This is a genomic window from Larkinella fluvii, from assembly GCF_051857545.1.
Lineage (GTDB): Bacteria > Bacteroidota > Bacteroidia > Cytophagales > Spirosomataceae > Larkinella.
In genome coordinates this window covers 173,015-230,685 of sequence record NZ_JBPZHB010000011.1, presented here as the reverse complement: position 1 = coordinate 230,685, position 57,671 = coordinate 173,015, and the positions used below count along the sequence as shown (strand labels likewise).

Sequence of the window (57,671 nt, the reverse complement as noted above, 5' to 3'; positions counted from 1 at the left end):
GTCCGGCGCGATGGTTCGTCGCGTTTCGGACCGGGACACCGCTTTGGGGCGTTTCCGTCGGTGGGAGCGGCCTGGTACCTTAACAAAGAGCGGTTTTTGGAATCGGTGCCGTATCTGAATACCGTCAAACTCCGGGTAGGGTGGGGAAAAAGCGGCAACGACAACGTCGGGGATTTTCAATATGCTTCACTCATCGCGCAAAACTACAATTATCCGTTCGGCCCCACCAACTCATTTCTGGGCGTCGGGGCGTTTCCAAGTACCTTGCCCAACACCGGCATTCGCTGGGAAACGACCACGACCAGCAACGTCGGGTTGGATATCAATGCCCTGGAAAACAGTGTGAAACTGCGGGTCGACTATTTCCGGAAACAGACCACGAATTTGCTGGTGGAGGTGCCTTTGCCAGCGTCGGTGGGCGCTGCGGCTCCGCTGACCAATGCCGGGGTGGTCGATAATTCCGGGATCGATCTGAGTCTGACGGGCGAACGGAGCAACGACTGGATCAGCTTCAGCCTGACCGGTTTTGCCAGTTGGCAGAAAAACAAGGTGGTTTCGCTGGGCGACCGGCCCGATCCGGTTTTGGGTGGATTGGTGCAGGATGAAACGGTAACGGCCACGGCGGTAGGGCAACCCGTGGGCAGTTACTACGGTTTTCAGCGGGTGGGTATTTTCCAGACCCGCGACGAAATCATCAAGAACCCCAGCCTGACCGGAACCGAACCCGGCGACATTCGCTACGCGGATTTGAACAAGGACGGCAAAATCACGGACGCGGACAAAACCTTCCTCGGTAGCCCGATTCCGACGGTCTATTACGGTTTTTCAGCGTCGGTGAGCGGGGCCGGTTTTGACCTGTCGGTCTTGCTGCAAGGGGCGTCGGGCAACCAGCTTTACAACGCCACAGCCTACTGGCTGAACGGGTATCTGGGCCGGTACAACGCCGGAACGGAAGTGCTCAGCCGCTGGACGCGCGAAAAACCGTCGACCACGCAGCCCCGCGCGGATGCGTCCGGAACCCGGAATTTTCGCCCGTCCGACCGCTTTGTGGAAGATGGCAGTTATTTTCGGTTAAAGTCCCTGCAACTGGGCTACACCTTGCCTGAATCGCTGACCTCGACTTTTGGCGCCAGCCGATTGCGGGTGTATGTCGGGGCGCAAAATCTGTTTACAAAAACAAAATATTCCGGTTTCGATCCTGAATTTGCCAGCAATCAGGCCCTGGGCGAAGGCATTGATGTCGCCCAGCAACCACAGTCAAGAATGTTCCTGGGGGGATTACAGCTTAATTTTTAATGGTTTACGGTTTTCGGTTTACGGTGAGCTGACGCATTCAACCTGTACGCGCGCCAGCCCACCGTAAACTGAAAACCGTGAACTGAAAACCGAGTTCATATGAAAAAGATAAGCACGCTTTTGCTGGTGGCCGGGTTGGTGGCTGGTTGCAGCGACAAGGCGCTGGACGTTCAGAATGTGAATGTGCTGACGACGGATAACTATTACAAAACGGAAGAAGATGCACTCAAGGCCGTCAATGCGACTTATGCGACCCTGGCGTCGCCGGATCTGTATTCCCAGATCATGCATTTGACCCAGGAACTGATGTCGGACGAAACCGAGGCCACGGTGTCGACCAGTCCGAGTCTGGTGTTGATGCGTGAAGCCGAAGCCGATGCCAGTACGGAAGTGTTCAATTTTCTATGGACGGGCTGTTACCAGGGTATTTACCGGGCCAATCTGGCCATCACCCGCATTCCGGGCGTTCCAATGAACGAAGCGAAGAAGAGCCGTTTGCTGGGCGAAGCGTATTTTCTGCGGGCGTTGTATTACTTCACGCTGGTGACGAATTTCGGCGATGTGCCGCTGATTCTGAAAGTAGTCGATGTGAGTAAACCCGAAGAGAAGCAACCGACCCGGATTGCGGTTCCGCAGGTGTATGCGGCCATTCTGAAAGATTTCGAGGAAGCCGAAAAACGCTTGCCGGTTTTGTATGAAGGCGACGAAATTGGCCGGGCCACACGCGGAGCCGCCAAAGGATTCCGGGCCAAAGCCTTGTTGTATCGGGCCAACCTGACCAACAGCCAGACCGATTACGCGGCCGCAGCCAAACTGTTTAAGGAGATCATCGACTCCAACGTCTACGATCTGGTGCCGAACTACCGCGATAACCACACGAATGTCAATGAGAACAACAAGGAGTCACTTTTTGAAGTCCAGTTTTCGGCAACGGTCAATCCCGGTGCGTTCTGTGATGAATGCGGAACGGGCGGGTTGCGGCCCCTCGAAATGGGCGTTCGGGGCCGGGCCTACAACAACGTGATTCCGTCGGAATGGTATGTCAAGCAGTTTGAAGTGGGCGACACGCGCCTGCTAGCGTCGGTTTTTGGGCCACAGGGGAGCAAATTCGACGGGCTGGATTATTACAAAGTGCTGGAGTACACGTCCTGGTTCGACGTTTTACCGGCGGATTTTGCCGTCCGAAAATACCAGAAAGATGGCGGAAACGAGTTCGACTGGACGACGGGTTCGGACGTGAACATCCGGCTGCTGCGTTTTGCCGATGTTCTGCTGATGTTTGCCGAAGCCACCAATTCAGCCTCCGGGCCGACTGCCGAGGCCTATGCCGCCGTCAACCGCGTTCGGAAACGGGCGGGTTTGAAGGAACTCGACCCCGGTTTGTCTAAAACCGCTTTCATGGAGTGGATCGACCATGAGCGGGTGGTGGAACTTGGGCTGGAAGGCCACCGCTGGCGGGATCTGGTTCGCTGGAAAAAAGCCTACCTGGAACTGACCTCCAAAGGCCGTCCTTTCGATGAAAAGAAGCATTATCTATTTCCCATTCCCGCCAAGGAACGCCAGCTCAATCCGAATCTGACGCAGAATCCGGGGTGGTGAAAAAGCAAAGGAATAATGAATATCGAATGTTGAATACCGAATATCGATGTGATTGATCCGGCTTTCGATATTCGACATTCAATATTCGTTATTTAAAGCTTAAACACATAACTGCCTGAACCAATAGCCACGACGGTTTGGGCGGTTTCCGTCCGCAGCACCTTGATCTCTTTCTGCTGATCAAGGGGTTTGCCGCTTTCCAGAATCGGGCTTCCGGTGGCGTTGGGCAAATAGACCGTCGCGATGGTGTTGGCCGGAATGCTCACCATCAGTTCCAGTTGACTACCGGTTTTTTTCCATTCACTCCGGATCGGGCCGTAAGGCGAATGATACCGGACGCGGGTGTGGGTGATGTCTCCCACGACCTCGGGTTTGATGACGATCGCTTTGAAACCCGGCACGTTTTCGTCCTGCTGAATCCCGCCCAGGCCGCTGTAAAGCCATTCCATGAGGTGTCCGAGCATGAAATGGTTGTTGGAGACAAACCGCAGGGCGGGCCAGGATTCGGTCAGGGCGGTGGCGCCGTGAGCCAGTTGGTAGCCGTATCCCGGCACATCGGTACGGTTGTTCATGGCGTAAATGGCGTCCGAAGCGCCGATCTGACCCAGCGCCAGCAGCAAATACCGGAACCCGATGTCGCCCGCCGTCAGGCTGTAGTGGTTGTCTTTGAGGTTTTTCAATAAACTGGCTGTCACGGCGGCCTGGTTGTCGGGCGTCACCAGCTTCATGTAAATCGGCATGGCGTTGGACGTCTGGCTTCCTGATCCATACTGCCCTTTTTGGGCGTCGTAATACGTTTCATTGAACGCCTTTTTAACGGACTGAGCCCGTTGCTGAAATTGATCGGCGTCGGCGGTTTTGCCCAGCAAACGGGCGGTTTTTTCCAGAATGGTCAGGTCGTAAAAGTAGGTGGCTGTGGCCGTAATGCCTTTGGGTGTCAACTGCGATTCGCCCGGCGGTTTGGGTCCCAGATCGCACCAGTCGCCCAAACCGTGGGTCAGAATGTGGTTATTGGCTTTGGTGCCCAGGTAGGCCACGTACTTTTTCATCATGTCGTAACTTTCCACCAGAATGCTTTTATCACCGTACCACTGGTAAGTATACCACGGCAGAATCACCCCGGCGCTGCCCCATTCCGGGGAGTCACGAAAACCGCTGGCGAAGGCGGTGTATTCGGGGGCAATGTCGGGAATGAGGCCATTGGCCAACTGTGCCGACTGCATATCCCGAATGATTTTCGGCAGCAGCGTCGCCAGATCGTAGGTATACCGGGCCGAGCCACTCATGAGGTGCGTCTCTTCCAGCCAGCCCAGTTTCTCGCGGTGCGGGCAATCGGTCAGCGTGCTCACCATGTTGCTTTTGATGGCCCAGTCGATGAGTCGGTCGATGCGGTTAAACAGCTCGTTCGAACACGAAAACGCCCCGACGGTTTCGGCTGAACCCCGAATGTGCAGGCCTTTGACGGCTTTCAAAACCGGAATTTCAGCGGAAGGCATCGCGATCGTACTCAGCAGCCCCTGGGCAGGAACCGCACCTTCGATTTGCAGATACCGGAAACCGTAGTACGTGAAGCGCGGATGCCAGGTTTCGGTGCCGGTTCCTTTGAGGGTATACCGGTAAAAATGCGGTTGGCCGCTGGACTGCTGCGTGACCAGACTATCGTCACCCAACAACTCGCCGGGCGTTATTTTGATGATGGAACCGGTTTTTCCCGTTACCGAAATCTGCGGAATCCCAGACATGTTCTGCCCCAGATCGATCACGTAAATACCGGCTTTGGGCTGCGTGATCCGCACCGGTTTGAAGGTTTCCATGATCTTGACCGGCGGTGCGGTTTGCGACCGCAGTTGGGGCGATCCCTGCACCACGAGCGGAGTTTGCCAGTCGGTATCATCAAAACCGGCTTCCATCCAGCCCGAAATGTCTTTGGTGGCGTCCCAGTCTTCACCCCCGTAAATACTCGAATAGGTGATCGGGCTTTGCGTCACTTTCCATGATTGATCGGTAACTACCTCCTGATACGTCCCGTCTTCGTACGCCAGTTGCAGTTTGCAGATCAGTTTCGGATAGCCAAACGAACCCACAATTTTCCGGTAGCGTTCAACGGGAATGTTATAGAAACCGTTGCCGAGGAGCACACTCAACACTTTTGCGCCCCTTCTGAGCGCAGTCGTTACGTCGTAAGTTGCATACAGGGCGTAGTGATCGTAGTTCGTCCACCCGGGATCGATGAAATGGTCTTTTACGCGTCGCCCGTTGAGGCTCAGTTCGTAATGGCCCAAACCGGAAATGAAAGCCGTGGCTCGCTTCAGCGGTTTTTCCAGCCGGAATTCTTTCCGAAACTGGGGCAGCGCATTCTGGGCCGATTTCCGGTCTCCCAACGGTTTGTCCGCATTGGGGTCGTGGACAAACGGAACAATCCGTTCCGATGCGGGCAGTTCTTCCAGCGCAATCCACTGCGCCTTGCCCCAGTCGGCTTTGGTTAGCAAACCCATTTGCCAGGTAGCGGGGGGGCTCCAGCCCGACGGCAGGCCGTCTTTGTCCCAGATCTGCACTTTCCAGTAATACGACTGGCTCGCCAACAGCGGTTTGCCTTCGTACGGCACCTGAATCGACTGGTCGGAAATGCGTTTGCCCGAATCCCAGAGGTTGCCCTGACCAGCCGCCAGCGTCTGCGGATTGTCGGATACCAGAATCCGGTAAGCGGTTTGCTTTTGCCCCCGAACCGCCGACACCATCTGCCAGCTCAGCCGGGGCTGACGGCTTTCGACACCGAGCGGATGATCCCGGGAATCGCACCGAAGCCGGGTGAGCGGAACCGGTTCGGCGGTCCAGGCATTGAAACTAAGCAGGCAAAAAAAGAGGAACGGGTAAAAGGGCAGTCTCATAACGCGTTCGGGGGCTTTCGCAGGCTGGAAAAGTCAGGCGACAATCGCCCGTTCATTGTCCTCAAAAGCGCTGCGGTTCAGGAAGTCTACCCACTGGTCTAAAAGTTTAACCTACGGTTTTCGAAATGCGGGTCAAGACCGGCCTGCCGGCGCCGTTGCAATCCGCAGTAAAAGACCGGTACAGATTTTGCCTGCTTTCAATAAACTGACACTGGCGAAAGCGTGTCCTGTACATCCAACGTTATTCATCGATGACCATCAAATGAGAAGAATTGTTCTTTATACACTGGGTGGAGGGCTGGCGATCGCTTTCCTGGTTTATCTCTTCAAAACGTATTTTCCGTTTCATAACGAAAGCCCTCCGGTGGCACTGATTAATCACGACTTTGAAGAGAGCGTGGTTGGCATATTCGATCGGAAAAATCAGCTAAAAAAGGGACTGGTAAACTCATTTCATACCCTTTCGGTAACCCTGGACCGAACCGTTCAGGAAGCCGCTCTGCAAAAACTGGTTTCAGAACTACCGGCTGATCTTCCGGTTTTAATCACCGTTCAGATGGCCGTTTCGCCGGATCAGGAGAATGGCCTTGATGAAATTTTAGAAGGCCGGTTTGACGACTCTATCAAAACGTTTTGCGAGGCAATAACCCAACATAAATCGGAAATCTACCTGCGGTGGAGTCCGGAAATGGAAGTGCCGGTACGGCTTTATTTGTGGCAGTACCAGTCACCGGTTGTATACATCGATGCGTTCCGGTATTTCGCAAAATGCTGCAAAACCGCATCGCCAAAGACTAAAATGGTCTGGGGGCCAGCCGGTTATCCCGGAGCTGACGAATACTGGCCGGGAGAAGAAGCGGTCGATTTGATCAGCATTACCCTCGATGGTAAATCCGAACAACTGGCCACGGCGTATCCCCGGGTCGCGAATCCAATTACGGCCATAAAGCGGAAAATACATCGGATGCGGTTTATGGATAAGCCCCTGCTTATTCTGGCATCCCGGAAGGAAAAGGCCGATCCATCGCTTTCGAAAACGATACAGGAAGCGATTGCGGAGATCAAAAAAGAAGCACACGGTATATATGCGAATCTGTCTAAAAGACCGGCTATTGAGAATGCGGTGACGCAGGCAATGTCGAAACCGGAAATTGGCGTATATGATCCGAAACAGTTTCTGGTTAAATCAAAATCCATACAGGCAGAACATCTTTTTATTGATTTGGAGGCTGTTCAGGACGGCAGTTTTGCCAAAGAATTTAAAGCCGTTGTCGCGCGAAATCATGATGTGATTATCAGCATGGAACCGTGGAAAGATCGAAAAATCCGAAAAGATACCAACGTGTTATCGAATACAATTTCCGGCGTTTATGACGACGAATTCAGGGCGGTTTATCAAGTCATTTCGGCGACTACGCAAACCGTTTATTTGCGATTTGCACACGAAATGGAGATTCCCATTCAGCGATATGCGTGGCAAAGTCAGGACCCGGTTTTATACAGCAAAGCGTTCCGGTATTTCATGAATTTTGACGGAAAAAGAGCGAAAAATATCCGGCGCGTGTGGGGACCCGCCGGTGACCGGGGCTCCTTGGAATGGTGGCCCGGCGACGATGTGGTCGACTACATCAGCGTGGCGATTTATGGACTTCCCGACAAAAATATCACCGATCCCGCCCGCCAGGAGTCATTCCAGACCATTTACAGCCGCAAACAGTACCGGATGCGATTGGTGAACAAGCCAATTTTTGTGACCGAATTTGGAGTGAAAGGCCCGGAAGATTTCCAGAAGAGATGGCTGGAAGAGGCTGCCAACGTGCTGAACGCGCACCCGGAAGTGTTTGGCGTTTGTTACTTTAATCTGGCCGATAACCCGAAAGTCTGGGGCAAGATCCCTCCCCCGGACTGGAGCATCAGCAAGCCGACTTTCGATCATTTTGTCCGAACGCTGGCCGACCACCGCTGAGGGATGCTGTCCCTGGGCCGGGTAGAGGCCGTGACCGGAAGCGGGGTATGGAGTGTCGAGCGGACGATGTCCAGAACTGTATTTCCTTTCAAAACATACAGATAAAGCTGGTAGCTCGATGGGTTTTCCGGGATGGTAAGTAATAAACGAGGCCCTTTGCCCACATTTTTTACCGAAACGGGGTTTTCGAAGCGGTCCATTTTTACCAGTTTCCACTCCAGGCGAAAAGTGACCGGTACTGCCTGGGCCAGCACCCACTGATCGGTGTTGCGGATGAGTGCATGGTAGGGAAGCTGCGCCCCGGGAAAGGTGCCCAGGGCAGGTTTCAGGATTTTAATGGGAGGAGGCAACACTGGCAGGGACGTCCCTTTCCAGGTATGACGCAATTGCAAGATCGCTAGCTTTGTACGACCCTCATGGTCTTTTAACCCGTTGAAACTAACCCAGTCAGTGGTTTGTTCATCCTGCCAGTTTTCAATAAATAAACCGGTTGTTGTTTTTGGAAGTTTGGCATATTCGCTGACGCTAATTTCACTAAAAAAATACGGAACCTGTAGTTTAACCAGTTGTGAAACGGCTCGTGATGGTTTCTTCAAAACCAGCCCGAAAGCGTCGATAGCCGGAATAAAATGGTGGAACCGGTTCGTAAGTTGTACCAGATTTTCCGATACGTCCAGATTGACGGTGACGGGTTTATCCGGATCAATTTGTTTCAGCTCGTTGACGACCGATTTGAGCCACGACAGGTAGGCATATTCCTGATAAAGCAGATCCGGTTTGTAATAATAACGGGAAAGTTTCTGAAATGAGGTATTACCCATATTCCAGGAGACAATTTCGGGATGGCCTTTCAGGTTTCGGACGGCATCCAGAATGGTAGCGCGTAAGTCCGCCAGCTTATCCTGATCAGTTACAAAATTAATCTTGTCTGGTATCCAGAAACTGTAGTGAATTGTAAGGCCGGTTTTTTGTGCTGTATTCAGAAGGTTATGCTCGTAAATACTGGGTCCGCTGTATTTAAGGGTCGTGATGCCCAGTTCTTTCATTTCCTTGAAATCGGTTAGAAAATCTTTTTTGGTAAAAACCGACCGACTTTTCATCCAGTTCTGCCCCTTGGTGTAATTGATGCCTTTGGTACCGATAAAAAAGTTTCGGTTAGCCGGGCGGGAGCGGGCGAGCGGTTCGGCCGCTTCTGCCAACACCGGTATTGTTTTTTCTGCGGACGAAACACCTGCTTTAAGTTCCGGGTTCTGACCTTCTAAAAACCGCAGTGAATCCGGCGACTGAATCCGCCAATCCCGCGCGTCGTTGCTTAACCCTCCATTGACCAAAACGAGTCCCTTTATTTCAGGAAAGGTTCGCTGTGCCGACTGAATGGCCTTTTTTAACCAGTCGGTTTGCTGGTTTGCCGAGCGTAAAGCACCCAATTCAGTGAGCAGAACCGGTAGGCCGGAACGAAAGATGGGATTTTGGTGGAAGGGGTTATAGCGGTCTTCCAGAGAACGGTTTTTTTGGTCCGCCTTGACAAAACCGTCATTCAAGACCGTAACGCCGATCCAGTCGACGTAGTCTTTACCGGGGAAATAGGCATCGATAGCGTCGACTGTTCCGGGGCTCCAGACCCAGATTACCGAGTAAACACCCTGCTTTGAAAAATAGTTGTGGACGTATTTCCAGGCTTCTTTGAAGTCGTCCGGCGCGTTTTTAGTTGGCTTAGGCCCCTGATAAACCGGATTGTCGGCTTCCGGAGCGAAGCGAAGAAAGACGGGACGATGCAGTGCTTTTAGTTGTTCTGAAAACCTGAGAAGATAGGAATCGTAGTGGCCTTCGACAACCTGGTGAAAAAAGAATCCGTTTGTATCAGCACTATTTTTTGTCTGGTAGTTTGCAAAAACAACCGGTCTGGGTTCCCAGCTAATCAGGGGAATAGAGCCATTTCGATAAACGGAATCGATCGATTTGAGTGGTAAATACCCCTCCTGTTTATCCCCCCAGGGTATGTAAAGCGAGATAAGGTCAACCTGAACCTGAGTAGATGCCTGGTAGGATTTGATTGTACGCACGGAAGAAATTCCACCGGGTTTGTCCGGCGAATACATTCCATACAGAAAAAGATGGTCTTTGTGAGTGAACAGGGAATGAGTCGTCTCGGTTTTAGAATGAAATTTTGCAAAAAACAGAATGGAGAAAACCAGAATTCCGGTGATCCATAGTGCGGTATGGCGCAGTCCGGTATACAGCCACCGTCGCAAAATCCAGAAATACCCTTTTCCCTCTTGGATGACTTTGATCAGGTCGTTCAGGAGAGGATAGCGCTCTTTAACCGCTCTGAACTGCTGCTGTCGACTGGCCGCAATGGTAAAAATCATGAACAGGCTATTCAGGCCGGCAAAACCCGCCATGATCAGATTGTAGGGGTTCCAGTCCGTATATAAACCGTAAGTGATCGCCAGAATAGACAGGGTCAGAATCGACAGATTCGGGATGTTCAGGGGCCAGTTATTGGCTTCGTTTCCATCTTTTGGCGTAGGAACATAAGGTACTTTTTTCCTGAACAGGGTGTAGATGAAGCCCAGGATAAAGATCCACCAGGTTCCGATCATAAGCAGTCCTCCTACAATGTGAAAACCGCGTTCTTCGTCCTCCATCACCCACCATTGTACGAAGTGCCGGATCAGCACAATGGATGCGGTAAACGGCAGGCCGATGGAAACGAATTCGGCCAGATCGATGTGCATGGGGCTCACGCCAAAGAACAGGGCAAGGATAGGAATTAAAAAGTTGATCAGATACAAAACGCCGGACAAATAATGGAGTGGAATGACACCGTAATGCAGTTTTTGCCGCCATGTAAATTGCGTAAAAAGCCGGGGATAGGTCGTGAAAAGCAGCTCAAAAACCCCGCGTGACCATTTCAGTTGCTGTTTGTAATAGGCTGACAGCGTGGACGGAACGAGACCGCGCGCCAAAACCGCCGGAACATACACCGACTTCCATCCTTTGGCGTGCAACTGCATGGAGGTGTGCATGTCTTCGGCTAACCCGGCCGCATGACCGCCGATGGATTCGAGGGCGGTGCGCCGGAAGGTGCAGTTCGCCCCAATCGCCAGAACAGTTCCGTACCGGTTCATGGTCATCATCATCGGGCCGTAAAACTGGTACGTTTGCTGGGCTGCCCCTTTGGCAATCAGGCCCTCATCGTAGTTTTTATAGGCCTGGACAATCTGCACATACCCAACCGCCGGGTTGTTGAAATGCGTGACGATGGGGTCCAGAAAATGCGGAAAAGGAACATGATCCGGATCCAGAATGACGCACAATTCGCCGGACGAATGGGCCAGGGCGTTGTTGATATTCCCTGCTTTGGCGTCTTTTTTATCGGTGCGGGTGATGTGATGGACGCCCAGTTTTTGGCACACCTCCCGCAGATAAGGATCGTCGGCTTCATCGCAGAGGTAGGTGGTGTGCGGATGGGTGATCGCCTGAATGGCCGTCAGCGTTTCGATGATCATTTCGTACGGTTCTCCGGCACAAAATGTGGTAAAAATATCGACGGTATACGGTTTGATGGCGGGCGGTGTTTCGGGAACGGTTATGTAAAAATAATGGTACCATTCATGCAGAATTTTAAGACACGTAAATCCAAACGCAACCATCAGCATCCAGTACAGAGGCAAATAGCCTCTGACCGACGCTTTCAGCATGTTTTCCATGAAAAAGACCAGGGACGCCAACCCTAAAAAGATCATCAGGCGAAGCGTGAAGCGTTCGCGTTTCGATGGCGGTTTTACGGACGGAATGGATTTCATGGGTCACTTACCACGTAAAAAGGGGTGTTACAGGTGGCGAAATTCCCATTTTGGAGGTAAATGGTTGCAAACACACGATAAGGCCCTTCCAGGTCGGGCGCAGAAAAAGTCGCCTTTAGATTCTGATTTTTTTGGAATAAGCCCTCGATTGGTTTGAGCTTTTTGGTGCTGTTTTGGTTGTTTTCCCGGTACCAGTCTTCCGGCAAAATTTGCCATTTAACAGTTTTGATCTGGTCATTGGTTTTATACAGAAATACCTCCGCCGTTGACAAACTTCCCGGGCTTAGCAGAATATTATCGCGGGCTCCTTTTTGATTCACCAGCATGTACCGGAGTTCAGGAAACGGTTCGGGCGATGGTTTGCCGGTCCAGATATACTTCATGATGGCCACCGGTTCAGCGGGTGCCCCGGCTTCGTCAAACAGGCTAAACCAGGTGGGCGTGGTTTCCTGTTTATTTCCCCAGAAAAAAACAAAAGAGCCTAAAAACCGGGGATCTTCCCGGGGAACATCCTGCTCATACCGCTTTAAATAAAAGTCGGCTTTTTTCTTACTCGTGTTTTCAATGTAGGCACCCCAGGCGGTTTGTTCCGTCCCTTCCCAGGGACCGTCGATTCCCCATTCAGTCAGCAGATAAGGCCCGTTCCAAAACCAGGAAAAATCCGCCAGGTCTTTCCGCAGGGATTTGATGTTGCTGTAGATGTTAAACGAGAGCAGATCGACATCGCAGCGGGTGGTGATGTTGAAAATATATTTGGTATTAAAATTCAGGATTACGGTAGTAACGGGATGGTCAGGATCATCCCGGTGAATCATATCCGTAATCGCATTAAACGTGGTGTAAAACCGGTAATACGAAAAACCGAACGGGAAGTCGAGTTCGTTGCCCAGGCTCCACATCAAAACCGCCGGATTGTGCTTGAAGCGGTTGACAACAACCTGCAAGGCTTTGAGGTGGGAGGCCACTTTTACCGGATCGTTGTAAAAAGACATATCGTCATTCATGGGAAGCGGCAGACCCACAACCACGGCCAGGTGGTTCGCCTGTGCACTGTCCAAAAGGCTCGCAAGCCGGGTAGTATCCCAGGTTCTGAGCGTATTTCCGCCCGATTCTTTTAACGTATGGAAGTGCGAATAGCCGGCGGCTCCCTTGATTTCAAAAGGTCGCCCGTTTCGGTGGAGGATGAATTTTTCGCCTACTTCCTTGATCGATACAGTTCGCTGGCGGGGTTGGTCGTTTGGGTTGTGGCACTGCGATAGCCCGGTCAATAGCACGATACTGCCAAGGAAAAGAATTGTCAGAACTGAAGCTTTCGTTGGTAACCTCACCGTTTGATGTTCAGAAATAGTAACATACGGAATTGATCAGGCCGGATCAGCCAGAGCATCTCTTTCTAAGTCTACGCGGTAAACGCTGCAAACATCATTCCAATTCCCGTTTAGATTTCCAGAAAAAGAACTTTAAAAAAACGGTGAAAGGTCCGCAAGTCAGGTATTATTTCCGCTCAAAAATGCGCAAAATGATGTTTTAATCTGACGGTATTACCGGTTAATAAATACCGCATAAGTATATACGTTAATGTCATAATTATTCCAGTCATAGTGATACATTTACTTGTAAAATTTCAACAAAATAAACATCCACTGTATGAAAATGATCCATGTACTTCGGGGAGTTCTTTATGTATTGGTCGCGTTTCAGTTTACGGGCTGTGGCGACCATCTTTTTCCGAACGTTTCACCGGGTTCAGTTCCTGACCGTATGCGGATTAAAACCGTAACGCAGGAACTCGCTGATGTCGCTGGCCGGTCCAGTTTAGTGCAATACATCAGTACCTTCGGTTACGATTCGCAGGGACGTCTGAACACGATTACGACTACTCAAAATCCCAGTGATTCGGATGCACCGGTTGAAACGGGCGCTTTTACTTACAATGCCCAAAACCAGGTCATCCAGTTTCAACGCGAAATCAGCCCGGCGGGTGAATCGAAGATAACGGAGACCTATTCGTATACGTATGTCAACAGCCAGATGACCCGGCTTTATTACACCAACGATAAAGATGGACGGGACGATAACGTCTGGAACTTAACGTTTCAATACAACCCCGACAGCAAGGTGAAAAGTAGCCGTAAATCCTTTGAAACCGGTGGGGTTTCTTACCGGGAAGACAGTGAATACTTCTTCACGGGGAACAACCTGACGGCTGTAACAACGACGACAGAGATGTCGCCAGGCCCCGGCGGAGGTACGTTTACGACCAACTTTACGCACGATTCCAAAATAAATCCTTTCTATAACACCGCCGTCATTCCGGCCCCCTATGCCACGGCGGGGGTGTCAACGCCCTTCAACGGAATTCTGAATTTTTATACCTATTATGGCGGGGTTGACAATGTTCTCCACCTGAGCCGGAACAATGTGCTTTCGTCCGGATCCATCACATATGCGTATACCTACGTCGGGGATTTACCGGCAACCCGCATTACAACCGAGCCCTTTAAACCCCAGGAAACCTTAACCTATGTGTATGAAAGTTATTGAACCTTCATCCGGTGGCTGAGATGCTCTTGTCCGAACGGTTTGGTCTGGAACGACACTGGTACCGACCTCTTTCGAAAGAAAACCGTGACGCATCCGGATTGAAATCGTCTCAAAACAAAAACGGTGACTAAGTATATAGAACCCTGCTTGGTCACCGTTTTTAACAATACACTGCCTGAGTCGCATCACGGGTTTAAACAGCTTAGTTACAAAACCTTGAACCAACTCTGCCGGGCAGATCAGGAGATTTATCGACCTAATTTGCCTAAAAGTTTGACGAAAACTATTTTTTGTCCTATTTTTATCGACCAGACCGTTCTTGCCTTGATAATTACTTAACCAACATGTAACCCAAAACCTGCTCATGTCGAACCTGAAGACGACCCTTCACGGCCTCCGATTGGCTTGTACTGTATTGCTTTTAGTAAGCGTTGCCCCCCGCAGTTGGGGCGCTTTTTTTCAGGCCGACACCAACGGTGTCAGAGCCGACACGGCACAGGAAACCATTGAAGTGGTCGATGTGCCGGAAGTCTTGTCCATCCCGGAACCCGTTCTGCGCGACCGGCTTGCCAAACTGGAACAGACCATTCCCCTGAACTACAACAAAACCGTCCACGGTTTTATCGATTACTTCACTTTCCGCCGACCGAGTTACACCAAAAAGGTGATGGAGCGGATGCCGATGTTCTTCCCCCTGTATGAACGGTTGCTGGCCCAGCACGACATTCCCGACGAGTTGAAATACCTCTCGATCGTTGAATCATCGCTGGACCCCAAGGCGGTTTCGCGCGTCGGCGCAGGCGGTTTGTGGCAGTTTATGCCGTATACCGGTGCAGATTTTAAACTCTATCAGGACGAATACATTGATGAGCGAATGGACCCTGTCAAGTCGACCGATGCCGCCTGTCGCTATCTGAAAGATTTATACCGGGTATTTGGCGACTGGCACCTTGCGCTGGCGGCCTACAACAGCGGTCCGGGAACGGTGAAACGCGCCATGCGCCGGTCCGGGGGCGATTCGTTCTGGACGATTTATAATTTCCTGCCGAAAGAAACCCGCGCGTATGTCCCGCAATTCATTGCGCTGACCTACATGATGAACTTCGCCAATGACCACGGAATTTATGCCGAACAGCCCGAATATCCCATTCCCTGCGATACGATTCACGTCAACGGGTATCTGTCGATCGAGCGGTTTTGCCAATACAGCGGGGTGCCGCTGGCCGAAATTCAGAAAATGAATCCGTCGATCATGACGGGCGTGCTGTCGGATCAAACCCGCAGTTTTGTGCTTCGGGTTCCGAAAGCCCATTTCGATTATTTTGCGGCCAATCGACGGTCGATTCTGGATTCTGCCGGTCGGAACCCAACGATTTCGACCAATATGTTGCTGGCGTCGACGGAAAGCGTCGACTACCGTTCCGACTCCGCACGAAAACGGGACTATTTTCCTTTTACCGATGCCAATGAGGAGCAGGATCGGGAGTCGCAGCCCGTGGTAGCCGCCAACGCCATTGCCTCCGATGAGGAGGATGTTGAGGAGGTGGTCCGCCGAAAGCCAAAAAAAACCGTGTACGTCGTGAAGCGGGGCGAGGTGCTGTCGCGCATTGCGGAGAAGTACGACGTGGACGTGTATGACCTCAAAAAGTGGAACCACCTGCGTTCAACCCGCATTCAGAAGGGCCAGAAGCTGGTCATTTTCCGGGAACAGGCGCTGCCGGAAACGTCGTCCCGGGTGGCCAAAGCAACCAAAAGTCAGGGGAAGTCAGAAGTGGCCAAACGGACTAAGACCTACAAACCAAAGTACCACCGGGTTCAGGATGGCGACACGCTCTGGAATATTTCGAAGCGGTATAGCGACCTGAGCGTCGATGAACTTAAAAAACTGAATAAAATCAAGGGAAATTCACTCAAACCCGGTCAGCGTCTGATTGTAGGTTAGAAAAGAATGAAGAGTTAAGAATGAAGGGTTAAGAGTTAAAGAGAAGAATAAATAGAGGCATGTTTAACTCTTCATTCTTAACTCTTAACTCTTTCGTATCTTTGACTTTTTAAGACCGGCCTGGACTGGTTGAAAAAAGCTGTTTATGATTGCTTACATCAGCGGAAAAATTACCCACAAAGACCCGACCCTTGTGATTCTGGAAACCAACGGAGTCGGCTACGAAATCCATGTTTCCCTGTATACGTCTACGGTTTTGCCAAAGCTGGGTGAACCCTCGAAATTGTATACGTATCAACACATTCGCGAAGATGCCCAGACCCTGTACGGTTTTGGCGATCTCGACGAAAAAAACCTTTTTCTGGATTTGATCGGGGTGTCGGGCATCGGTCCGAACACCGCGCTCACCATGCTCTCGACCCTGACGCCGGTTGAACTCCGTCAGGCCATTTTGATGGAAAACGTTGGGGCGGTTCAGAAAATCAAAGGCATCGGTAGTAAAACCGCTCAACGGGTTATTCTGGAATTGCGTGACAAGATGAAAAAAGCGGGGATTATGGCCCAGGCCGGTACACCAAACTACCGGATGACCGTCAATCCCGTTCGGGATGAAGCCCTGGCGGCACTCGTTACGCTGGGTATTCCGAAGGCTGCGGCCGAAAAAAGCCTCGATACCATTCTGAAACGCGAAGGCGACGAACTCAACGTTGAACAGCTTATACGTTTGGCTCTCAAGTAATTATGGGTTGTGAGTTATGAATTATGAGTTGGCTAACGCAAGCGTCATAACTCATAACTCATAACTCATAATTCATAACTAAAATATTGGCAAGGTTTTCGCCGTTTGGTGATAGAGATGTATCTGAATAAACTAACTACCTATTCCACCGAATCAAATTATACGTGCCTCTCTTGGAATGTGTTGAGTCCCACCGATTGACCCGGTTGCGGTTGTTAAATGGCCGGATTGAGCCCTGGATGGTTGTGTTGTGTGCGTTACTGGTTGGGTCGGCCTGGATGCCGGTAACCGCCCAGACACCTGCGCGTCGCCGGACGGTTTCGCTGGCCGATTCTTTGGCCCGTGTCCGTCAGGATAGCATCCGGGCCACCCGCTCGGCAGAGCGCCGACCCATCATTCGCTGGCGCGACCGGTATGTAAGTCCTTTTTCCGTAACCATTCCCAAGTCTCCTTTTTTGCTGCGTGATCCACGGGCGGTTTCAACTGAGGTTCAGCTCAATGGGCCGGGGCAGATTTCCGTACTGGAACGCATCGGTAGCCAACCGGAAACAGCGCGTCCGACCTCCGGATCAGCCACTACCCCCGCTGCCACAACCGGAAACGCCGTCGTCGGAGCCATCCCGGTTGCGCCCGCGCCGACCCGGCCAGTGCCTGGGTTGCCCTATCGACCGGCCGAGACCATGTCGTATGAAGACTATAACCGCTTACAGAACCAGCGTGTTCAAAAAAGTTTGTGGCGCGAATACGCGGCCCGGAACGATGGACAGAGTGCGGTGAGTGGGCGGGGGCTGGTTCCAAAGCTGGAACTGCCTCCGGTCTTCGACCGACTCTTTGGCGGCTCATTGGTGGATTTTAAGCCAAACGGGTTTGTGATGCTTGATTTTGGCTATCTCTACCAGTTTATCGACAATCCGATTATTCCGGTTTTGCAGCGTCGAAATGGCAACTTTGTTTTCAATCAGCAGATTAACATCAGCTTTAATGGCAAGATCGGCGAGCGGCTGGGAATCACCGCCAACTACGACACCAAATCTAGTTTTAATTTTGAAAATGTCCTGAAACTGAATTACCGTCCGCCGGTTCCGAACTTGCCCAGTGCCAACGGGTTACCCGGTTTACCCAGTCCCGGCGGTTTGCCGAACGGTTTGCCCACGCTGGGGAGCATGACGCCTTCGGCCATTCCCCAGTTTCAGCCCCAGGACCCCAGCATCATTCAGGGGCTGGAAGCCGGTAACATCAGTTGGCCGCTCAGCAGCCAGTTGATTCCGGGGGTGCAAAACCTGTTCGGGGTGAAAACCCAGCTTCGTTTTGGAAAACTATACGCCACCGTGGTGGCATCGCAGCAGCGATCAAAGCAGGAAGAAATTACGATCAAAGGCGGATCGATGCAGAAAAATTACGAGATCCGGGTCGATACCTACGACGAAAACCGCCATTTCTTCCTGTCGCAATTTTTCCGGAACAACTATGAACGGTCGCTGAAAAGCCTTCCCCAGATTATATCTGGTGTAACCATTACGCGTTTAGAGGTATACGTAACCAACCGGACCAACACCACCACTACCCTCCGGAACGTCGTCGGTTTTGCGGATCTGGGCGAACCAAGACCGTTCAACACCGCCAACCCGAACCTCCAGCCCATCAATCCGGACGCCAGCAGCGCAGCCGACAACACCGCCGGCAACGGCTTGTTTGCCCGATTGAGAGCGAACAACGGCATCCGTCAGGTGGATCAGGTGAACTTTTTACTGGATGGTACCTTTGGTTTTGCCAAGGGCGTCGACTATGAACTGCTGCGGGGGGCCAAACGACTGACCGAAACCGAGTACAAGTTTCAGCCGGAACTGGGGTATATTTCGCTGGTGACGCCCCTGCGCAACGACGAAGTGCTGGCGGTTTCTTACGAATACACCTACCGCGGCCGGAAATACCAGGTGGGGGAATTGACCGAAGATTACCAGAATCGTCAGGATAATGAAGTGCTGATTCTGAAGCTGTTGAAGTCGTCGACGATCCGCAACAACACCCAGTTGCCGATGTGGAACCTGATGATGAAAAACATTTATTCGCTCAACACCTCGCAGATCAACAAGCAGAATTTCCAGTTGCGGATTATTTACAAAGATGACCTGACCGGGATCGATAACCCCAATTTGCAGGAAGGGCCGGGAACCATCAAGGACATCCCGCTGGTGCAGGTCTTCAACATGGACCAGGTGAACGCCCAGCTTGATCCGCAGCGGGACGGTAATTTTGATTTCGTCGAAGGCGTCACGGTCGACAGCCGGTATGGCCGGGTGATTTTTCCGGTGCTGGAACCCTTTGGGTCGTATCTGGCCAACAAATTCGGAACCGACGACGCCCTCAAAGCCAAATATGTTTACAACGAACTATACCGAACCACGCTGGTTGATGCGCAGCAGGTAGCGGGTAAAAACAAATTTTTCCTGAAAGGGAGTTACCAGTCGTCGACGGGCGGGGAAGTGACCTTGCCCTATGGCGTCGATGAGAAATCGGTGCAGGTGACGGCGGGTGGCGTGCCCTTGTCGCCCGGTTCGGATTTTGTGGTGGAGTCGCAGATTGGCCGGGTGCGGTTTCTGAACGAAAGCCTGATGAACTCCGGGCAGGAAATCAAGGTGCGGTATGAGCGCCCCGACCTGTTTCAGAACCAGATTCGGCGACTGATCGGAACGCGGCTGGATTACAAACTGAGCCCCGAAGTGAACATCGGGATGACCGCCATGAACATGCGGGAAACCCCCGCCGGTTTTCTGACGCGCGTGGCCATCGGAAACGAGCCGGTGAACAACACCATTCTGGGGTTCGACGCCATGATTCGGAAAGACTCCCGGTTTTTGACCCGGATGCTGGATGGACTGCCGCTGATTCAGACCAAGGAACTGTCGAACATTGCTTTCCAGGGCGAAGTGGCCCAGTTGTTTCCGGGCGTGGCTCCGCGCGTGAACAACAACGCGTTCATCGACGATTTTGAAGCCGCCCGGACGCTCTATGACCTCACCCGCCAACCCACGCGCTGGCGACTGGGATCGACGCCAACGACGCCGGAGCGGGCTTTTCCGCAGGGCACGTTTGCCGAACCCCTGGCGTATGCCTACAACCGCGCCCGGATTTCGGTCTATACCGTCGACAACACCTTCAGCACCGCCAACACGGTGGGAGGGGGACGGGCGCCCCAGAGTAACCTGACCGAGAACGACTTAAGGAATGTGTACGAACAGTTTTTCCTTTCCAACGAACTGTTTCCGGGGCGCTCGGTCCGTCTGGTCAACCTGCCGGAGAACATTCTGGACGTGGCCTATTTCCCCCGGGAACGCGGGATGTACAACTTTAACCCGAACCTGGCCGCCGACGGTCGACTGGCTGGTGACCCGAAAAAGAATTTTGGCTCGGTGATGCGGGCCATCACATCCGATGCCGACTTTGACAACGCCAACATCGAAAACATCGATTTCTGGCTGATGGACCCCTTTGTGGGCGCTACAGATTCGACCTTCGCCACGGTTCACGACGGTTTTGAGAACAAGGCCAACCGCACCGGTGGCAAGCTGGTCTTCAACCTGGGTGATATGTCGGAAGACGTGATCAAGGACGGGCGGTATAATTTTGAAAACGGGCTGGCGGTTCCGAACGGACTCTCGCCTGATTCGACGGACTGGGGGCGGGTGACGCGCTCGCAGTTTGTGACCCAGGCTTTCGATAACGTCACGCGCTCGCAGCAGGACATCGGTCTCGACGGGTTGAGCAACCAGGACGAGAACAAGTACTTCAAAAGTTACATCGATCAGGTTTCGCCCCGACTGAGTGCCGCTGCCCGCGAACGGCTGTTGAGCGATCCCGCCAACGATGACTTTATTTTTTATTACGGCCAGCGCGCCGATTCGGTCCGGCATATTGTCAGTCGGTACAAACAGTATATGGGCATGGAGAACAACTCGCCCGAATCGCAGGATCGCAACCAGTTGGTGACGCCCGCATCGACCACCCTGCCCGACATCGAGGACTTGAATTCCGACAACACCATCAACGACAATGAAGCCTATTACGAATACGAAATCGACCTGAAACCGGGACAGCTTGCAGTGGGCCGGGGCTACATTGTCGATAAAGTGGAAGTGCAGACCAAGGCAGGCCGGCCGGTGACCTGGTATCTGTTCCGGATACCGGTACGGGATAATCCCAAAAAAGTCGGGAACATCAACGGGTTTAAATCGGTGCGGTTTGCGCGGATGTACCTGACGGAATTTGAAGAACCGGTGGTGTTGCGGTTTGCGCAGTTGCAGATGACGTCCAACCAATACCGGAAGTATACGGGCGACCTGTCGGCGCGGGGCTTGCAGGAGGTGCCGGAGCCCTACGATGCGCAGTTTAAAGTGGCTGCGGTCAATGTGGAAGAGAACAGCGCCCCCGGACAAAACAAGTACATTTACCGCGTCCCCCCCGGTTTTCAGCGCGACCGCGATTTTACGCAGATCAACCAGGTGGAACTCAACGAGCAGTCGATGAGCCTGAGCGTGACCAACCTGCGGGATGGTGACTCGCGGGCGGCTTTCAAAAATACGAACCTCGATTTGTTGTTCCGGGAGCGGCTGAAGATGTTTATTCACATGCACAATGAAGAGAACGAAAATGGCCAGGTATCGGCCTTCGTTCGGCTCGGAACCGATTTTACGGATAACTACTACGAAATCGAGATTCCCAATCTCGTTTCAACCCCCGACGGTAGCCAACCCGACGATGTGGTGTGGCCTACTGCCAACGACCTCGATCTTTCCATCGATGAACTGATCAACCTCAAGGCGGAGAAAAACCGCCAGTTTACGCGAACATCGGCCCAGCCGTTTACAATGAATAGTGCCGACGGGCGGTATAAACTGACGGTGGTCGGTAACCCGGATTTGAGCGCGGTGCAGATCATCATGATTGGCGTCCGCAATCCGAAGTCGGCTGACGAGCAGGCCAAGAGTTTTACCATTTGGGTGAATGAACTACGCGCCAACGGCTTCGACCAGACGGCCGGCCGGGCCGCCGTTGGGGTGCTCAATGCCAAGCTCGCGGATGTGGCCACCGTTACGGCCTCGGGGAAAATAACGACGTTTGGCTTCGGTGGTGTCCAGCAGCGGATTTCGGAACGGTCGCGGGAAACCTCCACTGAATACGGGGTTCAGTCGCAGATTGCGGTCGATAAACTGTTGCCCGAAAAATGGGGCTTGCGGATTCCGCTCTACGTCAATTACGACCAGCGGCTGATTCAGCCGCATTTCGATCCGCTCGACCCCGATACGCCACTGGAAACCACATTATCGACGCTGAATGAAAATGACCGGGACCGATACCGCAGGCTGGTCGAAGACCGTTCCATCCGGCGCGGGATCAACCTGTCGAACTTTCGGAAGGTGAAAACCAATCCGAATGCCAAAAGCCATTTCTATGATGTTGAAAACCTGTCGTTTACGTATGCGTTCAACGAAGCAACCCGGACGAATATTCTGACCGAACAATTCATTCAAAAACAAACGCGCGGAGGCATTGCCTACGTCTATAGTGCCCAGCCAAAACCGTTCGAACCGTTTAAACGGTTTCAGTCGCTGGAACGGCCCTATCTGCGCTGGCTGCGTGATTTTAACCTGACGTTGCTGCCGACGCAGGTGGCCGTGCGGGGTGAGGTGGACCGGAGTTTTATCAAAACCCAACTCCGCAATTCCGAACTTACGACCGAGGGCATGGTACCGCAGTTTGAGAAGTATTTCTGGTTCAACCGGTACTACGATTTGCAGTGGAACCTGACCAAAAACTTGATTTTAACTTACAACGCCCGTTCCAACGCCATCATCGACGAACCCGCCGGGGATCTGAACACGCAGGCCAAAGTCGACTCGGTCTGGGCCAACGCCCGGCGGTTTGGCCGGACGAAAAATTATGAGCAGAACATCCGGGCTACGTACCGCATGCCACTGGATAAGCTGCCATTGCTCGACTGGATTGCCGCCGACCTGACCTACAACGTAGGGTATCAGTTTCAGGCCAACTCGTTTGGCATTACCGATACGCTGAATGTGCCGTTTGGCAATACCATCCGCAACAACCGGGAGTGGGGCATTCAGGGACGGGTGGATTTTATCCGCTTGTATAACAAAATCAAGTCGCTGCGGTTTGCCAACACGCCCTCGGCTCCCCGCAAAAACTTCACCCGAAACCCCGGTGATATCGAGGACATTCAGCGCACGGAAAGCCGGGTGCTGAAGAGTTTTGTGCGAACATTGCTAACCATTCGGGGGATCAATTTCAACTACACGGTGCAGGAATCGACGCTGCTGCCGGGCTTTCTGCCGACACCCCGGTTCTTCGGTCTTTCACGCGAAAATGCCCCCGGATTGCCGTTCGTGCTGGGAAGTCAGGATCGGAATATCCACCGGAAATCCGCCGAACGGGGCTGGTTATCCAAAAGTACGGTGTTGAATCAGCCGTTTACGCAGACGCTCGGCAAGAAGTTCGACGCCCGCACAACGCTGGAACCCTTTAAGGATTTCCGCATTACGGTCGAAGCCCGGCTGACCCGCCAGGATAGTTACCAGGAAGTATACCGGGTCGATACCACCGGCGGTTCCTTTACGAGCCTGAGTCCGTACCGCAACGGGCAGTTCAGCATGTCGTTTTTGTCGTTCAAAACGGCGTTTACCAAGCTCAACAGCGACAATTCATCGCCGATCTTCGACCGGTTTGCCGAATACCGCAAGATCATTCTGAACCGTCTGATGCTGAACCGGCCCGTGGGAAGTGTGGGCGAATACAACCTGACATCGCAGGATGTGCTGATTCCGGCCTTCTTCGCGGCTTACAGTGGTAAGGACCCCAATACGGTGAAAATCAATCCGTTCCTGCGGTTTCCGCTGCCCAACTGGCGGGTCGATTACAACGGTTTGTCGCAACTGAAACCGTTTCGCAAACTGTTCAGTGCCTTCACCTTAACGCACAGTTACAACTCGACCTACAGCGTCGGCAACTTTACCTCGTCGCTCGACTACGAAGCGGCTTATGTGAATCTGGCCGTGATGAACTACCCGCTGGCAACGCTGTTCAACGAGCAAAACCAGTTCGTTCCGATTTTTGTGATGAGTACCATCACCATGACCGAACGGTTTTCGCCCTTGCTGGGTGTGACCTTCCGGACGCAGAGCAAAATCAGCGGAGGGCTGGAATACAACCAGGATCGGAGCGTTGCCCTAAACTTGTCCAATGCGCAGGTCGCCGAACTCAGCAACAAGGACATCACGTTCCGGTTTGGATTCACGAAGACGAATTTCCGGATTCCCTTTAAAATCAACGGGGCCTACCAGCGGCTGAAAAATGATCTGACCTTCAACTGCAACCTGACGTTTCGCGATACGCGAACCGTTCAACGGAAATTTGACGATACCGCCCAAAACGAAAATGGCGTTGGCGAGCAAATTATTACCGCCGGAAACGTCAACTTCCAGTTGCGGCCACAGGTGAGCTACGTCGTCAATCGCCGGTTGAACGTTCAGGTTTATTTCGATCGAACGTTCAATGATCCGCTGGTTTCCAACTCGTTCCGCCGGGCCACTACGGCGGGTGGTGTTCAGATTCGCTTCAATCTGGCGGAATAAAATAAACGGGTTATTTCCGGCCAACCGGCTTTCCGGCTGGAACCCCTCAATCATTCTGGCGGTTTTTCCAGTTATAAGAGGTGAATGCAAAAGCGAACGATGGGAATCCACCTGAAAAGTAGTTTACTGGTATTGTTTTTTGGTTTAACGGTTTCATCCGCCTGGGCGCAGGGTTCGCTCGTTCGGTATGTAAAACGGGTCCTGAACGATACGTCTTCGGCCGCTACGTCAAAATTGCTGATTTTCCCCACCGCCGGTTTTGCACCTGAAACGAGTGTGGAGATTGGGATTCGCACGTTTTCATTGTTCTATGCCAAAAAAGACACTGTCGTCAACCGGCTTAGCGAGATCGTTCTGTATACCTTCGTTACGTTCCGGGGACAGTTCGGTGCTTTGCTCGAAAATGCGGCATATACCAACAAAAACCGGTTTTTTTTTCTGGGACGGGCGCGCTATCAACAGTTTCCGCTCCTCTATTATGGCATTGGGCCGTCCACATCATCGGGCAATCCGGTGCTGGTCAATTCCAATTATGTCCAGATTCGCCAGCGTATTCTTCGGCAGGTCAAAAACAACTGGTACGCCGGTGTCGAAGCCGATTTTCAGAACATCGGAAGCGTTTCGTTCGAAACCGAAAACAAACCCAACTTTGACTTGCCGCTGGGTTATGAAGGCTCCACCACGATGGGGCTGGGCGCGGCCGTGGTGTATGACGATCGGAAAAATGTCCTGAATGTTCGAAAAGGAGGATTTCTGGAAACGGGTATTTTGTGGTACCGACCCGGTTTCGGCAGTGATTTCAAATACCGGAGTGTGGTGCTCGACAGCCGTCTGTTTCGGCCACTGGGACGCCCCAACCGGGTACTGGCCCTGCAACTGGCCGGTACGTTCATGACTGGCGACATCCCCTTCAACAACCTGGGGTTGATCGGGGGCGAATCGCTCATGCGCGGCTATTACCTCGGTCGTTACCGCGACAAGAATGTGCTGGCGGGGCAGGCCGAGGTACGATGGCTTCCGTTCGGCTTCAGCAAACGCTGGGGCGCAACGGTATTTGCCGGTTTAGGCACGGTTTCGCCCACCGTTCGGTCGTTTCAGGTCGATCAGGTCCGGTGGGCTGCGGGCGGGGGCGTCCGGTTTTTGTTCTTCCAGAAAAAAGACGTTTTCCTGCGGGCCGACCTGGGCGTCACCCGCGAAGGCACCGGTTTCTACATCTCGCTGGGGGAAGCGTTTTAGTCAGACCAGATTTCTTCCGATCCAGTAAATGAGCACAATTCCCAGCACCACCAGGCTGGCGGTTTTGCCGTAAAACCGCCGGTGAAAACCGGCCTGGCTTTTCCGCAAAGGCGTGTATTCCAGCACCAGTCCCGTCAGAACGTAGGGGAGTGATGCGACCAGCAGCGGATTGTGGTGATAAGCCTGCCGAAGGTTGCCGTGCATCAACTGGTGGAGACAGCGTTGCGAACCGCATCCCGGACAGTCTAGACCCGTCAGAAACCGGAAGGGGCAGGGCGGAAAAAACGACACCCGCGCCGGATCGAACCAGAAGTAAAGCCCCGCCATGCCAATTAGCAAAAACAGGAGAGCAACCGGTCCGGATCGGTTAAAAAAACGAGTTAGAGACCCCACTGAGAATACCGATGAAGATGGCGGCCAGGTACAGGACCCAAAAACCTATGGACACAAAGAAGCTCACTTTGGTCCACTTGGCGGCTTCGTCGGACGCGCGTTGTGCGCCGGCAAAATCACCGTTGCTGTAGCGGGTTTCTACATTGGAAGCATTGACGATGCCGGCGATGCCGAAGGGCAGACAACAGAAGAGCGTGACCAGAATGGACTCCACCAGCCAGGTTTTGGGTCGGTTGCCCAGGCCTGCCGACAGCGGTTGGTTCGGCGTGTACGACTCCTGAAAAGGCTGGTAGGCCGGTGGGTTTGGCGTCGGGGGCTGAACCGGGTAAACTGGTGGTGCCTGTGGGCGGGAAAGCCATTCGTTGATTTCGGGAACGGTTTGGGCCGCAACCCAGTCGGGCAAGCCCTGCGTCCAGACTTTAGTGTCCGGTTTGAGGGGCTTCGACCGCAGTTCTTCCAGGGTAAACGGGCCGAGCTGCTGGTTGCCCTCCAGATAGTAATATTGCTTCATGTAGAAAAAGGAAGGAATGGTTGGGGATTGATCCTCAAAAAACTAGCCGTTTGAAAGATAGAAAAAGATGTCCATTGATGCGTATTCAGGCCCTCCTTTTTTTACGAAAGGCAATCGGCCAGCGTGCGTACGTACCGATCGACATACAATTCAATATCCCGGCTGCGGTATTGCAGAATATAGCGTGGGTGATCGAGGGTTACGATTCGGTCGAAAAACCGGTGTTCTTGATTGAGTTTTTGAAAGAACGCTTCATTTTTTCGCCCTAGGCAAACCGCCACCCGCCGGTTTTTCTCCAGACCGGATTGGTCGAATAAAAGTTGCGTCCGGACGGTATCGGCAATGGCGGGCCAGAGGGTGGCAGTCGTCGCTTTATCGTCGTAAAAATTGTAGTTCTTTCCTTCTTTCACCAAGGCCAGTGGGTAAAGCGACGTCAGGAAAAACTGCCCGTAAAATGCTTTCGCACCGCCGAAGGCTTCGACAATCTGGTAAATAAACCGGCTCGAAAGCTCCGGTGAAGGCGGCAGATCGTTATCGATTCCGCAGTATTTTTGGAGGTTTTGGGGTGTGGTAAACGAGATGCCCGTTACACCCGCGCCAAAGCGACCGGGATTGATGCCCAGGATGTATACCCGGGGCGCATTGTCTGAAAAATAAGTGGTAAAGAACTGCTTGACAATGGCTTGTACTTCCGGTTGCCGGTACGGATTGAGCGCACCAACTCCGGATGGGAGATTCGTCGGCTCTTTCAAACCCAGATAGTAGGCAATCGCGCGGTCGGCAAAGGTTTCCATCTTACTGATACTGGTTGTAGCAAATGGCCGCGATTTCGCCAATGATTTTTTCGGCTTCCGGAGTGGTGGTGCCCTGCACAAAAACCGAGAGCAGAAAGGGCTTGGTGACGTAAAAAATACCGGCATCCCCCCGGACGTACGTAAGCTCCCCGGTTTTGTGGGCAATAACAGCCGACGGGGGCAGAAACAGCCGGAACGTGGTCTGGTCCGCGTTACGCTTCAAGATGTCGATCATCTGGGCGCAGAGGGCCGGTGTCGCCACTTCGTTGCGATAAATTTTCTTCAGTAACAGGTTCATTTCCCGGGCGGTTACCCGGTTTTCCCGGCCCTGTTTGGCGGCCAGGGTGTCCATCATCATCCGGTTCAGGCGGCTCTTCGTGAGGCCCAGGGTTTGCATTCGGCGGTTGATGTTGTCCATGCCTAGTTCCCGGATCAGAATGTTGGTGGCGGTATTGTCGCTGCGGGTCATCATCAGGGTCAGGACCTCCAGGTTGGTGATCTTGCTTTCGTCGGGATAGGTTTGCAAAACCCCTGAACCGCCGGTTTTCTCCGATGCCAGCAGCACATGGACTTTGTCGAGATCGAATTTCCCGGCTTTTACCTGTTCCATCGTTTCGATCAGAATCGGAATCTTGATGACGCTCGCCGATGGAACCAGTTCGTCGGAAAGATGAAAAAACCGGGTGCTGTCGGTCAGGGATTCGAAGGCTACATTCACCTGGGTCTGAGCCGGTAATTTTTGGAGATAACCGGTTAATTTATCGGGCAGAATCTGGGCCGTTGCCAAAATGGGAGCCAAAAAGAGGGAAAGAACGAGAAGGAGAGCAAAGCGAAAAACGAGGGTCATTACCGGGATGGAACGTTTAAGTCAGGTTGGTTGGGAAGTACAGTTTTCAGTTGGGTCACCAGCACTTCATTGATGCGGACGTAACTTTCGTGGGTCCAACCCGCCACGTGGGGCGTTAGCAAAACCCGGTCTGATTGGCGGAGATAATCGAACGCTGCCTGCTGATCGGGCGTCAGTTTGGCAAGTTTTTCATTTTCCAGCACATCCAGACACGCCCCCCGGACTTTTCCACTTTCCAGCCCCCGCACCAGGGCGGGCAGGGACACGATTTCGCCCCGGGCAATATTGATCAGAAAAAACGGCTTTTCGACGCGTTCGATAAACGCATCGCCGATCATCATCCGGGTTTCGTCGGTCAGCGGAACGTGCAGGCTCAGCACGTCAGCTTCTTCCAGGATTTGTTCCATTTCGGCTTCCTGGGCGTAGGCTCCGGCATACTGCGTCAGGTATTTGTCGTAACACAACACCCGGCATCCAAAACCGCTGAGCCGACGCGCCGTGGCCCGGCCGTTGTTGCCAAACCCGACGATGCCGACGGTCAGGCTGCCGAGTTCATAACCCCGGTTTCCTTCCCGATCCCAAACGCCCTGCCGCACTTCCCGGTCGCTTTTGGCAATGTTGGCCAGCAAGCCCAGCAACATGCCCACGGTATGTTCGGCCACCGCATCGCGGTTGCCTTCCCCCGCGTGAAAAACGCGAATGTTTCGCTGGTGGGCCAGCTCAAGATCGATCAGATCGAGTCCGGCACCGGCGCGGCCAATAAAAAGAAGTCGCCGGGCCGCTGCCAGCACTTCGGCATCGACCGGTGTTTTGCTCCGGATCAGCAACCCTTCGTAATCGGCGATCTGCTCAATCAGCTCACTTCGTGAGATTTTGGGTTCATACCGAAAGGCAAACCCCGCCTGTTCGAGCATGGGAAACAGAGAGGGGTGCATTTCGTCGGCAATCAGGATTATGGGTTGAATCTGGGACATCCGTATGGTTTTTGTAACTTGCAAAAAAATGAACCATGAACAATGACGAATGAACACGATCTGAGAACGCTTACTAAGGGCTTCGGGAAGAAAAACTGCTGTTCTGCAGGCGTTGTTCATCGTTCAATCGAACACAAGGGCGAAACTAATAACTTAAATGGAACCGCGCCAATCGGAGAAAAATAACGAACGCCAACCGGAACCCCAAACCCGTCGGCCAGTCATCGGAATCACCCTCGGGGATTACAACGGGATTGGGCCGGAAGTCATCCTGAAAGCCCTGCAACACAACCGCTTGCAGAAAATCTGCACCCCGGTTATCTATGGTTCGATGCGTGTTCTGAACCGCTATCGGAATATGTTGCAGCAAAGTGGCCTGTCGTTGAAAGACTGGAACCTGAACGGGATTCAGCAGGTTGGGCAGGCCAATCCGAAGTTTACCAACGTCATCACCTGCTGGAACGACCAGGGCGGAAATCCGGGCGGGGATCGGCAGGGGCAGGAAGTTCAGCCGGGCAAAGTGACACCCGAAGCCGGACAGGCTGCGCTGGCGTGTTTGCAACGGGCCACGGAAGACCTCAAGGCGGGTCATCTGGATGCCATTGTGACGGCTCCGATTAATAAAAATAACATCCAGACCGAAACCTTCCAATTTCCGGGTCATACCGAATATTTTGCCGAAGCCTTCGGGGTCAAAGAAAACCTGATGTTTCTGGTGAGTGACGTGTTGCGGGTTGGTGTCGTGACGGGCCATATTCCGCTGGGTCGCATCCGGTCGAACATCACGAAAGAGAAAGTGTTGCAGAAACTGCATTTGATGTACCAATCCTTACGGGGCGATTTTGGCATCCGAAAACCGCGCATTGCGGTGCTGGGGCTCAACCCACACGCGGGCGAAGAGGGATTGCTGGGTAACGAGGAGCAGGAAATTCTGAAACCGCTGATTCAGGAATTGCGCAACAAGGGGCAGTTGATCTACGGGCCGTTTGCGTCGGACGGTTTTTTCGGAACCCGGGCGTATCGCAAGTACGATGCCGTGCTGGCGATGTACCACGACCAGGGGTTGATTCCCTTCAAAACCATTGCGTTCGACGAGGGCGTCAATTTTACGGCCGGGATGCCGGTGGTTCGCACCTCGCCCGACCACGGAACGGCGTATGACATTGCCGGGAAAAACCTGGCCGACGAAACTTCGATGATTCAGGCGATTTATGTGGCCTGCGATGTGTCGAAATACCGCAAAGAAATGGCGGAAATTGAACGGAATGCCTTGAATAAGAAAACGCCAAGTGGTAAAATAAGTGAGCAGTCTGCTTAAAAAATTATGCTAAAATCGATGACCGGGTTCGGCAGTGCCACCCAGGAAGCCAACGGGCTGACGGTAACTGCTGAAGTAAAAACGTTGAATTCTAAGTTTCTGGATATTTATTGCCGGTTACCGAGGGTGTTCTCCGATAAAGAAGTTGAATTGCGGAATCTGCTCACGCAGAAACTGGAGCGCGGCAAAGTGGAGCTGTCGCTGAATGTGACCCGCCTGTCGGATGTTCGGCCGGGGGTGACCGTCAACCGCCCCTTGATCGAAGCCTATCTGAAAGACCTCCGCGAAACCTCGCAGGGACTTTTGCTGGATGTGGCGGATGGGGATCTGTTCAAACTGGCTTTGCAACAGCCCAACGCCTTCAATTCGGAAGCCTCCAGTGCGTCGGACACGGCCGCCAGCGACTGGGAACTGATTCAGTTGACTGCCCTGGAAGCCGTTCGGAAATGTGATGAATTTCGGCAGCAGGAGGGCAATGGCCTGGAAATCAAGTTTAGGGAGTACATCCAGATCATTACCGACCGCCTGACGCTGATCGAGGTGCAGGATGTGAAGCGCATTCCGGCGGTTCGCGAACGGGTTCGCAGCATGGTCGTCGAATTGATGGGCAGTGACGAATTCGACCAGAACCGGTTTGAGCAGGAGCTGATTTATTACATCGAGAAATTTGACATTTCGGAAGAAAAAGTCCGGTTGAAAAACCACCTGAGTTATTTCATGGAAGTGCTCGCGGCTGAGGAGGCCAATGGTAAAAAACTTAATTTCATTGCACAGGAGATTGGGCGGGAAATCAACACCATCGGTTCCAAAGCCAACGATGCCGCCATTCAGCGGCTGGTGGTGCAGATGAAAGACGAACTGGAGAAAATCAAGGAGCAGACGCTGAATGTGATTTAAGCCCGAACTCTGACAGGGTCGATACGCTCTTCGACCCTGTCAGAGTTATTTAAAAAACGCTCCGTTCTGGGTTGCCAGCAGGTGCTCAAACGGAATGTCTTCCTGTTTGATGAAGCCTTCTTGGGGCAGCAAGCCGTCGGCCACCAACTCAACGACGGCGGCTACCGATCCGGCGGTGGTCCAAGAGATGGCCCGCCAGGGTTGCCCGTCGATTTCGCGGGGGTGATAGGCCCGGTAAAACTCTTCGCGTTCGAGAACCGCCCCTTTCCAGCCTTCGACCACGGCATACACATATACCACATCGGCCTGCACGGGCGGTTTGGCTTCGGTCAGAATCTGCTCGACCAGCACGCGTTTGTCTTTCAGAATCAGTTCGTACAATAAAAACCGCATCAGTTTGGCGTGACCGGGGTAACGAATGGTCTTGTAATTCAGCGTATCGACCTGCCCGGCGTAGGTTTCGCACATGGTTCCCAGGCCACCGGAAGTGCTGAAGGCTTCGAATTCCTGCCCTTCGATGTTGATCACTTCGATGCCGTCGAGGGCCGGGACGGTTTTGAAAACGCCGTTGGAAATCACTTCACAATCGTTTAGGTATTCATTGATCACCCCGGCTGGCGACCATGTAAACGAATAACCCAGTAAGCCGTTCGGATAGCGCGGCAGAGCGCCCACACGCAGTTCGATATCCCGGAGTTTGGTGAACCGTTTGGCGAGGTCAGCCCCAACAATGCCGATCAGACCCGGTGCCAGCCCACACTGCGGAGCCATGACGGCTTTGGCGGTTTCGGCCATCAGCCGAATGGCGGTCGTGGTCGGCACGTCTTCCGTCAGGTCAAAATAATGAAGGCCCAATTGCCAGGCGGTGGTGGCAATCGGCAGGTTCAGGTTGTAGGGCAGGCAGGAGACCACGGCGTCGAAGTCGGCCAGTGTTTGCCGGAGGGTGGCTTCGTCGGTAACATCACCCGAAATAACCGGGAAGGGGAGGTCGTAGACCGGGGGTAGTTTGTCAAAACCGGTTACGGTGAAGCGTTTGTTGAGGAGAATCCCGACCAGCGAGCCGACTTTTCCCAGGCCAATCACAAGAACTTTTTTCATAGGCGTGTTTATGCATTGAACGATCTGCATTGGCAAGGTACTAAGTTTTTACAGAAAAGGAATTCATGAAACTACCCCTCACATTTTACGAAAATCACGATACCATTACGCTCGCCCAACGTCTGCTAGGCTGCGAACTGGTTCATGAAAGCCCGGAAGGAACCACGGCGGGCATCATCGTGGAAACCGAAGCCTACCTGACCGGCGACCCGGCCTGCCATGCCTACCGACGCAAAACCGCCCGCAATGCGGCCATGTTCGGCCCGGCGGGAACGCTGTACGTATACTTGATTTACGGTTTTTACCATTGCCTGAACGTCGTTACGGGGCCGGAAGATGTGGGGGAGGCTGTTCTGATTCGGGCGCTGGAACCCACCGAAGGCATCGACCTGATGGGCAAACGGCGGAATCTCGATCCCGCTACCAAAGCCGGTTTGCGCGGACTGACCAGCGGCCCCGGCAAACTGGTGATTGCGATGGGCATCTCGCGGGATCACAACTTCCTGTCACTCACCGAATCTCATATTTACATTCGCCCCAGCCAACTGAATAACTTCGAACTGGTGACGACAACGCGCATCGGTATTACACAGGGCGCCGATTTGCCCTACCGGTTCTATGTGAAAGGTAACCGGTTTGTGAGTAAGCCGTAAATTCTTAATACGATAAAAGGCGCTTTTCGCAGGCTAGAGCCGGTTTTTGCCAAATTCGACTAAAATTTTGATGAAAATATTGGGACGCAATCCGTTCGGATATACCTTTGCAATCAATAATTAGTCTAAATAATATTTGTGAATACAACCGAAATGATCAGATCTACGTTAACAAACCGTCTCTTTATACCCCTTTCTGTGCTCTGTATGAGTCTGTTTTGCTTTACAGCAATGGCTCAAAATACCGGTTCGATTACCGGAAAAACCCGCACTGCCGACGCCCGGCCACTGGCGCAGGCCAACGTTCGCGTGGCGGGAACCCGCCTGGGGACCATTACCAACGAATCCGGCGAATACCTGATCCCGAACGTACCGGCTGGTCCGCAGGTGCTGGTCATCAGCCGCGTGGGCCACGCCCGCATTCGCCAGGCCGTGATGGTGGTGGCGGGTGAAACCACTCAGGTGCCCGATCTGACCGTGCTCGAAAACGCCGAACAACTGGATGAAGTGGTGGTCGAAGGGAAAAACTCGTACAAAACCGACATTCCCTCATCCAGCCTGCGCCTGAAAACGCCCTTGCTGGAAGTGCCGCAAAACATCCAGGTGGTAAACCGGCAGTTACTGGCTGACCAGCAGATTTTCGACATGCTGGAAGGCGTTTCCCGGAACGTCAGTGGCGTTACCCGGCAGGAACACTGGGACAATTACGCCCGGCTGAACATGCGTGGATCGCGGGTGGCACCCTTCCGCAACGGGATGAACGTGCAATCGACCTGGGGGCCGCTGGCGGAAGATTTGTCGATGGTGGAGCGGATCGAGTTTGTGAAAGGCCCGGCCGGATTTATGATGGCCAACGGCGAACCGAGCGGTTTTTACAATGTCGTGACCAAAAAACCGACTGGTGTGACGCGTGGCGAAGCCGCCTTCGCGGTCGGAAGTTTCGATACCTACCGCGCCACCCTCGATCTGGACGGGAAACTGAGCCAGGACAACCGCCTGTTGTATCGACTGAACGTAATGGGGCAGTCGAAAGGCTCGCACCGCGATTTCGAGTTCAATAACCGGTATACGATTGCGCCGGTGGTCAAGTACAAAATCAACGAGCAGACGTCGATTACGGCCGAATACACCTACCAGTATTCCCAGATGTCGGCGATCGGTTCCGCGTACGTATTCGACGCCAACGGCTTGGCCAAACAGCCCCGCAATGCGACCAACTCCTTTGCGAACCTTGATCCTACGGTTATTCATGACCACAGTGCTTTCCTGATTTTTGAGCACCAGATCAGTGACAACTGGAAACTGACGGGGCAACTGGCATATTTCAATTTCAACCAGGTCGGCAGTTCGCTCTGGGCCGATTCGGCGAAAACCGACGGGCGGATTTACAGCTACAACGGGATCTGGGATGCCGCCAACGAAAGCAAGTTCGGGCAAATTTTTGTCAATGGCGAAGTGACGACCGGGCCGGTTATTCATCGGATTCTGGGCGGTCTGGATTTGGGAAACAAGAAATACATGGCCGATTGGGGTCAGAGTTTTCCGCTCTATGACAGCACCTTCGTGTTCAACTCCAATTCGCCGAATTATTACCTGCCCGCTCATTTGATTCCGAAATTCGACCGCTCGACCAGCCTGCGTGCCCGTGCCGGCGTCAACGTCATGAGTCAGTCATTCACCGGTTTATACGTGCAGGATGAACTTCGGTTCTGGCAGGATCGGATTCGGTTGACGCTGGCGGGTCGGTTGACGTCGGTAAAAGACAGCCAGTATGGGGCCGGAACGAATGAAACGAAGTTCACACCCCGCGTCGGGATCAGCGGTTCGATCAATAAACAGACTTCAATTTACGCCCTGTATGACCAGGCTTTTGTGCCGCAGTCGGGTGCCGACCGGCAGGGCAGAGCCTTCGATCCGATTACGGGCAATAACCTCGAAGCCGGTTTGAAGAAAGACTGGGCCGACGGTCACTGGAACTCGACGGTTTCGGTGTATCAGATCACGAAAAACAACGTGTTGACCACTGATCCAACTAACCCCAATTATTCGATTCAACTGGGCGAGACCCAGACCAAAGGGGTTGAAGTGGACGTTCGGGGCGAACTGTTGCCCGGCATGAATCTGGTGATCAATTATGCCTACACCGATGGCAAAATTACGAAAGATACGAAGTCGGAAAACGTGGGACTGCCGGTTCCCGGTTTTAGCAAACACGTAACCAACGCCTGGCTGTCGTATCGCTTGCGGAAGGGTGTCTTGCAGGGATTGGGTGCTTCGCTCGGGTATCAGTGGCAACTCGACCGCTACGGCTGGTTTTCGGATGCTGTCGATGACAAGCCAACGATGCCCAACACATTCCGGCTGGATGGCGCTATCTCCTGGCAGAATAACCGCATGAGTGTCGCGCTGAATGTGAACAATATTCTGGATGCTTATCTGTATTCGGGGGCTTATTATGCCTGGAGCAAAGCCTATTACTGGCAGGCCGAGGCACCCCGCAATTTCCGGCTGAGTTTAGGGTATAAATTTTGACAGGTAGATCGAATGACGGTAAAAAAGTTAGTTGGAAAACTACACCTCTGGCTCGGACTGGCGTCCGGGCTTTTGGTGTTTGTGGTGGCGATCACGGGCTGTATTCTGGTCTTTGAGCAGGAAATCAAAAGCATCGTTCGCCCGTTTCAGTATGTTGAGCCGGTAGCCAACGGCATCGTTCTGCCGCCTTCCCGATTACAGGCTATTGCGGAGAAGCAGGTTCCGGGAAAACCGGCGAAAGGCGTTAATTACGGGGCGTTGGGTCACAGCGTCAACGTGCCGTTTTACGGCGCAAATCCCGATTATTATGTTCAGGTGTATCTGAATCCGTATACGGGCGAAGTGTTGAAGGTGGTGGATGAAGAAACGGATTTCTTTCATTTCATTCTGCACGGGCATTACTATTTGTGGTTACCGGAAGAAATCGGTCAACCGGTCGTGGCGTATGGGACGCTGGTTTTTACGATCCTGCTGATTACCGGAATGGTGCTGTGGTGGCCGAAAAAATGGAGTCGGTCCAATCGGGATAAGAGCTTCAAAGTCAAGTGGAAAGCCCAGTGGCGACGGGTTAATTACGACCTTCACAATGTGCCTGGTTTTTACGCCCTGTTCATTTCGCTGGTTTTGGCCATAACCGGCATGATTTTCGGGATTCAGTGGCTGGGTAATTCGATTTACTGGACCACCTCGGGCGGAAAAACCATGCCTGACTATCAGCTTCCTCTGTCGGATTCAACCCAAACCCGGCGGTATACAAACCCCGGTGACCGACTTTGGCGGCAGTTTTACAAGAACAAAACCGAAACCGCCAGCCTGTATATTTCCTGTCCCGAACGAGCCTCGGAATCCATTTCGGTTTCGATCAACCACCGGCCCGGAACCTATTACAAAACAGATTATTACACCTTCGATCAATACACACTGAAAGCCTTAACCGGCGAAGGTCCCTACTTCGGCGAATACGAAACCGCCGGTTTTGGCGATAAACTCCGGCGGATGAATTACGATATTCACGTGGGTGCCATTCTGAGTTTACCCGGCAAAATTCTGGCCTTCTGTGCCAGCCTGATCTGCGCCAGTTTGCCCGTGACTGGTTTCATCATCTGGTGGGGACGCCGGAAGAAAAAGGTCCTCAAACCGCAACGGCGCTTAGCGAAAACCCAGGCGGTTTAAACGGTTTACGGTATTCGGTCTTCAGTTTACGGTAGCTGACGCGCGCTTACATGAGAATGCGTCAGCCACCGTAAACTGAAAACCGAATACCGTAAACCTTACACTGACCTTACGGATTGCAATACTGTTTACTTTCTTCCGTCGTGAAGTTAATGGGCCAGCTTGTGCTGGTGACGGTGTAATTGTTGATTTCAATATCCAGACGATCCGGAATGGAACCGGCCCGCAAGTCATACGCCTTGTTGAGCTGGATCATCACTTTCGCACTGAGCGAAGGAAATGCCAGCGTGGGCAGGTCCTGCCAGTCGTCCTGGCTTCCGGCTGCCCGGTATTGCGCATACAAGACTTTAAACGGCAATTTGTCCGGATTCACACCGTTGGGGCCGCACTTGAAGTTGAAGAAAATGGTCACTTCCCGGCGGCTGTCGGGCGCTGCGGGCGGCAGTGGGGTGTAAGGAACCGCTTTCAGATCGAATGAGACCTCGCTGTTGGCACAGGCGTCAATTTCGGGCGAAACGTAGGCTTTGCTGGCATTGTCGTACAACCGGAGCCGGATTCGCAACCCTTTTTTCAGGTTGGTCAGCCGAACCGAACTGCCATTGTTGATGGCCGTGGAAAAGGTGAGCGGATTTCCGGCGCGCACCACGATGTTGCCGTCCTGGTCGATGGCTTCCACACGGTAGGCCGGGCTGCGGTCGGGATAGTTACTGACAAATTTGAACGTCGGGCCATCGGCGCAAACCTCTTCGGTGAAAGCCGCCACCCAGAGTGAAAGGTGGCTGATGTCGGCCACGTATTCCAGGCTGCCATTGGTCGCCCGCTGCACCTTGCCGGGTTCTTCCCGCGTCCATTTATTGGCAACTTCATCGAAGCTGAACAACGGAATGACATCACCCGGCTGGATGTTTCGTCCTAGCGTCGGGTTCATCATCTGCGAACTGAGGGCAAAGGAAATCCGGATCGGTTTCGAAAACGTTTTTGCCAGTTGATAGTCATCGTTATAAACCGTTATGTGGGCACCACCGGCGACCGACAGAACCTGCTGATTGCCCAGAAAACCACCGGCGGGTGTCGATGCGTTGATGATGCCGTTGCCCGGTAATTCCGAAACCGCCTTTGTCGTTGAGCTGTTGTTGATGGGATCGGCCGTTACGGTCAGGTCGCCACCCACCGGCTGGCCGGCCACGTCTTTCACCTCACTGCCCTGCGGCACCGTGACGGTTGCCTGGGTCACGTTGGGTTCGGCTTTCGTCTGCACCGTAGCCGCCGTTTGCACCGTTCCGTTGTCGCTGCTCTTGAACGATTGGTGAGCGGGTTCGGCGTTGTTTTTCGTACTTAGCAACGGGATGGTCAGGTTGCGGGGTGTTGTGTTTTCCAGCCTGATTTCCTGGATGTTATCGACCAGCTCATCGGCCAGGGTCACAATGTTGAACCGAATCGGAGCCGTGGGTGAGACCGTTGTGGAGGGCGACAAACACAGAAACAATTTGCCATCGGAAGTCAGTTTAAATTTTTTGGTATTGAGCGTCGTAACAATTTTTTCGGCGTCCGGCCCCGCAATTTTGACAGTGAGTTTATCGGGCGTCAACCCGGCTGGAATGGTATATTTGACCTGAACGGCTACCGCCAGCGGGTCTTTAAATTTGAGTTCAACATTTTCGACCGGATTCTGGCATGCATCGAGCAACCCTACCACCAGCACACACACCATTGATAATAAACGTTTCATAACGAGATGATTTTGTTGAGTAAAGAGGAGAGACAAGAGAAGAAAGACGAAGCTTGGCTTGTAGATACACCATGGCTATGGGTCTCATTTCTTTCATCTATACTCTATTTTCTGTTGAATAAACCGTAGGTCAATAAAAATTGAAGAGAGGGTAGAAAGCGATAACTTTTTAGATTTTGCTGAATAACCGGTATTTGTTCGTCGATGGTGGTGGTTTCCAGAAAACCGGTGTATTGCAGATCGACTTTGGGTGAACCGAGGTAATACGCGCCTAACTCCACCGCAAAACCCAACCGGCGGACGGGCGTTGAGCGGCCGTAGCCGAAACCGGCGTAGCCCAGCACGCTGTTCCACTTCAGCGAGGCATTGACCACACCAACGTTTTCTTCCGAAATCTCAATGCCACCGAATTTTACTTTGCCCTCGGCAATCACATTGGCGGTCAAATCGGGCCGCCACGTATAGCCCGCCCCACCGGTTATGAAAAGCTGGTTGCGCTTGAAGGGGTGCCACTTGACGGACGCCAGCGCAATACCCACCACCAGATCGGGCGTGATGTTCAGCTTGCCCTCCCCGGCTTTTACCCGGAAAACACCGTCGTAAGCAAAGTAACTGACGCCGACACGACCCACAATCCGGGCGTCGGGGCGGAGGTTTTTGGCGAGTTGAATCCCCAGACCGGTGGTGCCCACCTGTAAACCAATGGCGTACGGAGCGGGTTGTAATCGGATGGAATCACGAACCGATTGTGCGGCTAAACGCATCGCGCTGGTGGTGATTAAAAAGAATAATAAAAAAGCTGTAACTGGTTTATTCATACGCACTTATTAGTTAGTAAACAGATTTATTATCGGAAGTTAAGCAATTATCAGACAACAAATTTGAAATGGATATGAAATATTAGTAATTGGTCGGAGTAGAAGAATATTTATCACATTAGCGGGTTCCTTTATAATAATTTTGTTCTCAAATTAGCCGCATTAACGTTTGGTGTGTCAAACTGAGGGCTTTTGAATAAATTACCGGTATGCAACAATTCCTTCAAAAACTAAAAACACAGCCACTGATGTCGGGCACCAGCACCGGCCAGGCCTTTTGGCACTCGGCTGCGGAAGAACACCTGCTGGATTCATATTCACCCGTCGACGGCCAATTGATGGCCCGCGTTTTTCCCACCACGCACGAAGACTACAACCAGGTGGTGGAAACCGCCCGGGCGGCATTCCTGGAATGGCGGAGCGTTCCGGCACCAAAACGGGGCGAGATTGTCAGACAGATGGGTGAGCAGTTTCGGCAGTACAAAAAAGAACTCGGCACGCTCGTCAGTTACGAAATGGGAAAATCTCTGCAGGAGGGGATGGGCGAGGTGCAGGAAATTATCGACATCTGCGATTTTGCCGTGGGTCTGTCGCGACAGCTCTACGGTCAAACCATGCACAGCGAGCGCCCCGACCACCGGATGTACGAACAGTGGCATCCGCTGGGTGTCGTCGGCATTATTTCGGCCTTCAATTTTCCGGTAGCGGTTTGGTCGTGGAACGCGATGCTGGCCTGGGTCTGTGGCAACGTCTGCATCTGGAAACCGTCGGAAAAAACACCCCTCACGGCTTTGGCGTGTCAGCAGATTATCAAAGACGTGCTGGAGCAAAACGAGGTTCCGGAAGGTGTTTCGTGTCTGATAACGGGTGGACGTGAGGTGGGTGCGTGGCTGGCGGAAGACCCGCGGATTGCGCTGGTGTCGGCCACCGGTTCCACGCGCATGGGCAAGGCGGTGGCGCAAACCGTTGCCGGACGACTGGGCCGGTATTTGCTCGAACTGGGCGGAAACAACGCCATTATTATTTCGCAACATGCCGATCTGAACGTCGCCATTCCCGCCATTGTGTTTGGTGCGGTAGGAACCGCCGGTCAGCGGTGTACGTCCACGCGACGGCTGATTATTCAGGAGTCGGTTTATGAGGATGTCAAGCAGCGTCTGGTAAAAGCCTACGGGCAGCTTCGCATCGGAAATCCGCTGGAAGAGCAAAACCACGTTGGGCCGCTGATCGACCGGGCGGCTGTGTCGGTTTATCAATCGGCCTTGTTCCAGATCAAGGAGCAGGGGGGGCGGTTGCTGATCGACGGTGAAGTGCTGGAAGGTCCCGCTTTCGAATCGGGCTGTTACGTCCGGCCCGCCATTGCCGAGATGCCCGCGCAGACCGAAATTGTTCAGCACGAGACGTTTGCACCGATCTTGTATTTGCTGAAATACCAGACACTGGAAGAAGCCATCGCGCTGCAAAACGGTGTTCCGCAGGGCTTGTCATCAGCGGTTTTTACGCTCAATTTGCGCGAAGCCGAGCGGTTTCTTTCGGCCGCCGGGTCGGATTGCGGTATTGCGAACGTGAACATTGGCACATCGGGTGCCGAAATTGGCGGGGCCTTCGGGGGCGAAAAAGAAACCGGGGGCGGTCGCGAATCCGGCTCCGATTCCTGGAAAGCCTACATGCGCCGTCAAACCAACACCATCAACTACGGAACCACACTTCCGCTGGCGCAGGGGATTAAATTTGAATTATGAATTAAGAGTTAAGAGTGATGAGTTAAGAGTGATGAGTTAAGAGTGATGAGTTAAGAGTTGGCCTGAGCCATTGAATGCGTCAGCCAACTCATCACTCTTAACTCTTAACTCATCACTCTTAACTCAAACTAACCCGAATGGTGCCTTTGGCCACTTCGTTGGGTTCCAGAATGATGAGGCCCTGGCCGTTGTTGAGGGCGTTGACGTTGCTGGTGAGCGATTCGATAGCGATGTTGTCGCGACCGGCTGGGGTATAGACGACCAGATATTTGAATTTTCCCGGGCCGGTTTCCTGCCAGACGTTCAGTTGCAGACGCTGTTTGGCCGACCGCAAAACCGTCGTGACGCCCTCTCCATTGTTTTCTTCAACGATAAATGCAGCATCCAGCACCCGATCGCGGAGCGCCAGTTCGCCTTTCTGTTCGAAAACTTCCTCGCCAACCGGCAGCAGACGGTCGTCCAGCAAAACTTGCTTGGCGGCCGGTAATTCAATGGTCAGTTGGTCGACGGGTTCTTCGTTCAGGGTAAAGTAGGGGTGCCAGCCAAAGCTGACAGGGGCGGTTCGGTTACCGGTATTCTGGGCTTCGTAGGCCACCGTCAGACCGGCTGTTGACAAGGTATAGCGGATTCTGAATTCAAACGGAAAGGGGTAGCCGGGGTAGGAGCCGTCGTGGAGGTAGCGGAGCGTCAGCGAGGCTTCCGATTCGCTGATTTCCTGCCCAAACAGTTCAAAAGCTTTTCCAAAGACAAAACCGTGAATGGCGTTATCGTGGTGGGCTTCATTCATCGGGAGGGTAAACATTTCACCTTCAAAAGCATAAATACCGTGCCGGATGCGGCTGGGAAACGGGAAAAGCAGGGCGCTGGCGTGGGTTTCGTCGGCCAACACCGCCTGTTGCGATTTGGGTGCCCGGATGAGTGAAACCAGTTTGGACTCCTGAGTCGAGCGCTGGTGACGCAGCACCAGTTGCCGGACCATAGCACCGTGGGCGGGCAGCAGGCTGACAAATTCGCGGGTTTCGATGTTGTGAATAAAATATTCGGTAAATGCGCCAAAAGGCTGGTGGTGGATTTCAAAAGGCATTTTTCGATTCGATTAAGATGTCAACTGGGGATAGTCGGGTACGCTTTGTGTACTAAACCGGAAACACGAAGATAGACACTTTTTATTTTTTGTGCGGATTCAGCCCGGGACAGGACTCCTAAAAGGACTTTTTTTGGATTAAAGCCATCACAAATAGTATTAAATAATAAAGTGGCCATTTTGAATAAAATAACTTTTAAAAGATAAAAAATGGCATGTAACTTGTTGAAAAATAGCAACTAAAAAACTATTTATAAGACAAGTATTTATGCGGAATTTTTACTGGCTTCTCGTGCTTTTACCGGGGTTTATGTCGTCTGCGTTCGGACAGGCAGGCACAGATACTTTAACGGCTCAGCGGCAATTTGGTTTAACCTGGCAGCAGGGAATCTCAAAATCCAATCAAGTTGTTCCGGCTTCCCGGCAAACCCCAATCGGCCTTGAACTGGCTTATAGTCAGGTAAGTTTGCGTCGGCGGGCCTGGGAAAACTGCCAGTGTTTTGCGCAGGTGGGTGGTTATATCAACTACATCACGTTCCGCAATCCCGATCCGCTGGGACGCACGATGGGCGCTGGTCTGTTTTTTGAACCCCTGATCAATTACCGCAGTCGGTTGTATTTTTCGGTTCGGGGACTGGCCGGACTCACGTACCTGACCCGGGTTTACGACCCCGTTGACAATCCGACCAATGACCACTTCAGCATGCCCGTCAGTGCCTTGATTGCCGCCAGTTTTACGGGCCACTATCGGCTGACGAAGCAGTGGGATCTGACGCTCGGTGCTACCTACAACCATATTTCCAACGCCGGTACGCGATTGCCCAACCAGGGCATGAATGTTCCGACCATCGCCCTGGGAGCCCAATACCAATTGCATCCGGCGGTTTTTCCCGACACCCGCCTGTGGATTCCGGCTCCCTTAACCCGGCGGTGGATGAGCCGGGTTTTGATGATGGGGTCGGTGCGGGTATTGCCTGAAACAGATACAAAGCCAGAAATGGCGTTGCCGGTATTTGGTGTGAATGTGGTGGGAGGATACCGGGTGACGCGAAACCATGCCTTTTCGGCAGGCTTCGAACTGGTGGACGACCGGTATTTTAAGGAACAACTCATAACTTGGACCAAAGGGAAAGCCACTGATGCCCGTCAGGCTACCATTCTGGCGGGGTACGAATTCTGGCAGGGGCGTTTTATTTTTGCCGCCCACCACGGCTGGAACATCATCCGTCCCCTCAGGTATAAACCGGCTTCCTATCAGCGTTATAACCTGCTCTACCGGCTACGAAACGGAATCACCGCCGGTATGAGTGTAAAGGCCTACGGTGAAAATACGAAAGGATTTAGCGTGATGGCGGGTTACAGCCTGTAGACCACCACCGGAATGCCCGCCGTTTTCAACACGGATCCGCAATCAGGGTATAAGAATAATTATTTAATGAAATGGAAAGAGAAAAAGTGACTTTTGAGGTTTTTCATCGTATAGTATTTAGTGAGCAATGCTATACTATGTAACTACCTAAAATTGTCGTTCGCCGTGTTTGCATCCGAAGAAGTGCTTTCCCCCGATGAAATATACAAAGCGCATAACGAAATCAGTCAGCTCAAACAGGCCCTGGAACGGGAGGCTGTGTTTGGAGAAGGACGATTACCGAAAGAGATCGTAGACTATAAGGAAAGAAGGCATAACTTACTCTACTACCAGCTATCGCTTACCGCCCGTACTCTCCCGATTTATGACTTCATCGGACGCCCGGTTTACCGGCCATCCCATGAATTGTCGGATAGTCAGGTGAGTCGGGAAGTCGATCGGCTTCTGCTGTTGCTGGCCCACAACGGAATTGAAATTGCCATATCGGATCCACACAGCAACGCGGACGACCGGAAATTGTACTCGTTTCTGACCGAAATGGTTTTTAAACGGGAAGTCAAAGAAGTTCGATTGCCAGGCATCAGTTACAGCATCGACTACAATTACTATTGTCCGGATTATACGCACTCCTGTATTTTTATTGCCGACGAATTGCTCTCTGGTTTATTCGAGCGTGATTATGAGCGACTGGAAAGCTGCCTGTCTCCTCATTTTTACATCAACAACAATCCATTGGAGGACTTGTATCAGCATGTGATTGTAAAATTCGATACCTACCGGGCCTATCTGCACAACTATTTGCTTGTCGGCTGGACGATCGAAGGCATCGATCTAAACGAAAACCAACGGAAGGGAACCGTACACCTGGCCCTTCATTATGGACGGGAGAAAGACAAAAAAACCTTATTTACCAACAAGGGAAAGTTGGTTTGTTACGGAAATGAGAACAATTGGTGGTTTATTCACCAGATCGATCTTCCCGGTTTAAAACTGGAGTAACCCAAACCGTGCTTACATTTCGCCTTCCACACCCAGCCCAAACAGGGCAAAATCGTATTTTACCGGATCGGCCGGATCAAATTGTTTCAGGGTTTCGGTTAACGCAAGGGCAGCTTTCCAGTCGGTTTGAGGACGATCCAGGAGCCCCAGTTTTCGGGCCACGCGCTCCACATGTACGTCGATGGGAATGATGAGTTGTTCCGGTCGGATGCGGTTCCAGAGGCCGAAGTCGACACCCTGTTCATCGCGCCGAACCATCCAGCGCAGAAACATATTCAACCGTTTGCAGGACGAATTTCGGGTGGGCGTAGCGATGTGCTTGCGGGTCCGATCCGGAAAAAAAGGATCACCGCAAAACAGGTTGTGAAACGTTTCCAGGAAGATTCCTGCCGGGTGACAGTTGCCCTCATTCGGCCCTTGTTCGAGGTTGCAGGCAGGTATAAAAGCATCCTCCAGGGTTTGATGGTGTTGGTAAAACTGGCGAAAGAAATGCAGGAAATACAAGGTGTCCGTCGCGTTGAACGTACGGTGTTTGAAGTCTAAAAACCGCTTCAAATCGGTGTCCTGATGGTTCAGTACAAAATCGTAGGGTGCGCCGTCCATGCGGTCGATCAGATCGCCGGCTTTTTTGAGAATGACCGGACGTTGTCCCCAGGCCAGCACGGCCGCCCAGAATCCCATGATTTCGATGTCCTGCCGTCGATTGAACCGGTGCGGAATGCTGATGGGATCTTTTTCGATGAACGAACGTTGGTTATACTGCCCGACTTTTCGGTCGAGTAATTCTTTTACGGATACGGAATCGTACATGAGGACGGTTTGAACCACAAAGGCAGGCGGCAGGCATTCGAATGGGTTTCTGAATGCGCCGAAAAATTTCGGATTAGCAGGCTATTATTTGCTTTTTCCGCCACTCAAAACGTAAACCACGCCTTGTGAGATCTTGGAAAAAAACGAAACCACGACGGAAAACAAGGCCGTAAACAGGGCAATGATTGGGTAGGAAAGGGTGAAAACGGTACTCCAGACTTTGTAGCCCGTGGTTGCCTTCATCTTCTCTTCCCGTTCTTTGTGCCGGCGGGCAATGCGTTCGGCTTTTTGTTCTGGTGTAAGCATAAATCAGAGTAACGTCGAATAAAATTGGAGGTTGGTTAAATGGCTGTATGGTTTAATTGTTAAATAGTTAAAAATGATTGACGATTTTACAATCAGATGTTAAGACAGCCAGCCAACCATTGAAACCATTTTTAACCATTCCAACCATTTAAGGTACTAAGTAACTAACCTCAGCACGAAAACGCCGATCGGCGGGAGAAAGTTTCTCGAAGGCCCGTGCCGAAACTTTCACGATCACTTTGTCATTGACGCTGGTGTCGGGCAGGCGGCCGATAATTTTCACCCAGATCGACTGTTGGTTCATGTCGTTTCGCACCAGAACCAGCGTGCCGATGGGGGCGGAGCGGTGCAAAGCCAGGTACTTATTCGAGTTGCCGGAGTTTTCGATGATTTCGGCCATCCCGATTTCGGAAATGCGACGCGTGTTGCCACCGGGGTTTGGAAGCGGGCCTGAATCGCCGGGGCGAATGATGCGGGGTTCTGAGGGGGCCGAACTGGTGGGTTCGGCGGCTGGTCGTTCGCTTTCCACGGGTCGGCTGGACTCTTCCCGGGGGGGCGTTGGAACCGTGCGTGGAGGAGCCGCCGGTCGCTCGGTTTTGGGCGAGTCGTTGCGGGAGGTCCGCGAAACTTCGGTCGAGGAGTCAGACCGGTGGGTGGGGGCCACGGCGACAGGCTTGGCCAGCGGTTCCCGTACACGCCACGCCTTTTCCGACACGATCAGTGCCTGACCACTTACAATGTGGTCGGACGAAAGGTTGTTCCATTTGCGAACTTCCTCCATCGAAACCCCGTAGCGCGACGCCAGGCTATACAGGGTTTGCCCCGGTTCCACCTGGTGAATACCGCTGTTGGCTTCCCGAACGGTTTCCTGTTTCACTTGGCGCTCCTCGCGTTTCAGCGATTCTTTTTCCTCTTTTTTGATGGCTTTGGTAACGGCTTTTTCTTCTTTCCGCGACAAATTGCCGGCCGGAACACGCACAACCTGATCGTAGCGGACGCCATCGGCAAGGCCCGGATTGGCGTCTTTGATGGCCTGAACGGTGGTGTTGTATTTCCGAACGAGCGAATACAGTGTTTGCCCCTGTTCGACCCGGTGCAGAACGTACAATTTACCGTCTTTCTTCTCCATCCCGAGAGAATCCGGCAGAACAGGGTGGGCTTGGGTAACGATACTGGTCAGCCAGCCAGCTAGTAACAGCGGCATCAGTCGCTTCATGGCATTGGTGTCAAATAATAACTCGTAAGACAAGTTGAAGTGGTTTGAATGATGATCTGGTTTTGCCAGACGCAGAAAGAGCCGTTTCCGACCAACGGCTGGACGTTTGATTCGGAGAGCGGCCGGGCGGTTTCAGGGTCCTGGCCGGTTTTCTGGTGTAACCAGATCGTTCGTAGACGGTCGGTGATCAACACGGATGCGTGTAGCTGATCGTTTGTTTCACGATAATAATACGAAAAAATCAGTTTATCGCCAATTTCTAAATAATCGACCGGGCCAATCGGCTCCTGCTGCGTCTGTTTTTTTATATACCGGTCGACAACCGGCCACCAGGTGCTGGCCGTCGTGTAAGAAACGGGAAAAGACAAGCGTGAATTGTTGAAAACCGGTGGATTTTCAGCAGTTTCAACCGGTTCGCCATCGGCCAGCCGAAAGGCCACAACGGGGGAGGTGGCCAGGTCGGTCAGCGAGGCTCGTTGCGCCCAAACCTGTTCGGCATTGGCTCCGGTTAAAACGTGTTGGGGCCACTCCCAGCGCGGCTGACCGGTTTTAAGGTCCACGTTTCCCAGGGCCGTTGGAACCGGCAACCGGTTGTTATCGAAGCGGTGGTAGAGTGCCTGACCATTCCAGACACCAATCAGGGAAGAGTGAAACGGCAACTGGGGGACAGTTTCGTAAACCACCTTTCCTTGCGGTAATGCCACGGTTGCGAAGGTCAGCGTCTGGAAATCTCGGTTTCGCAATTCGGCAACAAACAGGCCGGGGCTTGTATCGACCTGTTCAAAAACCAGTCGCCAAACCGGGTCCGAAAACCGTAGTTGGAAAGCGATAGGCAACTGATCGGGGTTTGCGTTGGTCATTCGGATTAAGGATCGGGACAGAATCAGCACGCCATTTTTTCCTGTGTAAGCCGAGTTCCGTGTATCTTGCACCAAAAATACCGAAAATCGACGAATGAACATCCTCGGAATTATCCCGGCTCGTTATGCCTCCAGCCGTTTCCCGGCCAAAGCTCTGGCGGATATTGGTGGAAAAACCATGATTCAACGCGTGATGGAGCAATCCCAAAAGGCGACCTCCCTCAGCCGGGTAGTGATTGCGACCGACCACGAAGCCATTGCGGGGCCGGTCCGCGCGTTTGGCGGAGAGGTCATCATGACCTCCGAGAATCACCAGAGTGGAACCGACCGGTGTTACGAAGCGATGCGGGCCGTTGGAGAGACGTTCGATTATATAATTAATATTCAGGGTGATGAGCCTTTTATCAAACCTGAGCAGATCGATCTGCTGGCTTCGGTGCTGGATGGACAGACGGAACTGGCCACACTGGTGAAGCGGATCGAAGATCCGGAAGTGCTGTTCAATCCGAGTACACCGAAAGTGGTACTGAACAGCCGGGGAGAGGCCCTGTATTTCAGTCGCCAGACGCTTCCGTACCTGCGCGGCTGGCCGTCGGAGGAATGGCTGCAGCACCATTTATTTTACAAACACATCGGTATTTATGCCTACCGGGCCGATATTCTGGGTCAGATTACGCAGTTGCCGCCCTCGCTGCTGGAAAAAGCCGAAGCCCTCGAACAACTCCGCTGGCTCGAAAACGGCTACCGGATTCGCTGCGTCGTGACGGAACTGGACAGCTACGGGATCGACACGCCGGAGGATCTGGAGCGGTTGGTGCATTAGTGTCCCATAGGGATTAAACAGCGTAGCGTCGGTAGAAGATGGGTTTTTGCTAAAGATCGCGTGCCGTGGGACACGCAACCATTTGTCCGGCAGTCGCGTACCTCACGGCACGCGGGGGAGCGATTCGCCTTGTTGCTACCGACGCTGCGCTGTTCAATCCCTTAGGGATAAGCATGCCGGATACTCCCAAACTCAGACCTCGCGCAATATCTTTATCCGTCGCAAACTGCTAGAAAAACAATCATTTTTCAAAAAGGTGAACTGAAAAAGGTAACTTGCCCGCCGGTCAAGACCGATCATTTCATTGGAACGAGATGTTAAAGACTGTTAAAATCGAACCACCTAAACAGTTTCGGTCGTTACCAAGTTGAATTAGAATACACTATTCAATCTAACCACGCAGAAAACCGTATCATGCAAAATTATTCCATCCTCTGGGCCGATGACGAAATTGACTTATTGAAACCCCATATTCTTTTTCTGAATAACAAAGGATATACCATTACACCCGTGAACAGTGGGGCTGATGCGCTCGAAAAAGTGGATCAGGAAAACTTCGACCTCGTTTTTCTGGACGAAATGATGCCAGGGATGACGGGGCTGGAAACGCTCCAGCAAATCAAGCAAATGCGGCCCAACCTGCCGGTTGTGATGATTACGAAGAGTGAAGAAGAGCACATCATGGAAGGGGCAATCGGGGCCAAAATTGCCGATTACCTCATCAAACCGCTCAACCCCAACCAGATTCTGCTGTCGGTTAAAAAAATTCTCGACAACAAACGCCTGGTCACCGAAAAGACGAACCAGAGCTACCAGCAGGACTTCCGGAATTTATCGAACCTGTATAACGACCGCGTCGATTTCGAAGATTGGGTCGATATTTATAAGAAGCTCATTTTCTGGGAGCTGGAACTGGATGGCGCGCAGGACAAGAGTATGGGCGAAGTTTTCAACATGCAGAAGAGTGAGGCCAATGCCACGTTTTGCAAATTCGTGATGAACAATTACGAAGACTGGCTGAATGAACCCAAAGGCGACAAACCGGTGATGTCGCACCAGTTGATGCGGAAGAAAGTGTTTCCGTTGATCGAGCAGAACAACCCGCTTTTCTTCGTGCTGATCGATAACCTGCGCTACGACCAGTGGAAAGTGATCGAGCCGATCCTATCCGAGTATTTTACGGTTGAAGAAGAATCGTCCTATTATTCTATTCTGCCGACCACGACGGCTTTTGCCCGGAACGCCATTTTCTCGGGGATGATGCCGAGCGATATGGAGAAAAAACATCCCGATTTGTGGGTGAACGACGACAACGAAGAAGCCGGTTTGAACAACAACGAAGACCAGTTTCTGAAACGCCAGATCGACAGCAGCCGCCTGAACATCAAGTTTTCGTATCACAAGATTCTGAACATCAACCAGGGCAAACACCTGGTCGATAACTTTAGCAACCTGATGCAGAACGATCTGAACGTGATCGTCTACAACTTCGTGGATATGCTGTCGCACGCCCGGACGGACATGGCCATGATCAAGGAACTGGCCCCCGACGAAGCGGCTTATCGCTCGATTACGCGGTCCTGGTTTAGCCACTCGCCTTTGCTGGAACTGGTCCGGAAGATTTCGGAGAAGAACGGTCGGCTGATTATCACCACTGACCACGGCATGATTCGGGTGCAGAAACCGGCCAAGATTGTGGGCTACCGGGATACGAACACCAACCTGCGCTACAAGCAGGGCAAAAACCTGGGTTTCGACGACAACCACCTGTTCGTTTGCCGCAAACCGGAAAACTTCTTCCTGCCCCGGATTCACGTCTCCACGGCCTATGTCTTTACGCTCGAAGATTATTTCTTTGCGTATCCGAACAACTACAATTACTACGTTAATTATTACCGGGATACATTCCAGCACGGCGGAGTCTCGCTGGAAGAAATGATCATTCCGTTTGTGTATTTGAAACCGAAGTAATAAAGAGTTAAGAATGATGAGTTAAGAGTTAAAAGTGTAACGCGCCAGCCAACTCTTAACTCATCACTCTTAACTCTATAATCCCTGCTCAATCACCTTCCCATCCTCAACGCGCAACACCCGGGCGGGATACTTGCGGAGGAAGTCGTAGTTGTGGGTGGCCATCAGGATGGCGGTGCCGGAATTGTTGATGGTTTGGAAAACATTCATGATTTGTTCGCCAACGGCCGGGTCGAGGTTTCCGGTGGGTTCATCGGCAATCAGAATCATGGGTTCGTTGAGCATGGCGCGGGCTACCACCACGCGTTGCTGTTCCCCTCCTGAAAGCTGGTGGGGCATTTTTTTTTGCAGAGTTCCCAGACCCACCTGCATCAGCACCTCGGAAATGCGGTTTTTCATCTTGGTCTGATCCGTCCACCCGGTGGCTTTGAGCACGAACCGCAGGTTTTCCTCGATGTTGCGATCCATGAAAAGCTGAAAGTCCTGAAAGACAATGCCAATTTTCCGGCGCAGATACGGAACATCCTTCGGCTTCAGTTTTTCCAAGCCAAAACCGGCCACGCGGCCGGTACCCGCTTGCAGCCAAAGGTCCGCATACAGCGTTTTGAGCAGCGAACTTTTGCCGCTACCCGTTCGGCCAATTAAAAACACAAAATCCCCTTTGTTGACGTCAAACGTCACATCAGCCAGGACAATCCGACCTCCCTGGTAGATATCAGCCTGATTCAGAGACAGAACGGGTTCGGTAGAGAACATAATTGTCAGTTAAGAATTAAGAGTTAGGAATTAAGAGTTAAAAGTTAACTGTGCGGTTTAATGCGTCAGCCAACTCTTAATTTTTAATTCTTAACTCATAACTTATTTGGTAGCTGCTTTCTTGTGATCGGCTAAAAACTTGGCCAGACCAATGTCCGTCAGGGGATGGCTGAAGAGGGCGTTGATTACGCTCAGCGGCCCGGTCATGACATCGGCGCCCACTTCAGCACACTGGATGATGTGCATCGGGTGCCGAACGGAAGCCGCCAGAATCTGCGTGCCGTAGCCATAATTGCGGTAAATTAGGGCAATTTGCTCGATTAGCGCAACTCCATCGACCGAAATGTCATCCAAACGACCAATGAAGGGAGACACATACGTGGCACCTGCCTTGGCCGCCAGCAGGGCTTGTCCCGCCGAAAAAATCAGCGTGCAGTTGGTTTTGATGCCCTTTTCCGTGAAGTAGTTGATGGCTTTGATGCCTTCCTTGATCATCGGTACTTTCACGACAATTTTATCATCGATTTCGGCCAGTTCTTCGCCTTCGGCAATCATTTCGTTAAACGTAGTCGCGATCACTTCGGCGCTTACATCGCCATCGACAATGTCACAAATGGCTTTGTAATGCTGCATGACGCTGTTTTTACCGGTAATGCCTTCCTTCGCCATCAGAGATGGGTTGGTGGTCACCCCGTCTAAAATACCCAGATCCTGCGCTTCGCGAATATCGTTTAAATTGGCGGTATCGATGAAAAATTTCATAGAGTCTAAACTGAAAGAAAAGAGATGATATGAGTGATTAGATTGCGTTCAACAATAAAGATAATCGTTCAATCAGACGATCGGATTTTTGATTTTCCGTTGAGCGAATCAGGTTCTGAAGCGATTGGGCCGCGTTCAGAATGCTGGAAAACAAAAAAAGGCAAACCGACATCTCACCGCTACGACCGCCTACCCTTGCTTCTGTCAAGACCTGGGGGATTCAGCAGGAGCTGGTAGTGCCTGTTTGCCGGGTGCAAAATTAGTAATTTATGCAGGAAAATAAAAGCCGCTGGCTACTTTTGTAGCAATTTCACGTTGATCCTATGAGAAAGACCGTTTTAAATACCCTAAAAGGCCGTTACCCGTTCGAAAGAATCTCAGGAAAGAGCGGCAGAACGCTCGGGATGGGCCTTGTTGTCTATTGCCTGCTCATCCTGCAATCCTGCACATCGTCGGAAGGCAAACTGACGGAAGCCCGGGCCTTGATGCAGCAGGGCAAATTTCGTGAAGCCATTCAGCCCCTGAATCAGGCGATCGATGCTGATGCGGATAATTACGAAGCGTTCAACAGCCGGGGCGTCGCCTATTTTGAGTTGAAAGACTACGAAAATGCCCTGCTGGATTATGAGCAGGCCATTCAGTTGAAGCCCGACTTCTATAAACCGTATTACAACCGGGCGAAATTGAAAACCGCCCGGGGCGAAACCGACTCGGCTTTGAAAGATTACGCCGAAGCCATCCGCCGGGCACCTGACTCCTCCGACATTTACCTCGACCGGGGCCAATTGTTTGCCAACAGCGGGAATCTGGTATCGGCTTTGTCGGACTTCAACCAGGCCATCCAACGGGATGCGAAAAATTCACTGGCGTACTTCAACCGGGGAAACATCCGGTTTCAGCAGGAAGAATATCCCGAGGCCCTGAATGATTTTACGAAAACCGTGCAACTGGACGCTAAATTTGGCAAAGCGTTCAACGCCCTGGGTGTGACCCAGGTTATGATGAACCAGCGCGAAAATGGATGTCTGAGTCTGAAACAGGCCAAACAATTGGGCTATACCGAAGCCCAGGCGTATCTGACCGAATACTGTCAATAAAAGATCTTTTACACTTTTATACCTACTAAACCCATGCGGAAGATTCTTGCCATCACGTTTGGTCTGTTGTTTACCCTCTTCGCGGCTTTTCAATACAACGACCCCGACCCACAGGTGTGGGTTCCCATTTATGGATTTGCTGCTATTGCCAGTTTTATGGCGCTCGGAACCGCCGGGCGTCCGTGGTTTTACTTGGCGGCCGGTGCCATTTACCTGGTTTCGGCCATCTACTGGTGGCCCCCACAATTTGAAGGGTTTTTATTGGACGAAATGGGCATGAAAACACTCAACGTCGAACTGGCCCGCGAATCCGGCGGACTGGCAATCTGCGCCGTGGCCATGCTGCTGCTGGCGGGATTGACGCGGGGAAACTCGTCTGTCAGAACCGGTCACTGACCACGGCTTTTTTAAAATAAACGCTCTTCGCACTTTTGGCGGGAATCATCGACTGAATGGCTTCGGCGGTTTCGATGGGCAGGTCGGATTCCAGAATGCTGGCGCCGTCTTTGAAAACCGCCCTGTAAGCGGCTGCCCGCTCGTCCGGCGTTCTGAGTTTGTCATAGGTGGGAGCCGCCGAAATCATGCACATGACACCTTTTGCATTCAGCAAACGGTACATTTCCTGGTTTTCGGGTTTGACATCCGGGCCAATGTAGGCGATCATCTGCGAAAACGGAATCCCGGCTTTCTCGTACTCCTTCATCGCCTGGGGCGTTTTCACAAAAGCCGAAAACATCTGGTTTTTGTTTCCTTTGTAGTAATATAAGGCGTCTTCGGCGGTGTGAACGGTCAACATCACGAAGGCGTCGGCTTTGTGTTCTTTAATGAGCGCGGCAATCATCCGGAAAGGCACATCTTTTTTGTCCAGATTCAGAATCGTTTTTCCCCGCGCCCAGTCGATGGCTTCGGCCAGTGTCGGAATGCGGTGTTCGGTGATATTTCCCTCCGCATCTTTCAGCCGGAATTTCTTCAGTTCATTCCACGTATAGTCGCCCACTTTCCCGGTTCCGGTGGTGGTTCGTTCCAGCGTCGCGTCGTGCATCAGCACAATCACGCTGTCTTTGGTCAGACGTGGATCGATCTCGAAAAAAGCCGGGGTGTGTTTCAGCGTGTTCTCGAACGTCGCCATCGAATTCTCCGGAAATCCTTTCACCATGCCACCCCGGTGGCCGCTGATGATCGGCCGGTCTTTGCCCGTCCACCGGAAAAAACTGTGTAGTTCTTTGGGCGTTTTGATCGCCAAAATGTGCAAAGGTTGCTGGGCCTGGACGAGATACGGGAAGAAAAGGAAAGCCAGAAAGGGAATTGTTTTAAACATACCAATCAGGGAGTGAACAGTCGTACAAGGGTGACGGGTTACGCTGGCGGCATACCTGCCGACTGTATGGGTTTTTGAACCGCAATTTGGTTAAAAATGCCTGAGTTTATTCGGTTTCGGGGGCAATTTTAAAACCACGGAGATGTATACACACCGAGGGCCTGCCCGGAACAACTCCTGACAGGCCCTCAATAGATGGATTAAAAACCGCTTATTTCTGCAGAACCAGACTTTTCGTGCGAACGTCCTGCCCCTGTTGAACCTGAACCATATACAGCCCGGTGGCACCGGTTAACCGCACTTTCTGCTTCTGGATTCCACTGCCTTCCAGCGTGCTTGTAAACCAGTTGCGACCCAGTAAATCGACAACCGATACCGTCGATTGCTGCCAGGTGGCGGTGTAGAAGCTTACCTCAAATTCGCCACTTGTCGGATTCGGCGCGACCAAAATCTGGATGCCGGATTCGTCATCGAATGAGGCACTCAAGCGGGCGCCGGGGGCGCAGGGGCCGAGCACTTTGGGAGCCTGTTTCAGCGTGTAAGTGCTGCCCAGCACGCGCGCCGAAATGGTATGGGTCCGGTTGTCTTTCAGATTATCGGGTGTCGGAAAGCTGTAGACGTGCCGACCGTCACCTTTTCCGGCGGCTTTGATGTCCTCGCGGTAAATATCGGCCAGTGCCGTTCCCAGGGAGGTGTTGCCTTCCAGAAACTCGACCGTCAGCGGGGTGTTGGGTTTGTTCCGATCCCAGACCCACCCCCGTATCGTTCCGCACTCGACCTTGTCCAGAAATCCTTCAAAATTGCCGGTTACGGTGGTTGGATTATTGATGGTAACCGTAACGGCAGTCGAGGAGCCGCTTTCGCAACCGGTTTCCTTTTGGCATTTGGCGGTATAACTGGTCGTTATGGTGGGGTTCACGGTGATCGGCGATCCCGTCTGGTTGGTGCTCCAGACCACCGTATAAGCACACCCGGTAGCCGTCAGTTGCACACTTTGGCCGGATGTCGCCGTCGTGGAACTGGCATTGACGGCGGGGGGCGCCGGTGGTGTACAACCGCCCGGGGCCGTAATCTGAACCACGCTACTGAACTGCGAGGTTTCGCTCGTACTGATCATTTTCAGGCGGTAATACGCCGGTGAGGAGGTATTCGAATGTGTGAAACTGTAGGTTTTGGTGCCATCACTGGTACCGGCTGCCGCCACTTCACCCACTTTGCTGTAGGAACTGCCGTTGGTACTGAATTCAACTTCAAACCGGCGGGAGTTTTGCTCCTTGCTGGTGGCCCAGTCCAGTTTTTTCTGCGCTCCGTCGATGGCGCCTGTAAATGACGTCAACGTGACCACAAAGGGCGCGGGTGCGTCGGCCGGAAAAGCTCCGAAGTATTTGTCCAGAAAAGCCAGGCGTTTCTCGAGCCAGGGATCGATGTAGGAGAAGTCGGCTAATGCCAGTCGGTCGGGCCACCGCAGGGTTTCGCGGGCGTAGGCTCCTTCATTCTGGAGCAGGTTATAATGAGTCCGCAATTCCTGTTTGATACTTTCCAGGCTATAAATGGTGCCTCTCAGCTCAAACCAGCGTTTTCGTAGTTTGGATTTAAACCCATCGGGGTCCTGCGACAGGAGCCGGTTATAGAGCCCGTTGGTCATGACATCGTTCGTATGGTATTCTTTATTTCCCGTAAAATCATACCCAAACGAAGCATCCAAATCCCACGGAAGGTAAAAGTATTTTTCACCTTCTTTGTATTTCGCCAGCACCTGGTTGTTCGACATGTTATCCGCAGCGCGGATGGCGTTAATGAAAACGAAATTGTCGATCAAACTGGTAATTTCCACCCGGTTGAAAATACCGGCTTTAAAATTCTGATTGGAAGAATTAACGATAAAGTTTACAAAGTCATAGAGGTTAAACCAGAATGACTGTTTCGGATAATCGATTTCGAACCCGCCCCAACTCAGTCCGGCATTGGGATCGTAGCTGGGCAAAGGTCCGGTATATTTAGTTGCACTTCCCGGATTAGTCTTGTAGAGTTCGCCCCTAACTTCGCCGTCGTCGGTGATTTTCTTGAGTTTTAATTGCTTCCGGTCTTCCTTTTCGGTCAGCAGATAAACGCCGTTATAAGAACCGTTAATGAATACATCGGTATACCGGAACCGGATTCCGCCAATGGCTTCCGGTTCTTTCGCGATATACGGCAGCGTGTGCGTTTTTAGCCAGAGTGAATGCGCCGTTGCATTCTGGAGTCGCATGGATTCGCCGTACATGGCCAGCAGGTAATAGTCACTGTCTTCGCGCAATCCGTCCAGACTAACATCCCGGCTTTCATCCCCTTTTATATCGTTCCACAACTCCATATTATACCCTTTCTTCGGGTAACCTCTCGAGAAATTTCCCCGTACCCGAATGCCCATGTAAGACGTCACCAGTGGCTTATCCGCGGTAGAAAGGGTAATCGTTCCCGGCGTCCGGACATCGTCTTCTTTTTCGTTAATAGCTTTACTGTTAACGGTTTTAACGTTCAGGATCGGCAAGCCAGTGAAGAACAGGGTAAAGATGGCTCCGTTGTTGTTAATCTTGTAGGCCTTGCCCTTTTCAAAAGCGGCAGTCGCTTCTGAAAAGGTATACTCCTTATCAAACATGATTTTCGGACGTGCCGGTTGTCCGGGTGGAATGGCCGGAATTCGATTGCAGACGATCAGCTTTCTTGATTTATCAACCTGAAAGCTCTCAGGCTCGACACTAATGGACTGTGCGCATACTACCGTGGTTTCCAGAAAGGAAATCAGCAGGAATATTCCCAAAAAACACGAATAGAGGGATTTAATAGCGGTAAAGGTTTTCTTCATAACGCGAGAAAAATTTTAAGTAAGGAGTGATATAAAAGAGGTTAAAAGCTATATGACGGCTAAACAGGCTTCTCAAACGGAATAAGTTCTATTTCTGCGTCATATACTACTACAAATATAGAATTTATTTATAGGATGGTACATTGATTCTTTACCAGGAGAGGAAGTGAATTATCGGCCTATACCCAAAAGCTTCATTCGGCAGACTAAATGGCGTGACCGGGTGACTAAGAACTGCATCATTTAAAAGGGTAATTCGGGTTAAGTTATCAAACGGTATAACTATTCCGATTGTAGAGGTGGATGTTTTT

40 protein-coding genes (1 of these 40 cut by a window edge) are annotated in these 57,671 nt (G+C 52.3%); 20 read left to right on the top strand and 20 right to left on the bottom strand.

Translation table 11 applies throughout. The features are described from left to right. A protein-coding gene (locus tag ACS5NO_RS27780) for a SusC/RagA family TonB-linked outer membrane protein (RefSeq protein WP_439418152.1) crosses the window boundary here: on the top strand, positions 1-1,296 show its end. Its footprint begins 1,566 nt before the window's first position; the window shows 1,296 of its 2,862 coding nt (coding positions 1,567-2,862); its start codon lies off the left edge, out of view; its stop codon occupies positions 1,294-1,296. A gap of 99 nt (positions 1,297-1,395) precedes the next feature. After that, positions 1,396-2,895: a RagB/SusD family nutrient uptake outer membrane protein gene (locus ACS5NO_RS27775; protein ID WP_439418151.1), complete on the top strand. Its 1,500-nt coding sequence runs from the start codon at positions 1,396-1,398 to the stop codon at positions 2,893-2,895. 92 nt (positions 2,896-2,987) lie between these two features. On the opposite strand, the gene ACS5NO_RS27770 is transcribed toward ACS5NO_RS27775, so the two are convergent. Beyond that, a complete protein-coding gene (locus tag ACS5NO_RS27770; protein ID WP_439418150.1) occupies positions 2,988-5,783 on the bottom strand; it encodes a glycoside hydrolase family 78 protein in 2,796 nt (931 codons plus the stop codon). Between the two features lie 262 nt (positions 5,784-6,045). Between ACS5NO_RS27770 and ACS5NO_RS27765 the strand changes: the two genes are divergently transcribed. Beyond that, positions 6,046-7,749 (top strand): glycoside hydrolase family 26 protein, encoded by a 1,704-nt coding sequence (locus ACS5NO_RS27765; RefSeq protein WP_439418149.1) that lies wholly within the window; start codon positions 6,046-6,048, stop codon positions 7,747-7,749. Here ACS5NO_RS27765 and ACS5NO_RS27760 read toward each other — a convergent pair. Further along, on the bottom strand, positions 7,716-11,558 hold the full coding sequence (locus ACS5NO_RS27760; protein WP_439418148.1) for a glycosyltransferase: 3,843 nt from the start codon (positions 11,556-11,558) through the stop codon (positions 7,716-7,718). The genes ACS5NO_RS27765 and ACS5NO_RS27760 overlap by 34 nt on opposite strands. Then, complete coding sequence (locus tag ACS5NO_RS27755; protein WP_439418147.1) at positions 11,555-12,832, bottom strand: glycoside hydrolase family 2 TIM barrel-domain containing protein; 1,278 nt, start codon at positions 12,830-12,832, stop codon at positions 11,555-11,557. The genes ACS5NO_RS27760 and ACS5NO_RS27755 overlap by 4 nt, the downstream gene beginning before the upstream one ends. A gap of 379 nt (positions 12,833-13,211) precedes the next feature. Between ACS5NO_RS27755 and ACS5NO_RS27750 the strand changes: the two genes are divergently transcribed. The 5 genes from ACS5NO_RS27750 (at position 13,212) to ACS5NO_RS27730 (ending at position 25,665) form a co-directional block, all read left to right on the top strand. Continuing rightward, complete coding sequence (locus ACS5NO_RS27750; protein WP_439418146.1) at positions 13,212-14,102, top strand: hypothetical protein; 891 nt, start codon at positions 13,212-13,214, stop codon at positions 14,100-14,102. A 364-nt stretch (positions 14,103-14,466) separates the two neighbouring features. Beyond that, positions 14,467-16,044, top strand: coding sequence for a lytic transglycosylase domain-containing protein (locus tag ACS5NO_RS27745; protein ID WP_439418145.1), 1,578 nt, complete (start codon positions 14,467-14,469; stop codon positions 16,042-16,044). A gap of 145 nt (positions 16,045-16,189) precedes the next feature. Continuing rightward, the gene (gene ruvA, locus ACS5NO_RS27740) at positions 16,190-16,783 is read left to right on the top strand and encodes a Holliday junction branch migration protein RuvA (RefSeq protein WP_439418144.1); all 594 of its coding nucleotides are present in this window, start codon (positions 16,190-16,192) and stop codon (positions 16,781-16,783) included. A 278-nt stretch (positions 16,784-17,061) separates the two neighbouring features. Continuing rightward, positions 17,062-24,429: a T9SS outer membrane translocon Sov/SprA gene (sov, locus tag ACS5NO_RS27735; RefSeq protein WP_439418171.1), complete on the top strand. Its 7,368-nt coding sequence runs from the start codon at positions 17,062-17,064 to the stop codon at positions 24,427-24,429. Between the two features lie 84 nt (positions 24,430-24,513). Then, complete coding sequence (locus ACS5NO_RS27730; protein WP_439418143.1) at positions 24,514-25,665, top strand: BamA/TamA family outer membrane protein; 1,152 nt, start codon at positions 24,514-24,516, stop codon at positions 25,663-25,665. On the opposite strand, the gene ACS5NO_RS27725 is transcribed toward ACS5NO_RS27730, so the two are convergent. The 5 genes from ACS5NO_RS27725 to ACS5NO_RS27705 form a co-directional block, all read right to left on the bottom strand. Then, the gene (locus ACS5NO_RS27725; RefSeq protein ID WP_439418142.1) at positions 25,666-25,992 is read right to left on the bottom strand and encodes a DUF2752 domain-containing protein; all 327 of its coding nucleotides are present in this window, start codon (positions 25,990-25,992) and stop codon (positions 25,666-25,668) included. It lies immediately after the preceding gene. Between the two features lie 40 nt (positions 25,993-26,032). Beyond that, entirely contained in the window at positions 26,033-26,569 is a 537-nt protein-coding gene (locus ACS5NO_RS27720; protein WP_439418141.1) for a CD225/dispanin family protein, read from the bottom strand. Positions 26,570-26,670: 101 nt separating this feature from the next. Beyond that, the gene (locus ACS5NO_RS27715) at positions 26,671-27,363 is read right to left on the bottom strand and encodes a uracil-DNA glycosylase family protein (protein WP_439418140.1); all 693 of its coding nucleotides are present in this window, start codon (positions 27,361-27,363) and stop codon (positions 26,671-26,673) included. Position 27,364: 1 nt separating this feature from the next. Further along, on the bottom strand, positions 27,365-28,210 hold the full coding sequence (locus ACS5NO_RS27710) for a serine hydrolase (protein ID WP_439418139.1): 846 nt from the start codon (positions 28,208-28,210) through the stop codon (positions 27,365-27,367). Continuing rightward, positions 28,210-29,184, bottom strand: a complete 975-nt coding sequence (locus tag ACS5NO_RS27705) for an NAD(P)-dependent oxidoreductase (protein ID WP_439418138.1) — start codon at positions 29,182-29,184, stop codon at positions 28,210-28,212. Before ACS5NO_RS27705 ends, ACS5NO_RS27710 begins: the two co-directional genes overlap by 1 nt. Before the next feature lie 157 nt (positions 29,185-29,341). Between ACS5NO_RS27705 and pdxA the strand changes: the two genes are divergently transcribed. Then, positions 29,342-30,502: a 4-hydroxythreonine-4-phosphate dehydrogenase PdxA gene (pdxA, locus tag ACS5NO_RS27700; RefSeq protein ID WP_439418137.1), complete on the top strand. Its 1,161-nt coding sequence runs from the start codon at positions 29,342-29,344 to the stop codon at positions 30,500-30,502. Between the two features lie 6 nt (positions 30,503-30,508). Beyond that, entirely contained in the window at positions 30,509-31,399 is an 891-nt protein-coding gene (locus ACS5NO_RS27695; RefSeq protein WP_439418136.1) for a YicC/YloC family endoribonuclease, read from the top strand. 45 nt (positions 31,400-31,444) lie between these two features. Here ACS5NO_RS27695 and ACS5NO_RS27690 read toward each other — a convergent pair whose 3' ends face one another. Beyond that, complete coding sequence (locus ACS5NO_RS27690) at positions 31,445-32,497, bottom strand: saccharopine dehydrogenase family protein (protein WP_439418135.1); 1,053 nt, start codon at positions 32,495-32,497, stop codon at positions 31,445-31,447. Between the two features lie 65 nt (positions 32,498-32,562). Between ACS5NO_RS27690 and ACS5NO_RS27685 the strand changes: the two genes are divergently transcribed. From ACS5NO_RS27685 to ACS5NO_RS27675, 3 genes are all read left to right on the top strand, one after another. Further along, a complete protein-coding gene (locus ACS5NO_RS27685; RefSeq protein WP_439418134.1) occupies positions 32,563-33,150 on the top strand; it encodes a DNA-3-methyladenine glycosylase in 588 nt (195 codons plus the stop codon). A 231-nt stretch (positions 33,151-33,381) separates the two neighbouring features. After that, positions 33,382-35,682: a TonB-dependent siderophore receptor gene (locus ACS5NO_RS27680; RefSeq protein WP_439418133.1), complete on the top strand. Its 2,301-nt coding sequence runs from the start codon at positions 33,382-33,384 to the stop codon at positions 35,680-35,682. 12 nt (positions 35,683-35,694) lie between these two features. Continuing rightward, positions 35,695-36,855 (top strand): PepSY-associated TM helix domain-containing protein, encoded by a 1,161-nt coding sequence (locus ACS5NO_RS27675; protein ID WP_439418132.1) that lies wholly within the window; start codon positions 35,695-35,697, stop codon positions 36,853-36,855. Positions 36,856-36,964: 109 nt separating this feature from the next. Here the strand turns inward: ACS5NO_RS27675 and ACS5NO_RS27670 are convergent, their stop codons facing one another. Continuing rightward, the gene (locus ACS5NO_RS27670) at positions 36,965-38,584 is read right to left on the bottom strand and encodes a hypothetical protein (protein WP_439418131.1); all 1,620 of its coding nucleotides are present in this window, start codon (positions 38,582-38,584) and stop codon (positions 36,965-36,967) included. 104 nt (positions 38,585-38,688) lie between these two features. Then, positions 38,689-39,402 carry a hypothetical protein gene (locus ACS5NO_RS27665; protein ID WP_439418130.1) on the bottom strand — a complete coding sequence of 238 codons (714 nt, stop codon included), beginning with the start codon at positions 39,400-39,402 and terminating at the stop codon, positions 38,689-38,691. A gap of 209 nt (positions 39,403-39,611) precedes the next feature. Between ACS5NO_RS27665 and amaB the strand changes: the two genes are divergently transcribed. After that, on the top strand, positions 39,612-41,144 hold the full coding sequence (gene amaB / locus ACS5NO_RS27660) for an L-piperidine-6-carboxylate dehydrogenase (RefSeq protein ID WP_439418129.1): 1,533 nt from the start codon (positions 39,612-39,614) through the stop codon (positions 41,142-41,144). A gap of 118 nt (positions 41,145-41,262) precedes the next feature. Here amaB and ACS5NO_RS27655 read toward each other — a convergent pair whose 3' ends face one another. Next, the gene (locus ACS5NO_RS27655; RefSeq protein ID WP_439418128.1) at positions 41,263-42,228 is read right to left on the bottom strand and encodes an aldose 1-epimerase; all 966 of its coding nucleotides are present in this window, start codon (positions 42,226-42,228) and stop codon (positions 41,263-41,265) included. A 310-nt stretch (positions 42,229-42,538) separates the two neighbouring features. On the opposite strand from ACS5NO_RS27655, the gene ACS5NO_RS27650 reads away from it, so the two are divergent. Both ACS5NO_RS27650 and ACS5NO_RS27645 read left to right on the top strand, forming a co-directional pair. Further along, positions 42,539-43,597, top strand: a complete 1,059-nt coding sequence (locus ACS5NO_RS27650; protein WP_439418127.1) for an acyloxyacyl hydrolase — start codon at positions 42,539-42,541, stop codon at positions 43,595-43,597. A gap of 165 nt (positions 43,598-43,762) precedes the next feature. Next, the gene (locus ACS5NO_RS27645; protein ID WP_439418126.1) at positions 43,763-44,596 is read left to right on the top strand and encodes a hypothetical protein; all 834 of its coding nucleotides are present in this window, start codon (positions 43,763-43,765) and stop codon (positions 44,594-44,596) included. Between the two features lie 12 nt (positions 44,597-44,608). On the opposite strand, the gene ACS5NO_RS27640 is transcribed toward ACS5NO_RS27645, so the two are convergent. The 4 genes from ACS5NO_RS27640 to ACS5NO_RS27625 form a co-directional block, all read right to left on the bottom strand. After that, positions 44,609-45,406, bottom strand: a complete 798-nt coding sequence (locus ACS5NO_RS27640; protein ID WP_439418125.1) for a TIGR02757 family protein — start codon at positions 45,404-45,406, stop codon at positions 44,609-44,611. 84 nt (positions 45,407-45,490) lie between these two features. Then, positions 45,491-45,712 (bottom strand): hypothetical protein, encoded by a 222-nt coding sequence (locus tag ACS5NO_RS27635; RefSeq protein WP_114404947.1) that lies wholly within the window; start codon positions 45,710-45,712, stop codon positions 45,491-45,493. A gap of 148 nt (positions 45,713-45,860) precedes the next feature. After that, on the bottom strand, positions 45,861-46,928 hold the full coding sequence (locus ACS5NO_RS27630) for a LysM peptidoglycan-binding domain-containing protein (protein WP_439418124.1): 1,068 nt from the start codon (positions 46,926-46,928) through the stop codon (positions 45,861-45,863). Further along, on the bottom strand, positions 46,925-47,788 hold the full coding sequence (locus ACS5NO_RS27625) for a hypothetical protein (protein ID WP_439418123.1): 864 nt from the start codon (positions 47,786-47,788) through the stop codon (positions 46,925-46,927). Before ACS5NO_RS27625 ends, ACS5NO_RS27630 begins: the two co-directional genes overlap by 4 nt. Before the next feature lie 94 nt (positions 47,789-47,882). On the opposite strand from ACS5NO_RS27625, the gene kdsB reads away from it, so the two are divergent. After that, positions 47,883-48,611 (top strand): 3-deoxy-manno-octulosonate cytidylyltransferase, encoded by a 729-nt coding sequence (gene kdsB / locus ACS5NO_RS27620; RefSeq protein WP_439418122.1) that lies wholly within the window; start codon positions 47,883-47,885, stop codon positions 48,609-48,611. Between the two features lie 414 nt (positions 48,612-49,025). Beyond that, on the top strand, positions 49,026-50,582 hold the full coding sequence (gene porX / locus ACS5NO_RS27615) for a T9SS response regulator signal transducer PorX (protein ID WP_439418121.1): 1,557 nt from the start codon (positions 49,026-49,028) through the stop codon (positions 50,580-50,582). Positions 50,583-50,657: 75 nt separating this feature from the next. On the opposite strand, the gene ACS5NO_RS27610 is transcribed toward porX, so the two are convergent. Both ACS5NO_RS27610 and fsa read right to left on the bottom strand, forming a co-directional pair. Then, positions 50,658-51,338 (bottom strand): cell division ATP-binding protein FtsE, encoded by a 681-nt coding sequence (locus tag ACS5NO_RS27610; RefSeq protein WP_114407801.1) that lies wholly within the window; start codon positions 51,336-51,338, stop codon positions 50,658-50,660. Between the two features lie 102 nt (positions 51,339-51,440). Next, positions 51,441-52,100, bottom strand: coding sequence for a fructose-6-phosphate aldolase (fsa, locus tag ACS5NO_RS27605; RefSeq protein ID WP_114407802.1), 660 nt, complete (start codon positions 52,098-52,100; stop codon positions 51,441-51,443). A gap of 404 nt (positions 52,101-52,504) precedes the next feature. Between fsa and ACS5NO_RS27600 the strand changes: the two genes are divergently transcribed. After that, positions 52,505-53,197, top strand: a complete 693-nt coding sequence (locus ACS5NO_RS27600; protein ID WP_439418120.1) for a tetratricopeptide repeat protein — start codon at positions 52,505-52,507, stop codon at positions 53,195-53,197. Between the two features lie 33 nt (positions 53,198-53,230). Continuing rightward, complete coding sequence (locus ACS5NO_RS27595; protein ID WP_439418119.1) at positions 53,231-53,593, top strand: transmembrane 220 family protein; 363 nt, start codon at positions 53,231-53,233, stop codon at positions 53,591-53,593. On the opposite strand, the gene ACS5NO_RS27590 is transcribed toward ACS5NO_RS27595, so the two are convergent. Beyond that, positions 53,577-54,515 carry a glycerophosphodiester phosphodiesterase family protein gene (locus ACS5NO_RS27590; RefSeq protein ID WP_439418118.1) on the bottom strand — a complete coding sequence of 313 codons (939 nt, stop codon included), beginning with the start codon at positions 54,513-54,515 and terminating at the stop codon, positions 53,577-53,579. The two genes, ACS5NO_RS27595 and ACS5NO_RS27590, sit on opposite strands and share 17 nt — an antisense overlap. A 211-nt stretch (positions 54,516-54,726) precedes the next feature. Next, positions 54,727-57,360 (bottom strand): CotH kinase family protein, encoded by a 2,634-nt coding sequence (locus tag ACS5NO_RS27585; protein ID WP_439418117.1) that lies wholly within the window; start codon positions 57,358-57,360, stop codon positions 54,727-54,729. Positions 57,361-57,671 lie beyond the last annotated feature (311 nt).

Bases quoted from the DNA above. Each gene is read 5' to 3' on its own strand.
- ACS5NO_RS27640 (WP_439418125.1), bottom strand. From the start codon at position 45,406: ATGTACGATTCCGTATCCGTAAAAGAATTACTCGACCGAAAAGTCGGG.
- ACS5NO_RS27745 (WP_439418145.1), top strand. From the start codon at position 14,467: ATGTCGAACCTGAAGACGACCCTTCACGGCCTCCGATTGGCTTGTACT.
- ACS5NO_RS27720 (WP_439418141.1), bottom strand. From the start codon at position 26,569: ATGAAGCAATATTACTATCTGGAGGGCAACCAGCAGCTCGGCCCGTTT.
- ACS5NO_RS27630 (WP_439418124.1), bottom strand. From the start codon at position 46,928: ATGAAGCGACTGATGCCGCTGTTACTAGCTGGCTGGCTGACCAGTATC.
- ACS5NO_RS27705 (WP_439418138.1), bottom strand. From the start codon at position 29,184: ATGTCCCAGATTCAACCCATAATCCTGATTGCCGACGAAATGCACCCC.
- porX (WP_439418121.1), top strand. From the start codon at position 49,026: ATGCAAAATTATTCCATCCTCTGGGCCGATGACGAAATTGACTTATTG.
- ACS5NO_RS27750 (WP_439418146.1), top strand. From the start codon at position 13,212: ATGATCCATGTACTTCGGGGAGTTCTTTATGTATTGGTCGCGTTTCAG.
- ACS5NO_RS27760 (WP_439418148.1), bottom strand. From the start codon at position 11,558: ATGAAATCCATTCCGTCCGTAAAACCGCCATCGAAACGCGAACGCTTC.
- ACS5NO_RS27690 (WP_439418135.1), bottom strand. From the start codon at position 32,497: ATGAAAAAAGTTCTTGTGATTGGCCTGGGAAAAGTCGGCTCGCTGGTC.
- ACS5NO_RS27770 (WP_439418150.1), bottom strand. From the start codon at position 5,783: ATGAGACTGCCCTTTTACCCGTTCCTCTTTTTTTGCCTGCTTAGTTTC.
- ACS5NO_RS27625 (WP_439418123.1), bottom strand. From the start codon at position 47,788: ATGACCAACGCAAACCCCGATCAGTTGCCTATCGCTTTCCAACTACGG.
- ACS5NO_RS27730 (WP_439418143.1), top strand. From the start codon at position 24,514: ATGCAAAAGCGAACGATGGGAATCCACCTGAAAAGTAGTTTACTGGTA.
- ACS5NO_RS27775 (WP_439418151.1), top strand. From the start codon at position 1,396: ATGAAAAAGATAAGCACGCTTTTGCTGGTGGCCGGGTTGGTGGCTGGT.
- ACS5NO_RS27665 (WP_439418130.1), bottom strand. From the start codon at position 39,402: ATGAATAAACCAGTTACAGCTTTTTTATTATTCTTTTTAATCACCACC.
- ACS5NO_RS27675 (WP_439418132.1), top strand. From the start codon at position 35,695: ATGACGGTAAAAAAGTTAGTTGGAAAACTACACCTCTGGCTCGGACTG.
- ruvA (WP_439418144.1), top strand. From the start codon at position 16,190: ATGATTGCTTACATCAGCGGAAAAATTACCCACAAAGACCCGACCCTT.
- fsa (WP_114407802.1), bottom strand. From the start codon at position 52,100: ATGAAATTTTTCATCGATACCGCCAATTTAAACGATATTCGCGAAGCG.
- pdxA (WP_439418137.1), top strand. From the start codon at position 29,342: ATGGAACCGCGCCAATCGGAGAAAAATAACGAACGCCAACCGGAACCC.
- ACS5NO_RS27685 (WP_439418134.1), top strand. From the start codon at position 32,563: ATGAAACTACCCCTCACATTTTACGAAAATCACGATACCATTACGCTC.
- amaB (WP_439418129.1), top strand. From the start codon at position 39,612: ATGCAACAATTCCTTCAAAAACTAAAAACACAGCCACTGATGTCGGGC.
- kdsB (WP_439418122.1), top strand. From the start codon at position 47,883: ATGAACATCCTCGGAATTATCCCGGCTCGTTATGCCTCCAGCCGTTTC.
- ACS5NO_RS27695 (WP_439418136.1), top strand. From the start codon at position 30,509: ATGCTAAAATCGATGACCGGGTTCGGCAGTGCCACCCAGGAAGCCAAC.
- ACS5NO_RS27715 (WP_439418140.1), bottom strand. From the start codon at position 27,363: ATGGAAACCTTTGCCGACCGCGCGATTGCCTACTATCTGGGTTTGAAA.
- ACS5NO_RS27590 (WP_439418118.1), bottom strand. From the start codon at position 54,515: ATGTTTAAAACAATTCCCTTTCTGGCTTTCCTTTTCTTCCCGTATCTC.
- ACS5NO_RS27725 (WP_439418142.1), bottom strand. From the start codon at position 25,992: ATGGCGGGGCTTTACTTCTGGTTCGATCCGGCGCGGGTGTCGTTTTTT.
- ACS5NO_RS27635 (WP_114404947.1), bottom strand. From the start codon at position 45,712: ATGCTTACACCAGAACAAAAAGCCGAACGCATTGCCCGCCGGCACAAA.
- ACS5NO_RS27610 (WP_114407801.1), bottom strand. From the start codon at position 51,338: ATGTTCTCTACCGAACCCGTTCTGTCTCTGAATCAGGCTGATATCTAC.
- sov (WP_439418171.1), top strand. From the start codon at position 17,062: ATGCCGGTAACCGCCCAGACACCTGCGCGTCGCCGGACGGTTTCGCTG.
- ACS5NO_RS27585 (WP_439418117.1), bottom strand. From the start codon at position 57,360: ATGAAGAAAACCTTTACCGCTATTAAATCCCTCTATTCGTGTTTTTTG.
- ACS5NO_RS27655 (WP_439418128.1), bottom strand. From the start codon at position 42,228: ATGCCTTTTGAAATCCACCACCAGCCTTTTGGCGCATTTACCGAATAT.
- ACS5NO_RS27680 (WP_439418133.1), top strand. From the start codon at position 33,382: ATGGCTCAAAATACCGGTTCGATTACCGGAAAAACCCGCACTGCCGAC.
- ACS5NO_RS27765 (WP_439418149.1), top strand. From the start codon at position 6,046: ATGAGAAGAATTGTTCTTTATACACTGGGTGGAGGGCTGGCGATCGCT.
- ACS5NO_RS27670 (WP_439418131.1), bottom strand. From the start codon at position 38,584: ATGAAACGTTTATTATCAATGGTGTGTGTGCTGGTGGTAGGGTTGCTC.
- ACS5NO_RS27710 (WP_439418139.1), bottom strand. From the start codon at position 28,210: ATGACCCTCGTTTTTCGCTTTGCTCTCCTTCTCGTTCTTTCCCTCTTT.
- ACS5NO_RS27650 (WP_439418127.1), top strand. From the start codon at position 42,539: ATGTCGTCTGCGTTCGGACAGGCAGGCACAGATACTTTAACGGCTCAG.
- ACS5NO_RS27600 (WP_439418120.1), top strand. From the start codon at position 52,505: ATGGGCCTTGTTGTCTATTGCCTGCTCATCCTGCAATCCTGCACATCG.
- ACS5NO_RS27595 (WP_439418119.1), top strand. From the start codon at position 53,231: ATGCGGAAGATTCTTGCCATCACGTTTGGTCTGTTGTTTACCCTCTTC.